48 protein-coding genes, 1 pseudogene and 1 riboswitch (2 of these 50 only partly in view) are annotated in these 56,656 nt (G+C 73.3%); of the genes and pseudogenes, 22 read left to right on the forward strand and 27 right to left on the reverse strand.

Going from position 1 to position 56,656, the window contains the following annotated elements; all coding sequences use genetic code 11:
- From AC24FB_RS05320 to metG, 15 genes are all read right to left on the reverse strand, one after another.
- A protein-coding gene (locus AC24FB_RS05320; RefSeq protein ID WP_425714735.1) for a glycosyltransferase family 4 protein crosses the window boundary here: on the reverse strand, positions 1–467 show its beginning. The gene continues 745 nt to the left of window position 1, outside the view; only the first 467 of its 1,212 coding nucleotides appear in the window; its start codon is at positions 465–467; its stop codon lies beyond the left edge, outside the window.
- Positions 464–1,180, reverse strand: coding sequence for a NeuD/PglB/VioB family sugar acetyltransferase (locus AC24FB_RS05325; RefSeq protein WP_425714734.1), 717 nt, complete (start codon positions 1,178–1,180; stop codon positions 464–466). The genes AC24FB_RS05320 and AC24FB_RS05325 overlap by 4 nt, the downstream gene beginning before the upstream one ends.
- Positions 1,180–2,382 (reverse strand): DegT/DnrJ/EryC1/StrS family aminotransferase, encoded by a 1,203-nt coding sequence (locus AC24FB_RS05330; RefSeq protein ID WP_425714733.1) that lies wholly within the window; start codon positions 2,380–2,382, stop codon positions 1,180–1,182. Before AC24FB_RS05330 ends, AC24FB_RS05325 begins: the two co-directional genes overlap by 1 nt.
- Entirely contained in the window at positions 2,379–3,464 is a 1,086-nt protein-coding gene (locus tag AC24FB_RS05335; RefSeq protein WP_487561155.1) for a dTDP-glucose 4,6-dehydratase, read from the reverse strand. The genes AC24FB_RS05330 and AC24FB_RS05335 overlap by 4 nt, the downstream gene beginning before the upstream one ends.
- A gap of 8 nt (positions 3,465–3,472) precedes the next feature.
- A complete protein-coding gene (locus AC24FB_RS05340) occupies positions 3,473–4,591 on the reverse strand; it encodes a Gfo/Idh/MocA family protein (protein ID WP_425714731.1) in 1,119 nt (372 codons plus the stop codon).
- Positions 4,591–6,246: a sugar transferase gene (locus tag AC24FB_RS05345; RefSeq protein WP_425714730.1), complete on the reverse strand. Its 1,656-nt coding sequence runs from the start codon at positions 6,244–6,246 to the stop codon at positions 4,591–4,593. The genes AC24FB_RS05340 and AC24FB_RS05345 overlap by 1 nt, the downstream gene beginning before the upstream one ends.
- A 345-nt stretch (positions 6,247–6,591) precedes the next feature.
- The gene (locus AC24FB_RS05350; protein WP_425714729.1) at positions 6,592–9,282 is read right to left on the reverse strand and encodes a LuxR C-terminal-related transcriptional regulator; all 2,691 of its coding nucleotides are present in this window, start codon (positions 9,280–9,282) and stop codon (positions 6,592–6,594) included.
- Complete coding sequence (locus AC24FB_RS05355) at positions 9,279–11,885, reverse strand: helix-turn-helix transcriptional regulator (protein WP_425714728.1); 2,607 nt, start codon at positions 11,883–11,885, stop codon at positions 9,279–9,281. Before AC24FB_RS05355 ends, AC24FB_RS05350 begins: the two co-directional genes overlap by 4 nt.
- A 912-nt stretch (positions 11,886–12,797) precedes the next feature.
- The gene (locus AC24FB_RS05360; protein ID WP_425714726.1) at positions 12,798–14,999 is read right to left on the reverse strand and encodes an alkaline phosphatase; all 2,202 of its coding nucleotides are present in this window, start codon (positions 14,997–14,999) and stop codon (positions 12,798–12,800) included.
- Positions 15,000–15,134: 135 nt separating this feature from the next.
- The gene (locus AC24FB_RS05365; RefSeq protein ID WP_425714725.1) at positions 15,135–17,045 is read right to left on the reverse strand and encodes an ABC-F family ATP-binding cassette domain-containing protein; all 1,911 of its coding nucleotides are present in this window, start codon (positions 17,043–17,045) and stop codon (positions 15,135–15,137) included.
- Positions 17,045–18,121, reverse strand: a complete 1,077-nt coding sequence (locus AC24FB_RS05370; RefSeq protein WP_425714724.1) for a 4-(cytidine 5'-diphospho)-2-C-methyl-D-erythritol kinase — start codon at positions 18,119–18,121, stop codon at positions 17,045–17,047. The genes AC24FB_RS05365 and AC24FB_RS05370 overlap by 1 nt, the downstream gene beginning before the upstream one ends.
- On the reverse strand, positions 18,118–19,134 hold the full coding sequence (gene rsmA / locus AC24FB_RS05375) for a 16S rRNA (adenine(1518)-N(6)/adenine(1519)-N(6))-dimethyltransferase RsmA (RefSeq protein WP_425714723.1): 1,017 nt from the start codon (positions 19,132–19,134) through the stop codon (positions 18,118–18,120). Before rsmA ends, AC24FB_RS05370 begins: the two co-directional genes overlap by 4 nt.
- 145 nt (positions 19,135–19,279) lie before the next feature.
- On the reverse strand, positions 19,280–20,338 hold the full coding sequence (locus tag AC24FB_RS05380; protein ID WP_425714722.1) for a resuscitation-promoting factor: 1,059 nt from the start codon (positions 20,336–20,338) through the stop codon (positions 19,280–19,282).
- A gap of 328 nt (positions 20,339–20,666) precedes the next feature.
- Positions 20,667–21,635: a TatD family hydrolase gene (locus AC24FB_RS05385; RefSeq protein ID WP_425714721.1), complete on the reverse strand. Its 969-nt coding sequence runs from the start codon at positions 21,633–21,635 to the stop codon at positions 20,667–20,669.
- Complete coding sequence (metG, locus tag AC24FB_RS05390; protein ID WP_425714720.1) at positions 21,632–23,491, reverse strand: methionine--tRNA ligase; 1,860 nt, start codon at positions 23,489–23,491, stop codon at positions 21,632–21,634. Before metG ends, AC24FB_RS05385 begins: the two co-directional genes overlap by 4 nt.
- 130 nt (positions 23,492–23,621) lie before the next feature.
- Here metG and AC24FB_RS05395 point away from each other — a divergent pair, with 130 nt between their 5' ends.
- Both AC24FB_RS05395 and AC24FB_RS05400 read left to right on the forward strand, forming a co-directional pair.
- A complete protein-coding gene (locus AC24FB_RS05395; RefSeq protein ID WP_425714719.1) occupies positions 23,622–24,233 on the forward strand; it encodes an isochorismatase family protein in 612 nt (203 codons plus the stop codon).
- A gap of 316 nt (positions 24,234–24,549) precedes the next feature.
- A pseudogene (locus AC24FB_RS05400) lies at positions 24,550–25,350 on the forward strand (IS256 family transposase); the annotation flags it as partial.
- Positions 25,351–25,769: 419 nt separating this feature from the next.
- On the opposite strand, the gene AC24FB_RS05405 reads toward AC24FB_RS05400, so the two are convergent.
- The 6 genes from AC24FB_RS05405 to AC24FB_RS05430 form a co-directional block, all read right to left on the reverse strand.
- A complete protein-coding gene (locus tag AC24FB_RS05405) occupies positions 25,770–26,345 on the reverse strand; it encodes a TlpA family protein disulfide reductase (protein WP_425714718.1) in 576 nt (191 codons plus the stop codon).
- The gene (locus AC24FB_RS05410) at positions 26,342–27,049 is read right to left on the reverse strand and encodes a copper resistance CopC family protein (protein WP_487561163.1); all 708 of its coding nucleotides are present in this window, start codon (positions 27,047–27,049) and stop codon (positions 26,342–26,344) included. Before AC24FB_RS05410 ends, AC24FB_RS05405 begins: the two co-directional genes overlap by 4 nt.
- An 83-nt stretch (positions 27,050–27,132) precedes the next feature.
- On the reverse strand, positions 27,133–27,924 hold the full coding sequence (locus AC24FB_RS05415) for a M23 family metallopeptidase (protein ID WP_425714715.1): 792 nt from the start codon (positions 27,922–27,924) through the stop codon (positions 27,133–27,135).
- A gap of 464 nt (positions 27,925–28,388) precedes the next feature.
- Entirely contained in the window at positions 28,389–30,362 is a 1,974-nt protein-coding gene (locus AC24FB_RS05420; protein WP_425714714.1) for a bifunctional copper resistance protein CopD/cytochrome c oxidase assembly protein, read from the reverse strand.
- Positions 30,363–30,642: 280 nt separating this feature from the next.
- Positions 30,643–31,554 carry a cation diffusion facilitator family transporter gene (locus AC24FB_RS05425; RefSeq protein WP_425714712.1) on the reverse strand — a complete coding sequence of 304 codons (912 nt, stop codon included), beginning with the start codon at positions 31,552–31,554 and terminating at the stop codon, positions 30,643–30,645.
- Positions 31,554–31,934: an ArsR/SmtB family transcription factor gene (locus AC24FB_RS05430; RefSeq protein WP_425714711.1), complete on the reverse strand. Its 381-nt coding sequence runs from the start codon at positions 31,932–31,934 to the stop codon at positions 31,554–31,556. The genes AC24FB_RS05425 and AC24FB_RS05430 overlap by 1 nt, the downstream gene beginning before the upstream one ends.
- Before the next feature lie 94 nt (positions 31,935–32,028).
- Between AC24FB_RS05430 and cmtR the strand changes: the two genes are divergently transcribed.
- The 9 genes from cmtR (at position 32,029) to AC24FB_RS05475 (ending at position 38,905) form a co-directional block, all read left to right on the forward strand.
- The gene (cmtR, locus tag AC24FB_RS05435; protein ID WP_425714849.1) at positions 32,029–32,388 is read left to right on the forward strand and encodes a Cd(II)/Pb(II)-sensing metalloregulatory transcriptional regulator CmtR; all 360 of its coding nucleotides are present in this window, start codon (positions 32,029–32,031) and stop codon (positions 32,386–32,388) included.
- Positions 32,385–34,292, forward strand: coding sequence for a heavy metal translocating P-type ATPase (locus AC24FB_RS05440; protein ID WP_425714710.1), 1,908 nt, complete (start codon positions 32,385–32,387; stop codon positions 34,290–34,292). Before cmtR ends, AC24FB_RS05440 begins: the two co-directional genes overlap by 4 nt.
- Before the next feature lie 61 nt (positions 34,293–34,353).
- On the forward strand, positions 34,354–34,962 hold the full coding sequence (locus tag AC24FB_RS05445; RefSeq protein WP_425714709.1) for a cadmium resistance transporter: 609 nt from the start codon (positions 34,354–34,356) through the stop codon (positions 34,960–34,962).
- A gap of 97 nt (positions 34,963–35,059) precedes the next feature.
- A complete protein-coding gene (gene lspA, locus AC24FB_RS05450) occupies positions 35,060–35,572 on the forward strand; it encodes a signal peptidase II (RefSeq protein ID WP_425714708.1) in 513 nt (170 codons plus the stop codon).
- Positions 35,573–35,679: 107 nt separating this feature from the next.
- A complete protein-coding gene (locus AC24FB_RS05455) occupies positions 35,680–36,129 on the forward strand; it encodes a methyltransferase family protein (RefSeq protein WP_425714707.1) in 450 nt (149 codons plus the stop codon).
- Between the two features lie 64 nt (positions 36,130–36,193).
- Positions 36,194–36,856, forward strand: a complete 663-nt coding sequence (locus AC24FB_RS05460) for a DsbA family protein (RefSeq protein WP_425714705.1) — start codon at positions 36,194–36,196, stop codon at positions 36,854–36,856.
- 4 nt (positions 36,857–36,860) lie between these two features.
- Entirely contained in the window at positions 36,861–37,493 is a 633-nt protein-coding gene (locus AC24FB_RS05465) for a vitamin K epoxide reductase family protein (RefSeq protein WP_425714704.1), read from the forward strand.
- 170 nt (positions 37,494–37,663) lie between these two features.
- Positions 37,664–38,113, forward strand: coding sequence for a TlpA family protein disulfide reductase (locus tag AC24FB_RS05470; protein WP_425714703.1), 450 nt, complete (start codon positions 37,664–37,666; stop codon positions 38,111–38,113).
- A 3-nt stretch (positions 38,114–38,116) separates the two neighbouring features.
- On the forward strand, positions 38,117–38,905 hold the full coding sequence (locus AC24FB_RS05475; RefSeq protein WP_425714702.1) for a cytochrome c biogenesis CcdA family protein: 789 nt from the start codon (positions 38,117–38,119) through the stop codon (positions 38,903–38,905).
- 21 nt (positions 38,906–38,926) lie between these two features.
- Here the strand turns inward: AC24FB_RS05475 and AC24FB_RS05480 are convergent, their stop codons facing one another.
- The gene (locus AC24FB_RS05480; protein WP_425714701.1) at positions 38,927–39,364 is read right to left on the reverse strand and encodes a M23 family metallopeptidase; all 438 of its coding nucleotides are present in this window, start codon (positions 39,362–39,364) and stop codon (positions 38,927–38,929) included.
- A gap of 275 nt (positions 39,365–39,639) precedes the next feature.
- Entirely contained in the window at positions 39,640–40,482 is an 843-nt protein-coding gene (gene rsmI, locus AC24FB_RS05485; RefSeq protein WP_425714700.1) for a 16S rRNA (cytidine(1402)-2'-O)-methyltransferase, read from the reverse strand.
- 268 nt (positions 40,483–40,750) lie between these two features.
- Here rsmI and AC24FB_RS05490 point away from each other — a divergent pair, with 268 nt between their 5' ends.
- Positions 40,751–42,520 (forward strand): dolichyl-phosphate-mannose--protein mannosyltransferase, encoded by a 1,770-nt coding sequence (locus tag AC24FB_RS05490; RefSeq protein ID WP_487561172.1) that lies wholly within the window; start codon positions 40,751–40,753, stop codon positions 42,518–42,520.
- A 65-nt stretch (positions 42,521–42,585) separates the two neighbouring features.
- On the opposite strand, the gene AC24FB_RS05495 is transcribed toward AC24FB_RS05490, so the two are convergent.
- Positions 42,586–44,025, reverse strand: coding sequence for an aldehyde dehydrogenase family protein (locus AC24FB_RS05495; protein ID WP_425714698.1), 1,440 nt, complete (start codon positions 44,023–44,025; stop codon positions 42,586–42,588).
- 211 nt (positions 44,026–44,236) lie between these two features.
- Between AC24FB_RS05495 and AC24FB_RS05500 the strand changes: the two genes are divergently transcribed.
- Positions 44,237–44,968, forward strand: coding sequence for a DNA-3-methyladenine glycosylase I (locus AC24FB_RS05500; protein WP_425714697.1), 732 nt, complete (start codon positions 44,237–44,239; stop codon positions 44,966–44,968).
- Between the two features lie 89 nt (positions 44,969–45,057).
- Here the strand turns inward: AC24FB_RS05500 and AC24FB_RS05505 are convergent, their stop codons facing one another.
- The gene (locus AC24FB_RS05505; RefSeq protein ID WP_425714696.1) at positions 45,058–45,315 is read right to left on the reverse strand and encodes a type II toxin-antitoxin system Phd/YefM family antitoxin; all 258 of its coding nucleotides are present in this window, start codon (positions 45,313–45,315) and stop codon (positions 45,058–45,060) included.
- A 188-nt stretch (positions 45,316–45,503) separates the two neighbouring features.
- Between AC24FB_RS05505 and AC24FB_RS05510 the strand changes: the two genes are divergently transcribed.
- The 6 genes from AC24FB_RS05510 to AC24FB_RS05535 all read left to right on the forward strand — a co-directional run bounded on the left by AC24FB_RS05510 (position 45,504) and on the right by AC24FB_RS05535 (position 52,251).
- On the forward strand, positions 45,504–46,571 hold the full coding sequence (locus AC24FB_RS05510) for a homocysteine S-methyltransferase family protein (protein WP_425714695.1): 1,068 nt from the start codon (positions 45,504–45,506) through the stop codon (positions 46,569–46,571).
- Between the two features lie 58 nt (positions 46,572–46,629).
- Positions 46,630–46,737: riboswitch (TPP riboswitch) on the forward strand.
- 47 nt (positions 46,738–46,784) lie between these two features.
- On the forward strand, positions 46,785–47,504 hold the full coding sequence (locus AC24FB_RS05515) for a YkoF family thiamine/hydroxymethylpyrimidine-binding protein (protein ID WP_425714694.1): 720 nt from the start codon (positions 46,785–46,787) through the stop codon (positions 47,502–47,504).
- On the forward strand, positions 47,501–48,100 hold the full coding sequence (locus AC24FB_RS05520) for an ECF transporter S component (protein WP_425709303.1): 600 nt from the start codon (positions 47,501–47,503) through the stop codon (positions 48,098–48,100). The genes AC24FB_RS05515 and AC24FB_RS05520 overlap by 4 nt, the downstream gene beginning before the upstream one ends.
- Positions 48,097–49,959, forward strand: a complete 1,863-nt coding sequence (locus AC24FB_RS05525) for an ABC transporter ATP-binding protein (RefSeq protein WP_425714693.1) — start codon at positions 48,097–48,099, stop codon at positions 49,957–49,959. Before AC24FB_RS05520 ends, AC24FB_RS05525 begins: the two co-directional genes overlap by 4 nt.
- Entirely contained in the window at positions 49,956–50,756 is an 801-nt protein-coding gene (locus AC24FB_RS05530) for an energy-coupling factor transporter transmembrane component T family protein (RefSeq protein WP_425714692.1), read from the forward strand. The genes AC24FB_RS05525 and AC24FB_RS05530 overlap by 4 nt, the downstream gene beginning before the upstream one ends.
- A 49-nt stretch (positions 50,757–50,805) precedes the next feature.
- Positions 50,806–52,251 (forward strand): LLM class flavin-dependent oxidoreductase, encoded by a 1,446-nt coding sequence (locus AC24FB_RS05535; RefSeq protein ID WP_425714691.1) that lies wholly within the window; start codon positions 50,806–50,808, stop codon positions 52,249–52,251.
- Here the strand turns inward: AC24FB_RS05535 and AC24FB_RS05540 are convergent.
- Positions 52,218–52,844, reverse strand: a complete 627-nt coding sequence (locus tag AC24FB_RS05540) for a response regulator (RefSeq protein ID WP_487561411.1) — start codon at positions 52,842–52,844, stop codon at positions 52,218–52,220. The genes AC24FB_RS05535 and AC24FB_RS05540 overlap by 34 nt on opposite strands.
- 260 nt (positions 52,845–53,104) lie before the next feature.
- Here AC24FB_RS05540 and AC24FB_RS05545 point away from each other — a divergent pair, with 260 nt between their 5' ends.
- Positions 53,105–53,806, forward strand: coding sequence for a sensor domain-containing protein (locus AC24FB_RS05545; protein WP_425714689.1), 702 nt, complete (start codon positions 53,105–53,107; stop codon positions 53,804–53,806).
- Positions 53,803–54,999 carry a sensor histidine kinase gene (locus AC24FB_RS05550; protein ID WP_425714688.1) on the forward strand — a complete coding sequence of 399 codons (1,197 nt, stop codon included), beginning with the start codon at positions 53,803–53,805 and terminating at the stop codon, positions 54,997–54,999. The genes AC24FB_RS05545 and AC24FB_RS05550 overlap by 4 nt, the downstream gene beginning before the upstream one ends.
- 92 nt (positions 55,000–55,091) lie before the next feature.
- Here AC24FB_RS05550 and AC24FB_RS05555 read toward each other — a convergent pair whose 3' ends face one another.
- Positions 55,092–55,820: a DUF1345 domain-containing protein gene (locus tag AC24FB_RS05555; RefSeq protein ID WP_425714687.1), complete on the reverse strand. Its 729-nt coding sequence runs from the start codon at positions 55,818–55,820 to the stop codon at positions 55,092–55,094.
- Positions 55,821–56,119: 299 nt separating this feature from the next.
- On the opposite strand from AC24FB_RS05555, the gene AC24FB_RS05560 reads away from it, so the two are divergent.
- Positions 56,120–56,656, forward strand: partial view of a hypothetical protein gene (locus AC24FB_RS05560; protein ID WP_425714686.1) — the 5' end (the start) only. 1,194 nt of this gene lie beyond the right edge of the window; only the first 537 of its 1,731 coding nucleotides appear in the window; the start codon lies at positions 56,120–56,122; the stop codon falls past the right edge of the window.

Consider the following 56,656-nt stretch of genomic DNA (forward strand, 5'->3'; position numbering starts at 1 on the left):
TCGCCCGCGCCCCCCGCGTCGCCCGTGTGCACGGCGGGCTCGAGGAGATGGACGGCGCCGCCGCGCACCGCCGCGCGCTCCGCGAGCGCGGGCGTCCCGACCACGAGAGGCACGTGCGCGGGCAGGAACCGCGGCGCCCCGGCGGCCAGGACTGTCATGAGCAGCGGCAACCGGCGGCCGGCGGAGAACGCCGCGCGCAGGGACGGCGCCCACTCGTAGGTGTGGACGAGGTCGACGTCCCACCCGCGGGCGACCCCGGCGAGGCCCCGCGACCAGGCGCGGGAGGAGATGTCCGACGGCGCGGGGACCCAGGGCAGGCCGGCGGCCTCGACGAGCTCGGCGAGCACGCCGGTCGGCGCGTAGAGCACGGGCTCGTGCCCGCGGCGACGCACGGCGTCGGCGAGCCCGACCGCCTGGAGCCGGCTGCCGGCCATGTCGAGCGCGGGGGTGCAGACGAGGATCCTCATGGCACGCGTATCCGTCCGTGGGAGGTGAGCAGGGGCAGCACCCCGACGGGGCGCGGGTGCGGCAGTGCGGGACCACCGGCGCGGTCGCGACGGAGCTCGGCGGCCGGCGCGCCGACCCAGGTCCGGCCGGGCGGCACGTCGCGCAGCACCACCGCGCCCATCCCGAGCGTGGCGTCGGCTCCGACGCGCACGTCCTGGCGGACGCTCGTCTGCATCCCGAGGTAGGCCCGCTCCCCGACGCGCACCCGACCGGCGAGCGTGACCCCGGCGGCGCACGTGACGCCGTCGGCGAGCTCGTCGTCGTGGGTGAGCACCGTGCGCGGCATGAGGACGACGTGCTCACCGACGGTGACGTCGCAGGTGAGGACGCAGCCCGCGAGCAGGATCGAGCCGGCGCCGACGGCGGAGCCGGCGCCGATGACGACCGAGGGGTGGACGTGCACGGCGTACCGCTCGGCACCCACGCCGAGGTCGGCCAACCGGGCGGCCAGCGCGATCCGCGCGGCCCCCTGCCCGGGGCAGAGCAGCAGCCGCTCCGACCGCTGCGCGGCCAGCGCGGCGGGTCCGAGGACCGGGACCCCCGACACGGTGGTCCCGGCGAGCGCCGGGTCGTCGTCGAGGATGCCGACCACCCGGTCCGTGCCGGCGTCCCGGACCGAGGCGAGCGTCTCCCGGGCGAGACCGCTCGCGGCGACGAGGAGGATGTCGGCCATCACCGGCTCCCGTCCAGCGGGCTCCGGCGCGAGGGCCGCTGCGGGGACCGGGACGCCAGGACGAGGCTGTCGACCACCCGCCCCAGCTCCTCGGCCGTCATCGCGTGGAACATCGGGAGGATGATCGTCGAGCGCGTGAGCCGCTCGGTCGCGGGCAGTGGGCCGAGCGTGCCGGTGTGCCCGGCGTAGGCCGGCTCGAGGTGGGCCGCCATGATGCCGCGGCGGGCGGAGATCCCGTCGGCCGCGAGCCAGGCCAGCAGGTCGTCGCGTCCCATCGGGAAGCCGGGGAGGACCTCGACCCAGAAGGACTGGAAGTTGGTCGTCCCCCAGGGCGGGTCGGCCACGCAGCGCAGGTCCGGGAGGCTGTCGAGCACGGTGCGGTAGTCGGCCGCGAGCGATCGGCGACGCCGGACCATCTCGGGCAGGCGACCGAGCTGGACGAGGCCGAGGGCAGCCTGCAGGTCGGTCATCCGGTAGTTGAAGCCGATCTCGGTGTAGGACTCCTTGGCGGCGAGCACCGCGGTGTGCCGGTCGGCCGCGGAGACGTCCATCGCGTGCTCGCGGAGGCGTCGTGCGCGCGCCGCCCACTCGGGGTGGCAGGTCGTGAGCATCCCGCCCTCGCCGGTGGTCAGCAGCTTGCGCGGGTGGAAGGACCACGTGGTGAGGTCCGCGCCGACCCCCACAGGCTCGCCGGCGTAGGTCGAGCCGGCGCCGCACGCCGCGTCCTCGATGAGGACGAGCGAGCGCCGGTCGCACAGCTCCCGCAGCGGGCCGAGGTCGACGGGGACACCGCCCTGGTCGACCACGATGACGGCGGTCGTCGCCGGGGTGAGGGCCGCCTCGACCGTGGCCGCGGTGACGTTGCCGGTGGTGGGGTCGACGTCGGCGAAGACGGGACGCGCCCCCACGTAGGTCGGCGCGTTCGCGGTGGCGATGAAGGACAGCGAGGGGACGACGACGTCGTCGCCCGGTCCGACGTCCGCGACTTTGAGGGCGAGGTGCAGGGCGGTCGTGCACGACGACGTCGCCACCCCGAAGGGGACCCCCTGCGCCTGGCTGAACGCCCGCTCGAAGTCGGCGGTGCGCGGGCCCTGCGCCACCCACCCGGAGGTGATGACATCGGCGACGGCCTCGATCTCCTCGGCCCCGAGCCACGGCCTCATCACGCTGATGCGGTCCATCGCGGCAGCCTCGATGCTCATCGCGAGGCCGCCTGCGCCGGTGCGAGAACGCGGCCGGCGGTCGTCCCGTCACGGAGGGCGGCGGGCACGGCCCGACCCCAGTTGGTCGTCGACGCCTCGGCGGCCAGCTCGTCCGCGGTCCTCCCGGACGCGCGGAACCACGAGACGAGCTCGGCGATCCCGTCGACGAGCTCCGTCCGCGGCGCCCATCCCGTGAGCATCTCCATCCGCGTGGCGTCGACCATCAGCCGGCCGACGTCGCCGGGGCGTGCCGGCAGCAGCTCCGGCGCGAGGTCGGGCCGCCCCACGGCGTCGGCGATCACCTCGCAGACCTCGCGCATGGCGAGCTCCCTGCCGGTCCCGAGGTTGACGGTCTCGCCGATGGCCGCGGGGCACTCGGCGAGCGCGACGAGCCCGGCGGCGGTGTCGCGCACGTGCATGAAGTCGCGGGTCTGCTCGCCCGTGCCGTAGAGCACGGGTGCGTGACCGGCGAGCATCCGCACGATCGTGCGCGGGATGATCTCCCCGCTGTCCCCCTCGTGGTGGCTGCGGGTGCCGTATGTGTTGAACGGTCGGGCGACGATCACGGGAAGGCCGTACGTCCGTCCCATCGCCCGCGCGTATGCCTCGCCGGCCAGCTTCGCTCCGCCGTAGACGGTCTCCGGCCAGGTCGGGTGTCGCTCGTCCATCGGCGCGTACTGGGCGGTGCCGAAGACCTCGCTGCTGCTCACGTGCAGCAGCAGGCGGACCCCGGCGTCGCGCGCCGCCAGCCCCACCGTCAACGAGCCGTCCGCGTTGACCGAGTGGTTCTCCTCGGGCGAGTGCAGGCTGTGGCGCACGCCCAGGCACGCGAGGTGCATGACCACGTCCGCGTCCTCGAGGACGGCGTCCATGACGGACCGGTCGCGGACGTCGCCGACGACGAGAGCCATCCGCGGGTCGTCGCTCCAGGTGGCCAGGTTCTCGCGCCGACCGTTGGTCAGGTCGTCCACCACGGTGACGGATCTCGGCCGCCGGTCGCGCAGCAGCGCGTCGACGACATGGCTGCCGATGAACCCCGCACCGCCGGTGACGACGACACGGGCACCGTCCAGCGTGGTCACCTCCGACATCACCGCACCCCTTCGAACGCGCGGGCGTCCCCCGCCCCCACGGCGACCGACCGGCCGAGGCCGACGTGCCGGCCCCTGCCGGCCAGGGAGTCGCTCGCGGCCTCGAGCACCTCGAGGACACGGAGGGCGGACCGTCCGTCGGTCGGGGGCACCGACCCGTCGCGGACGGAGGCCGCGAGCTGGCTGACCATGAGGCCGAGCGGCTCGAACTCGGACAGCGCGGGCGACCACGTGTCGCCCGTCCGGTAGGAGATCGTCACGTCCGTGCGCGAGGCGGTGTCGCCGAGGACCTCCTCCTGCCGCGCCAGGTCGACCCCGCGGTCGAAGATGCTCAGGCGCTGCTGCGGGTTGAGGTCGTCCCAGACGAGGGTGCGGCGGCTGCCACCGATGACCATCCGGCGGATCTTCGTCGGCGAGAGCCAGTTGACGTTGACGTGGACGTGGGCTCCCGAGCGCTGGGGCAGGGAGAGGTAGCCGACGCAGGCCTTGCCGGCGTCGAGCGGGTCCGCCCCCTCGGCCGCGACGCTGAGGGGGTCCAGGCCGCCGGGGAGCACGAAGTCGAGGATCGACAGGTCGTGCGGGGCGAGGTCCCAGAAGACGTCGACGTCGGGCTGGACGAGCCCGAGGTTGATCCGGGTGGAGTCCACGTAGAGGATCTCACCGAGCTCGCCCGCCTCGACGAGCTCCTTGATCCGTAGGACGGCGGGCGTGTAGCAGTACGTGTGGTCGGCCATGAGCACGGTCCCGGCGCGGTCGGCGGCCTCGACCATCTCGCGACCCCGCGCGGTCGTGTCCGCCAGCGGCTTCTCCACCACGACGTGCTTCCCGGCGGCGATCGCCGCCATGGCGATCGCGTGGTGGGTCCGCGCGGGGGTGGCGATCGCCACGGCGTCGACGTCGTCCCGGGCGAGCAGCTCGCCGACCGATCCGACGACGTCGGGCTGCCCCGTACGTCGGGCGAGCCGGCCGGCGCGCTCGAGGTCGGTGTCGCACACCGCCACGAGCTCCCACTCGGTGCTCATCGCGAAGTTGCGGGCGAGGTTCGGGCCCCAGTACCCGGCACCGATCACCGCCGCCCGCAGCGGGGGGTGCAGGGTGTCGTCGGGCTCGATGCTCATCAGTACGCTCCTTCGGGTCTGACCATGACCTTGAAGGTCCGCCACATGATCATGAGATCGCCTGTGACCGACCAGTTCTCGACGTAGTAGAGGTCGAGCCGGACGCTCTCCTCCCAGTCGAGGTTCGACCGCCCGCTGATCTGCCAGAGCCCCGTCAGGCCCGGCTTGATGTAGAGCCGCCGGCCGGTGTGGCCCTCGTACGCGGCCACCTCCTCGGGCAGCGGCGGCCGGGGACCCACGAGCGACATGTCGCCGCGCAGGACGTTCCAGAACTGCGGCAGCTCGTCGAGGGAGTGCCGGCGCAGCACGGCACCGAGCCTCGTCACCCGCGGGTCGTCCTTGAGCTTGAACAGCGGCCCGGCACCCTCGTTGCGTGCCGCGAGCGCCGCCCGGTCCGCCTCGGCGGTGGTGACCATCGTGCGGAACTTGTTCATCCGGAACGCCCGGCCGTGCCGGCCCGTGCGCGTCTGGGTGAAGAACGCGCCCCCGGGCGAGTCGCGCCGGACGAGGATCGCGATGACCGCGAACAGGGGCAGCATGAGCAGCAGCGCCGCGGTCGACCCCACGATGTCGAGGGCCCGCTTGACCACGTGGCGGCCGCCCTCGAACCGGGGCCGGTCGACGTGCATGAGCGGCAGTCCCTCGACGGGGCGCATCGTGATCCGGGGACCGGCGACGTCGAGGAGGCTCGAGACGAGCACGAGCTCGGTCCTGGTCGGCTCGAGCGCCCAGCCGAGCGTGCGGATCGCCCGGGTCCCGCCGGACAGGGGGCCGGCCACGATGACGGCGTCCGCCCCGAACTCGGTCACCGCCTGCGGCACGCGCTCGGTCCCGTAGTAGGTGGGCGGAGCCGTCGCCCCGGGCGGGGCGAGGGGCGCGGCCGGCTGCGGCGCGCCCGGGGTGGCCGGGTCCGCCGGCGGGCGGTCCGTGTCGAGGACGACGCCGACCACCCGGTAGCAGACGGCCGAGCGCCGGGCGATCTGCCGGGTCACGTAGGCGACGTCGGACTGCTCGCCGACCACGACGACGTCCGACAGGGCGGCGCCGCGCAGCCGCAGCGTGTGGAGCCAGGACCGCCACGACCACCGGCCGAGCAGGAGGGCGAGCAGGCCGACCGGGACGGTGAGGACGAGATGGGGGCGGACGGCCGCGAAGGCCACGGGGCCGAGCAGTACCGCGGCCGCGCAGGCCACCCCCGCCGTGGCCGCCGTCGCGTTGACCACCCGCTTGTACTCCTCGGCCCCGACCGCCATCCGCCGCGGGGAGCGCGTACGGAAGAGCTGGAGCGCGAGGAGCCACACGAGACCGAGCCCGACGCCGATCGCGACCTCCGCAGGTCCCTCGCCCCGGCGGGGCGAGGCCAGGGCACCGATCCCGACGACGAGGAGCAGGACCGCGAGGTCGGTGGCGAGGACGCGGTGGCGGTAGCTGGCGGACCAGTGGGTCGCGCGGCGGTCGGCACCCTGGCTCGGGGCGACCTCGGGGCGCAGGGGGCTCGGTGCGGCCGGCGCGGGGCTCGCGACGCCGACGTCGAGGCCGGTCGGAGGGGTGAGGAGGTCGACGGGTGCGCCGGCCCCGCCCGCGTCGGTGCGGGACAGGGTGCCGGTGCGCCGGTCGGTGGTGGCGTGGTCGGTCGTCGTCGACTGCTGAGGCACGAGGGGCTCCGGGGGGATGGCAGCTCCGGCGGTGTCGGGGGGACGTCTCCGGCGCTCCGGCGGCGGGTCCGCCGGCTCGGGAACGACACTAGGAACGTGCCCGTGGGGCGGCATCCGTGGCCGCTACTCGCTCACCGCCCGCTGCCACCTGCGCCGGCGGCCGCCTCGCGCACCGACCACCCGGACGGCACCTGGACCCACGTCCCCCGCGCGCACGACCACCCGGACGCGGCGGGCGCGTGCGGTCCCGGGACCGCACGCGACGAGCGCCCCCGGTCGCGGGACCGGGGGCGCTCGGGCGATGGGGACGGTCGGCTCGTGGCGACGGTCAGGCGACGGGGACGGTCAGCGCCAGACGTCGCGCAGCTCGGCGCGGTCGCTGATGCCGAGCTTGTTGAACACCCGGTAGAGGTGTCCCTCGACCGTACGGGGGGAGACGACGAGGATCCGGGCGATCTCCACGCTCCGGTGCCCCTCCAGTGCCAGGGCGACGATCTCCCGCTCCCTCGGGGTGAGGGCGCCGAGGTCGAGGGCCGCGCGCACGTAGCGGCCGGGTACCCCGCCGAGCGCACCGACCGCGTCCTGCAGGTGCCGCAGGGCCTCGCCGCGCCGCCGCAGGTCGTTCGCCCCGTGGTGCAGACGGACCACGCGCGCCCAGGTGTCGGCGGCGAGCGCCGGGTCGCCGTCGCCGCGACAGCGGTCGGCGACCTGTGCGAGGCGGACCGGGTCGTCGGCGATCGACGGGTCGTAGGCACGGGCGACCCGCTCGGCCCGTCTGCCGTCGAGCCTCGTGCTCGCCGCGTGGATGCCGGCGAGCAGCTCGGCATGGTCGCCGTCCGGGTCACGCACGGCGGCCGCGACCAGGAGGGCCTGCCAGAGCACGGCCGGGTGATCCGCGAGCCCCGGGGCCTCGGCGAGACGTCGCCAGAGCGGCGCCCGGTCCGGGTCGGGCGCGTCCGGGTCGTCGACGATCTCGGCGATCGTCAGGGCGAGCAGCCGCTGCTCGGTGGTGCCGTACCCGCCCTCGGTGCGCAGCCGGTCCGCGAGTCCGCCGGCGCGACCCGACGGTGCGCCGACGGGCAGCGGGGAGGCGGCGGCCTCGAGCGAGCGGACGAGCGGGGTGAGGTGGACCGGGTCCCAGCGGTCGAGGTCCGGGCCGGCGTCCCGGAGCAGCCGCAGCGCGAGCCGGGTCCGGCCGCGGGCGAGCTCGAGCGCGCCCCGCATCGCCTGGACCGTCCCCGCCCATGCGTGCCAGCGGTGGCTCGATCCGCCGTGCTGCTCGGCGAGCACCCGGTCCGCGCCGGCCAGGTCTCCCACCAGCAGGAGCGACTCCACCAGGTAGGCCGCGGCGTGACCGCCGACGCGCGCGCGGGTCCGCGGGTCGGCCGAGGCGAGGGCGTGGGCGCGCGTGGCCTCCTCGACCGCGTCGACGAGCCGCCCCGCCCGCGTGAGGAGACGTCGGCGCACCCAGTGCGCGACGCACCGGAGCGCCGGCGGGAGCGTCGGGTCGGTCGTGAGCCCGGCCGAGGTGTCGAGCAGGCGTGCCGCGTCGCCGGGGGCGTCGAGCCGGTCGATCGCCGACAGCCAGGTGGCGACGCGCACGGGCACCACGGGGGCCGGTCGCCCGCTCCGCAGCGCCCGGGCCTGGCACTCGAGCCAGACCTCGGCGAGCGCGGCGACGGGGGTCGGGGCGCCGCCGCTGCAGACGCGGTCCATGGCGAGAGCGACCAGCGCCTCGACCAGCAGGTCGGTGTCGGCGGTGGTGTCGACGAGCCGGGTGAGGTCGGCGCCTCCGGAGTCCGACCGCGTCGCGGCGAGCATGACCTCGGCGCGCAGCGCCACGATCCGCTCGCACGAGGAGTCCTCGCTCCGGGCCGCGAGGAACCATGCGGCGGCCAGGTCGCGCGCGGCCAGGTGCTCGTACCCGGCGGCCACCCGGTCCACATCGGCCACGGGGAGCCCGTTGTCCAGCGCCCACGCCACGCTCCGGGCGGGCAGGCCCCGCAGGGCGCGGCCGTCGGCGTGACTCCCGGCGGCTCCCCAGCGGGCGAGGAGCTCGGCGCCGCGACCGGGCGGGGTGATCGTGCGGAGCACCTCGCTGTAGAGCTCGGCCGACAGCTCGACCGTCCCGCCCTCGGCGGGCCGCGTGACGTGCGTGTCGGCGAGGTCCTCCACCTGGTCGCCCACGTGCGCGCGCAGCTCCGCCGCCGGCATCCTGCCGGCCAGCGCCAGCATGGTCACCACCGTCTGCTGCTGCTCGGTGAGCTCGGACTGCATGCCCTCGACGACCTCGACGAGGCGTTCGTCGACCGCCGGCGCCGGGCGCAGCAGGGTCCACAGGTCCGCGCCGGGGCCGCCTCGGTGCTCGTCCTCCGCGCGCACGATCTGCCCCTGGCTCGCGGCCGAGGCCATGTAGGCGACGACGAGGCCGGGCATGCCTCCCGTCATCCCGACGACTGTCCCGACGGCGCCGTCCGTGGGACGGCCGCCGGCGAGCGAGGCGCACAGGTCACGCGTCTGGTCGTGCCCCATGGGCGGCATCGTCACGGTGGCGAGGAGTCCGGTGTCGACCAGGGCGCCCAGGCCCGACTCCCCCCGCAGTCCCACGCTGGTGGCGACCAGGAGCGCCTCACGGTTCTGGGCGAGCAGCGCGAGGACGAACGCGCTGGCCGCGTCGAGGAACTGGCAGTCCTCCACCACGATGACGGGGCGCGAGCCGGCGCCGGCCGCCCCGCGCCCGGTCAGCCCGTCCAGGCGTGCCTGCACGGCCGCCAGCACGTCGACCGGGCCACGGACGGCATCGAGGTCCGTGAGGAACGGGGCGAGCGCCCCGTAGGGGACGTCGACGAGGGCGGGCCCGCACTGCAGGGTGAGGGAGGCCGGCCCCACCCCGTCGGCCAGGAGCGCCCCGACGAGCGAGGTCGTGCCGGACCCGGGGCCGCCGACGACGACGACCCCCGCGCGGTCGACGTCCGCGAGCCGGTCGTGCAGGGCGGCCAGCTCGGCACCCCACAGCGGGACGGCGGTGACCGTCATGCCGGGTCCCCGGCCGTGCGCAGCGCGGGCGACTCGGCGGCGAGCCGGCTCAGCCCCCACCGCCCGCGGACCTGCAGCTTGGCGTACACCTGGTTGAGGTGTCCCTCGACCGTGCGGACGGAGATGCTGTGCCGGCGGGCGATCGACGCGTTCGAGAGCCCGTCGACCACCATCCCGGCGATCTCCCGCTCACGCGGCGTCAGCGCCTGCAGCCAGCCCGGGGTGTCGTCCGCCGCCTGCGGGGCGGCGGGCACCTGGATCCGTGCCACCGCCCCGGCGAGCCGGCGCGCGTTCGCCGCCGGGAGGCTCGCGATCATCGACGCCGGGCCGCTGTAGCGCCAGGCCAGGTACCCGGCCTCGGCCATCTCCGTCAGGGCGGCCGCCGACCGCACGTGGTCGTCGTCGAGCACGGCGTCCCCGAGCGCTTCGCAGGCGCGCGAGACGACCGCCTGCGTCCGTGCGGCCACCGCCCTGAGCCGGTCGGCGACCCCGCGGTCGCCGACCAGGGCCGCGGACAGCAGCGCGTGCATCTCGACGAGGTGGTGGCCCGCCGCGGCCGCACGGTCGGCCAGCACCGCGAGGCGGGCAGGGGCGCCGGCATCGGCGCGGTCGGGATCGGGCGTCACCGCACCGATGACGGCCGTCAACCAGCCCAGCCGGCCCCACTGGGTCGGACCGTCCGCGGCCCGGCGCACCCGCTGCTCCGTCCACCGCGGCACCGACGTCTCGTCGAGACGTCCGGTCCCCGACCGGCACGACTCGACGATCGTCAGAGCCACCTCCTCGGCATGGTCGTTCCCCATCGCCCGCGCCTGCTCCACCAGCTCCAGGGCAGCCTCCTCCGCACGGTCGGGCAGGCCGACGAGCAGGTCGACGGCGGCGAGCACCAGCTCGGCGTCGAGCACCGCCTGCGGGTTGCCGTGCCGGGCGACCACGAGCCCCTGGGCCATCGCCCGGGCGAGCTCGAGGTCCCCGCACCGCACGGTGGTCTCGAGCATGGACACCGCGATCGCCGCGCGGTCGTAGGGCCCGATCACGCTGTCGAGCACGCCCCGCGCGCGGAACGTGGACAGCGTGGAGTCGAGGCCGGCCACGAGCGAGCGCGCGGCGTCCTGGTCGTCACCGAGCGCGAGGAGCTCCGCGCAGGTCGCCTCGGCGCGCAGCCGCACGGTCTCGCGGTTGCGCCCCGCCGGGCGCGGGTCGAGCCGGCTGCCCTCCTGGGTCGCGCGCGTCTCGGCGAGCAGGCGCTCGCTGCGCGGCCGGTCGCCCACGAGCGCGGCGATCGTCGCGGACAGCACGATGAGGCACGGGTCCCCCGCACGTGCGGCGGCCGTCACCAGCGAGTCGGCCCCGCCGACGTCGCCGGCCGCGAGGAGTGCCCGGGCGCTCATCCACACCAGGTGGCCCCGCACATCCGCCGCCGCACCTGGCGGGGGTGCGTCGTCGTGCTCCTCGGGACCGTGCGGTGCGAGGTCGGGGTCCGCGGGACCTGGTCGCGGGTCGTCGAGTGCGGGGACGGTCGCGAGCACGGCGAGCGCGCCCCCGACGTCGACCGAGGCGAGGAGGTCCTGCGCACGGTTCAGCGTGCGGGCGAGTCCGTCGCGCGCCGTCGCTTCCTGCTCGAGGGCCTGTCTCCGCTCGGGCTCGAGCCCGGCGAGGACTCGGTCGCGCCACATCGGCTCGACCTGCGCCAGCGTGCCCGACGGCGTGCGTCGCATCGTGACGATGCCCTGGGCCTGGAGGGCGTCCAGCTCGCGTCCGGAGTCGTCGTGGACGAGCCCGCCCACCTCGACGCAGCCGCGCACCGCCAGCGCCTCGAGGAGGGCGCGGCGGTCGGCGGGGAGGCGGCGCAGCACGACGTCCTCGCCCGGGATGCCCCGGCCGCTCTGCAGCGGGCCGTCGACGAGGACCCACCGGCCGTCCGACCGGCGCAGCTTCCCGGAGGCGACGCAGTCGTCGGCGATGCTGCGGAGCCTGCCGAGGTGCCCGCCGCCGTACCGCCACAGCACCGTGGCGGCCACGCGGGAGACGGGCCCGCCGAGATGGTCGACGAGGAGGGCACGGGTCCCGCTCGGCGTGAGCGGACGGACGCCGACCCGCGCGAGGTTGCCGGCCCGTGCGAGGGCGGCAAGATCGGCCGGCACGTCGGTCGTGCGGTCGCACTGCACGACGAGGACGACCCGCCGCTGGTGGGCCAGCTGGGCGAGCACGGTGATCGATCCCTGGTCCATCTGCCGCGGACGGCTGAGGAAGACCACGGCCGGTTCCTGCCCCTCGGGCGCGAGGAAGTCGCCGAGGACCTTCGCCATCCGGAACCAGGTCGGCGCGGGACCGACGTCCGAGCGGGCCTGAAGGATCGAGAGCGCGCCGTACGGGAGATCGGCGACGAACTCGCTGCCGTGGAGGTGGTAGACCGGGCGTTCGGCCCGGAGCCGGTCGACGGCCTCCTGGGTCACCGCTCGACGGTCCTCGGGCGTCCCGACGAGCAGGGCGCCAACGTGGTCGACGGTGACCGCGCGCAACAGCTCCTCGACCGCGGAGTTCGGGTCGTCGCTCCAGATTCCGTCCGCGTCCGGGTTCAGCCAGGAAAATGCAGCGCGCATGATTCATTCACCCGTCCGGCACCATCTCTGAATACGCCCATTCCTGCAAATGGGCACGAAGGAAGGTGTGACGCCACAATGAATGGCCGTGCCATGGCGATGTGCTCCTTTGAAACATTCCGAGGGGACGCACGATCGTCGGCCGGGGGAAGCCGCGACCGGTGGCCTCGGCGTACCCGGCCGGCGTGGGGCCGGCCGGTCCCACGCCGTCCGACTGCGACGACACCACCCTCCGACAGGCCGGACTCGCGCGGTGTGCCGCGGATCAGCGCGAGCTGCGGCTCGATCCTCGCCGCCGCCGCTCGCGACGGTGAGCCCGACGGGCGGGCGCCGTGGGCACCACGGTCGTCTCGCGGGTCGAGGCCGCCCGGGCGCGGACGGAACTTCCTCACCGACACGTTCGCTCTGATCTGCGGGCCGCTCCGGCTTGACGGAGATGCCTTTTTGTAGGAAACCCCCGCACCGACGACCTGTCAACAACCACCTGATGGTCCGGACGTTTGCGCCGCGTCCGAAAGCCGGAATCGGTCACGCACGGTCCCGGGAAATGAGGGGTGTCGAGAAATGCCGGGTGGCGACGTCGGACAATTGTCGAGTCGATGTCCAGACGGTGTCCAGACGCCGCCCGCCACCGGGTGCCGGGACCCAACGGACGAGCCGATCTCACGGCGTGAGGGCCGATCGGCCCGTCGGCTCGCGGTTCGCGCCGGTCAGGAGGCCCGAACCGGCCGGGTCCACCGAGGTCAGGCGGGACGGGCCGGCAGCGTCGCTCGGCCCCACATCGACAACATTGTCATGGAGTGAGGTTCTGGTCAGCGAGTTCCGACATGTCTCCGCATCACAGATTGCGCGTGTCGCGCGGACGCCGGCGGCCGAGGGGACGCGTTCAGCACCCCCTCGGCCGCCTGCCGGTCAGGGCGCGCGCCGCAGGCCCAGGGTGTCGGCGCCGTCGCCGTCCCAGTCGCCGACGAGCACCTCGTCGCCGGACCGGCCGTAGTGCACGAGGACGTCCTCGTTCCCGCCGGACAGGCTGTTCTTCACGAAGTAGGCGTTGCCCCGGCGCACGGCGAACGTGTCGGTGCCGTCACCGTCCCAGTCGCCGGCGAGCGTGACGTCACCACTGCGCCCGTACTCGAACGTCCGGTCGGCGTCACCCCCGTCCAGGGTGTCGGCCACGAAGTACGCGTTCCCGCGACGCACGGCGAAGGTGTCCGTGGCGTCGCCGTCCCAGTCACCGACGAGGACCTCGTCGCCCGAACGGCCGTACCGCAGCTCGTGGTCGGCGTTCCCACCGCCCAGCGAGTTGGCCACGAAGTACGCGTTCCCGCGACGCACGGCGAGCGTGTCGGCGCCGTCGCCGTCCCAGTCACCGACCAGCACGACGTCGCTCTCTCGCCCGTAGGACAGGACGCGGTCGGCGCTCCCGCCGCGCGGTGCGTTGGAGACGAGATAGATGTTGCCGCGGCGGACGGCGATCGAGTCCGTGCCGTCGCCGTCCCAGTCGCCGATGAGCACGTCGTCGGAGTAGCGGCCGTACCGGAAGGCGTGGTGCGTGGTGCCCTCCCAGTCGTTGCTGAGGAAGAACCCGTGGTCCTGGTGGGCCGGCGGCTCGGGCTCCGGCTCCGGCTCGGGGTCCGGCTCCTGCGCGGCCGCCCGGATCTGCGCGTGGATGACCTCGGCGATGTCGGTGTTCTCGAGGTAGTCCCCGCGCACCGGGTCGGTCGAGTCGGCGACCGCCGCGAACTCCTCGGCGGCAGCGCCGCGGGCGAAGAACGGCACGATCTGGTGCGTGTGATAGTGCGGGGTCTCCTCGTTCTCGTTCTCCTTGAGGTCGGTGAAGTCGGTGAACTCCGCCGCGGGCAGCTCGCCCGCCGTCCCGGTCAGGGGCTGGAACTCCCCCGTGATCTCGATGCCGTCCTCGCCGAGGGTGCCGCCGCCCCAGAGGTTCCCCGTCTCGTGGTCGGAGGTGACGATGACCGTGGTCTCCTCCCAGCTGGACTCCGAGTCGACCCACTCGACGACCGCGTCGACCGTGGCGTTGAAGTCGAGCATGTTCTCGATCGTGCGCCCGAGCTCGCCGGCGTGGCCGGCGCCGTCGACGTTCGCCTGCTCGATCATGGCGAAGAAGCCGTCGTCGCTCGCGTTCGACAGGACGTTGAGGCTCGCCGCCGCAAGCTCCGGGAGGCGAGCGACGTTCTCCGCGACGGGCGCGGCGTTCGGGATCTCCCGGTCGCCGGAGCGGTCATGGGTGAGGGCACCGGCCGTCTGGGCCACGCCGAGGACCTGGTCCGGGGTGTCACCGGTCGCGAGCGCCTGGAAGTCTGCGCGCTCGTCGACCAGGGTCCAGCCCGCGAGCCCCGTGCTCGTGTCGCCGGCCGCGATCGCCTCCCAGTCCTCGCGCGGGATGTTGTGGTAGCTCGGCGTCTGGGCCTCGCCGTCGCTCGAGTACGCGGGGTGGCCGCCGCCCATGACCACGTCGAGGTCCTCGTGGCGCAGGAGCTGGTCGATGATGAGGTCCTCGTCGCCGTCGTCGGCGTGGACGGCGAACCCGGCCGAGGTGTCGCCCCAGAACTGACCGCTGGTGACCACGCCTGTCGCGAGGCCGTGCTCGCTCGCGATGTCGACCATGTCCGTGAGCGGCTCCTCGTCACGGTCCCAGCCGAGATACCCGCCGCGCGTGCGCACGCCCGTGGACAGGGCGGTCGCCGCGGCTCCGGAGTCCGTGACGTTGAGCCAGGAGCCGTCGAGCTGGTCGCGGGTGGCGTTCTGCGGGTGCCCCCACGCGTCGATCGTCGAGTACTCGGGGCTGAAGACGTAGCCGGTGTCCACCGAGAGCTGCGTCTCGAACTCCTGGTAGACCTCCGACGTCACGCTGTCCGAGCCGTGGGCCGCGAGATAGGGGTTGTCGGCCTGGTCCTGGTAGGCCGCGGTGCCGTGCTCGTAGAGGCTGGCCGCGTCGATGTGGTTGTACCCCATGCCGTCGGCGATGAGCAGGATGACGTTCGTGCGGTCGTCCTCGACGTCGTCGGCGACCGCCGCCGAGGGGGCGAGAGTGGCGAGCAGGGCAGCCGTGACGGCGACCGCCGGGAGTCGCCCGGGGCGTGGGAAGAGCATGGGGGTGTCCTCGCGTCGTGGATGGGTACGGGTCCGCCCACGACATCACGGGGATATGAACATTCGATTGCTCGCGCACGACCGTCACGTGGTCGACCGGTGAACCCGTGCCGGTCGAAGACACCAGTCGTCGCGTCAGCCCTCGAGCTCCTCGGCGGTGAGCAGCCACTCCTCCTCGAGGGCGTCCGACTCCGCCCGCAGCTGGTCGGACTGCGCGGCGAGCGAGGTGATCCGACCGACGTCCTGCTGCTCGGCGGCCTCGGCCATCTGCGCGTCGAGCCGCTCGATCTGGCCGCTCAGCTTCGTCATCCGGCGCTCGATCCGCCCGAGGTTCTTCCGCGCCTCGCGCTCGCGCGCAGCATCGGTCGCGCCCGCCGGACGGCCCGCGCCACCGGCCACGGCTCCCCCGGCAGCCCCTCCCGGGGCGAGGTTCGTGCCGGACCCGCCCTCCGCCGTCGGGCGCTGCCCCGCGGCCTGGACCCGTCCTTCCCCGGAGGACGCGCGCTGGCCGCGCCGCAGGGCGAGGTACTCCTCCACGCCGCCCGGCAGGTCGCGGATCGCGCCGCCGATGACGGCCACCTGGTGATCGGTGACGCGTTCAAGCAGGTAGCGGTCGTGACTGACGACGATCAGCGTGCCGGGCCACGAGTCGAGCAGGTCCTCGACCGCGGCAAGGGTGTCGGTGTCGAGGTCGTTCGTGGGCTCGTCGAGCAGCAGCACGTTCGGCCCGGCCACGAGCAGGCGCAGCAGCTGGAGCCGACGCCGCTCACCGCCCGAGAGCTCCGAGACCCGCGTCCACTGTCGCTCGCGGGCGAACCCGAGGCGCTCGATGAGCTGGCTCGCGCTGAGGTCGGCCCCGCCCATCGAGACGTGCTCGGCGACGTCGGCGACCGCCTCGACCACGCGCATCCGAGGGATCTCGTCGAGCTCACCGGTGTCCTGCGTGAGGACGGCGAGGTCGACCGTCTTCCCGCGCCTGACCCGCCCCGACGTCGGTTCCTGCAGCCCGGCGAGGAGGCGCAGCGCGGTCGACTTGCCCGCGCCGTTCGCCCCGACGATGCCGACGCGCTCGCCGGGCGCGAGTCGCCACGTGACGTCGTCGAGGATCGGGGGCGGCACGTCGTACTGCACGGTGACGCCCTCGAGGTCGAGGACGTCCTTGCCGAGCCGGGCGCCCGCGGCGTCGGTCAGGGCGAGGGAGTCGCGCGGCGGCGGCTCGTCGGCGATGAGGGCGGCCGCGGCGTCGAGCCGGAACTTCGGCTTGGAGGTCCGGGCGGGCGCACCCCGGCGCAGCCAGGCGAGCTCCTTGCGCAGGAGGTTGTTGCGCTTCTGCGCCGCCACCGCCGCGCTGCGCTCGCGCTCGGCCCGCGCGAGCACGTAGGCCGCGTACCCGCCGTCGTAGACCTCGACGTGGCCGGGTACCGGGGAGCGGCCGCCGGCGCCGTCGTGGCCGGGCACGACGTCCCAGACGCGCGTGCACACGGCGTCGAGGAACCAACGGTCGTGCGTGACGACGAGGAGTGCGCCGCGGCCCGAGGCGAAGCGCTCCTGCAGGTGGGCGGCGAGGAAGGCGACACCCTCGACGTCGAGGTGGTTGGTGGGCTCGTCGAGGACGAGCACCTCGGCGGGGGCGGCGAGGACGGACGCGAGGGCCACGCGGCGACGCTGGCCGCCGGAGAGCGTGTCGACGTCGACGTCGAGGGAGAGCTCGGAGATCAGGCCCTCGTGGAGCTCGCGGACCGCGCGGTCGCCGGCCCACTCGTGCTCGGCGAGCCCGCCGTGCACGGCGTCGAGGACGCTCGCCCCGGGCGGCAGGGTGTCCTTCTGGTCGAGCACGGCGATCCGGGTGCCCGACGGCGAGGTGACGCGCCCGCCGTCGAGCGGACGCCGGCCCGCGAGCGCGCCGAGCAGGCTCGACTTGCCGGCGCCGTTGCGGCCGAGGACGCCGATCCGCATGCCGTCGTCGACCCCGAGCCCGACGCCGTCGAGCAGCACGCGCGGGCCCGCCATGAGGCGCAGCCCTTCCGCGCCGAGCAGGTGCGCCATCAGGCCGCTCCCCCGGGGTGTGTCGCAGCGCCCGGTGCCGCGGGGCCCGGTGCCGCGTCGACGACGTGGGCGCCGCGCGCGGGCGCCGTCGTCGTGAGGACCCGGTCGGCCACCTCGGCCGCCCGGACGACGGCGGCGATCGACTCCGCGTGCGCGGCGTCGAGCGCGAGGGCGGCGACCGTGGGGCCGGATCCGGACAGCACGGCGCCGAGCGCACCGGCTCGCTCGAACGCCGCGAGGACGTCCCCGAGCTCGGGGCGCAGCTCGAGGGCCGGCTCGGTGAGGTCGTTGAGCAGGAGGCGGCCGAGCGCCGCCGGGTCGCCCTCGACGAGTGCGTCGCCGAGCGCGGCCTCGTGGGCGCCGGGGTGGAGACCGCCGGCCTCCGCGTCGTCGGAGTGCGTGTGGGCGTCCGGCGCGGCCGGCTCGTGCAGCATGCTCGGCGCCGACGGCGGCCCCCCGCGCGGGTACCCGTGCAGCGCGTCGTAGGCGTTGAACACGGCCGGGGTCGACAGGCCGGTCGCCTGCGTGGCGAGCACCCAGTGCCACGCCCCGGTGTCCGGCAGCACGACGAGGCGCTCCCCCCGCCCCGTCCCCAGCGCCGTGCCGCCGAGCAGCGGGAACGACACGTCGGAGCCGAGGTTGGCCGCGAGGGCGTGCAGGTCGAAGGCGCCGAGCGCGGTGCCCCACAGCGCGTCGCAGGCCATGAGCGCCGCCGCGGCGTCGGCGCTGCCGCCGGCCATCCCGCTCGCGGCCGGCACGTTCTTGTGGATCGTCAGCTCGACGCCCGCGTCCACGCCGGTCGCCGCCCGCAGCGCCTCGGCGGCCCGCGCCGCGAGGTTCGAGGCGCCGAGCGGCACGCCGTCCACGTGCTGCGCGAGCCGGACCGTCGTGCTGCCGCGAGGCGCCGGGGCCGCCGTCACGTGCTCGCCGAGGTCGAGCGCCTGGAAGACCGTGACGAGCGGGTGGAAGCCGTCGGCGCGCGGCGGGCCCACCCGCAGCGAGAGGTTGACCTTGCCCGGGGCGCGGACGGTGACCGGGCCCGGCAGCGCGCTCTCGGGCGCGGACATCTCGCTCATGCGTCCTCCTCGGTGACGGTCTCCCCCGTGGCGGCCGATGCACCCGGGCGAGCCTCCGCCGTCGGGGAGTCCCCGGTGGCGGACGTGACGTCGGGTGCCCCCGATGCACCCGGGCGAGGCTCCGGCGTCGGGGACGTTCCGGCGGCATCGGCGCGGGCGGCCGCGACCGCGGCGAGCTCGACGATCGTCAGGGTCTCCCCGCGCGCCGACGGATCCACGCCCGCCGCCCGCAGCGCCTCCTCGGCCGCGGCGGGCGAACCGGCCCATCCGGCCAGGGCCGAGCGCAGGGTCTTGCGCCGCTGCGCGAACGCCGCGTCGACGACGGCGAACACCTCGCGGCGATCCGCTCCTGCCACGGGCTCGGGCCGCCGGGTGAGCCGCACGAGCGCCGAGTCGACGTTCGGCACCGGCCAGAACACCTGCCGGCCGATCGTCCCGGCGCGCTCCGCCCTCGTCCACCAGGCGGCCTTGGCCGACGGAACGCCGTACGTGCGCGACCCGGGCGGGGCCGCGAGCCGGTCGGCCACCTCCGCCTGCACCATGACGAGGACCTCCGTCACCGTCGGCAGGTGCTCGAGCGCGGTGAGCAGGACGGGCACCGCCACGTTGTACGGGAGGTTGGCGACGAGCCTGGTCGGCGCCGCGCCCGGCAGCAGGTCCGGCTCCGCCAGGCGCATCGCGTCGGCGAGGACCACCTCGAACCGGTCCGCGGCGCCCGGTGCGCGCTCGGCGACGGTGGCGGGCAGCGCGGCGGCGAGGACCGGGTCGATCTCGACGGCGACGACGTCCGCCCCCGCCTCGAGCAGCGCGAGCGTGAGGGAGCCGAGGCCGGGCCCGATCTCGAGGACGCGGTCGCCCGGCTGCACGCCGGCGGCCCGCACGATGCGGCGCACGGTGCCGGCGTCGTGCACGAAGTTCTGGCCGAGGGTCTTGGTGGGGCGCACGCCGAGCCGCTCGGCCAGGGCGCGGACGTCCGAGGCGCCCAGCAGCGCGACGTCGGACGGCTCGTTCACAAGGGGACAGCCTACGTGCGTCGGGCAGGGGCGCCTGCCGGACGCAGAAGCGCCGAGCCGCACCCCGGTGGGATGCGGCTCGGCGCTCGGTCTGCGGGTCGGGCGATCAGGCTCCGAACCGGTCGGGCGCTCAGACCCGGGTCGCTCAGTACCAGCCGACGCTCTGCGAGTGGCCCCACGCACCGCACGGGGTGCCGTAGCGGCCGGCGATGTAGTCCAGGCCCCAGGCGATCTGCGTGGCGGGGTTGGTCCGCCAGTCGGCGCCGTGGCTGGCCATCTTCGAGCCCGGCAGCGACTGCGGGATGCCGTAGGCGCCGGACGACGGGTTCATCGCGGTGTGGTTCCAGCCCGACTCGCGCTCCCAGAGGGAGTTGAGGCAGGAGAACTGGTCGCCGCCCCAGCCGCGCGAGGCCATCATGCTCTGCGCGATCGAGCGGGGGTCGCCGCCGGTGTACGCGGGGGCGGGCTCCTCGGCCGCGGGGGCCTCGGCCTCGGCCGGCGCCTCCGCCGCGGGGGCCTCCTCGGCCGGCTCCGCCTGGACGGGCTCCGGCTCGCGCTCGCGGGTGCCCACGAGGACGACCTCGTCGACCCGCTCGTCGACCGTGACGCTGGCGACGAGCTCGCGCGCGTCCTCCTCACCCTCGGCCGAGATCACGCGGTAGGTGTTGACGACGCGGCCGTCGACGCCCTCGGTCTGCACCTGGGTCTCGCCGACGTAGAGCTCGTCGGTCTCCTGCTCCGTGGTGCCGTGCTCGTCGACGACCTCCTCGGTGACCGAGTCGGTGGTCACGCGGACGATCTCGACGTCGGTGACCGGGCCGGCCAGCGGGGCGGACACGCGGTCGTCGGCGCCGATCTGGATGCCGGCCTCGTGCAGCGCCTCGTCGAGGATCTGCGCGGTGGTCGTGAAGGTGAGGGTCTCGCCGTCGACGGTCACGGTGTAGGTGGTGGACGCCTCCTCGGCGGCGTCGAGGGCGATGCGCTGGGCGGTCGAGCGACCGGCGGCGTCGACACGCTCGACCGGCTCGACGAGTGCGGCGCCCGCGGCGGAGCCGGTGCCCGGGTCCGCTCCGAGGCCGGCGTTCGCGGCCATCACGCCTCCGGCGCCGAGCAGCGCGACGCCTGCCAGCACGGTCGCCATGACCCCGCGCTGGTGCCGGCGGAACCGGTCGGCGCGGTTGGTGGACGTGGCTGTGTCGGTCACGGGGGGTCGATCCATTCGTTCAGGGGCCGGGGGCGTGACCGAACGTAACCGTTCTGTGATCTGACAACAAGGTCGTCACGGTGCTCTGAGGTCAAGGTCACGACGACGGCGCGCACCTCCCGGTGCGACGTGGCCCACAACGCGTGGTAGAGCGGGGATCGACGACGACGAACGGCTCGTGACGGCGACCCTGTCCGCGCGGGCCCGCGACCAGGGGACGTGACCTCGCCGTGACCGGGCCGAGGCCCTCCCCCGACACGCGAGACGGCGCGGGTCGGCGGCGGATTCCCGGCCGGACTGAGCCCCCCGACGTGCAGGACGCAGCACGTCAGGCCACGGATCCCCAGAACCCGCCGTAGACCTCACGGGTCGTCGCGGTCAGCCGCTCGCACAGCTCGGCGAGGTCGAGGCCGCGCAGCTCCGCCAGCGCCCGCACCGTCCGCGGGAGCACGTAGCTCGCGTTGGGCCGCCCGCGGAACGGGACGGGCGTGAGGTAGGGCGAGTCGGTCTCGACGAGGAGCTGCCCGAGCGGCACGAGCGAGATCGCCTCGCGCAGCGCATCGTTGCTCCTGAACGTCACGGGCCCGGCGACGGACACGTACCAGCCGTTCTCGGCGCACTGCCGGGCGAGCCGCTCGTCCCCGGAGAAGCAGTGGAAGACCGTGCGCTCCGGGGCGCCGTCGCGCAGGAGGATCTCGGCGACCTCCTCGTGGGCCTCGCGGTCGTGGATCTGGACGGGCTTGCCGAGCTCGCGGGCGAGCGCGAGGTGGTCGCGGAAGGCGGCGACCTGCGCGTCGTGCCCCCGCCCGGCGGCCGTGCGGTAGAAGTCGAGCCCCGTCTCCCCCACGGCGACCACGCGGTCGTCCGTCGCCAGCTCCGCCACCCGGTCGAAGGCCTGCGCGGGGGTGAGCTCGTGGTGGTCCCGGACGTCGGGCTCGAGGCCGTCGGGCGCCACGTCGAAGGCGCGGGCGTGCAGCGCCGACTCGTTGGGGTGGATCGCGACGGCGGCGGCGATCGCGGCGTGCTCGTGGGCGAGCGCGACGGTTCCGGCGAGGCTCGGGACGTCGCAGGCCACGCTGAGCAGCCCGAGCACCCCGACCTCCGCCGCGCGCGCGAGCTGGTCGTCGGTCGTCAGGGGGTCGGCGCCGCCGGGCAGCCCGGCATCGTCGGGGTCGAGCGGTGAACCGTCGGCCGCCAGCAGCGGCAGGTGCGTGTGGTTGTCGACCACGCCCGCCGGCAGCGGGTCGCCCGCCGGCGGGAAGCCCCGTTCCTTCTTCTTCCCGTTCTCCCCGCTCACGAGGCGGAACCGGCCGGACCGGCCGCCTCCGTGGAACCCGAGGCCGCCGCGGCCCCGTCCACGCCGAGGCGGTCGAGCTCGTCGGCCACCACGGCGTCGTCGAGCTTGGTGAAGATCGGCGACGGCTTGCCCACCGGCGCACCGACCCGCACGGGCCGGGTCGCCCACGGCGTGGGGCTCGAGTAGTCCCCGGTGATGATCGGGTAGCTGCGGTCGTTCTCGAGGTCGTCGACCTCCTCGAGGCGCGGCATCGGCTGGATGTCCCCGGTGCCGCCGATCGCCGCGTCGACGGCGTTGCTCGAGTGCGGGAGGAACGGCGAGAGCATGACGTTGAGGTCGGACACGGCCTGGGCGAGCGTGTGCAGCACGGTGAGCAGGCGCGGGCGCTGCTCCTCGCTCTTGAGCCGGAACGGCTCGGTCACCGTGACGTAGGTGTTGGCCAGGCCCACGAGCCGCATGGCCTCGGCGATCGCCGCGCGCTGCCGATGGGCGCCGACGAGCGCGCCGACGGTCTCGAACCCGGCGGCGATCTCGGCGGCCAGGGCGCGCTCGACGTCGGTCACCTCGGACTCGACGGGGGCGGGCACCTCGCCGACGTTCTTGGCGATCATCGACGCCGTGCGGTTGACGAGGTTGCCCCAGCCGGCCACGAGCTCGCCGTTGGTGCGCCGGACGAACTCGGCCCACGTGAAGTCGACGTCGTGGGCCTCGGGCCCGGCGGAGGCGACGAAGTAGCGGAAGGCGTCGACCTGGTACCGCTCGAGCATGTCGCGCACGTAGATGACGACCCGCTTGGAGCTGGAGAGCTTGCGGCCCTCCATCGTGAGGAACTCCGAGCTGACGACCTCGGTGGGCAGGTTGAGCTCGCCGAGGCGGCCGGCGCTCCCGCCCTTGGCGCCCTTCCCGGAGTAGGCGAGCAGCTCGGCCGGCCAGATCTGGGAGTGGAAGGTGATGTTGTCCTTGCCCATGAAGTAGTAGGACAGCGCCTCGGCGTCGTTCCACCAGGCGCGCCATGCCTCGGGGTCGCCGCTGCGGCGGGCCCACTCGACCGAGGCGGACAGGTAGCCGATGACGGCGTCGAACCACACGTAGAGCTTCTTCGTGGGGTTCTCGCGCCACCCGTCCAGCGGCACGGCGATGCCCCAGTCGATGTCCCGGGTCATCGCGCGCGGCCGGATGTCCTTGAGGATGTTCTGGCTGAACCGGATGACGTTGGGGCGCCACGTGCCGGCGGCCTCTCGCTCGTCGAGCCAGCGGCCGAGCTCCTCGGCGAGCGCGGGCAGGTCGAGGAAGAAGTGCTGGGTCTCGACGAACTTCGGCGTCTCGCCGTTGATCCGCGAGACCGGGTCGATGAGGTCGGCCGGGTCGAGCTGGTTGCCGCACGTGTCGCACTGGTCGCCGCGCGCGCCGCCCGCCCCGCAGATCGGGCACGTGCCCTCGATGTAGCGGTCGGGCAGGGTGCGTCCCGTCGACGGCGACACCGCGCCGTGCGTGGTCTGCTCGATGAAGTACCCGTTGGCGTGGACCCCCTCGAACATCTCCTGCACCACGCTGTGGTGGTTGCCCGCCGTCGTGCGCGTGTAGAGGTCGTAGGTCAGGCCGAGGGCGACCAGGTCCTCCGCGATGAGGCGGTGGTTCCTGTCGGCGAGCTCCTGGGCGGACACGCCGGCCTCGTCGGCGGCGATGAGGATCGGCGTGCCGTGCTCGTCGGAGCCGGAGACCATGAGGACGTCGTGACCCGCCATCCGGGCGTACCTGCTGAACACGTCAGAGGGGACGCCGAAGCCGGCGACGTGGCCGATGTGCCGGGGGCCGTTGGCGTAGGGCCACGCCACGGCGGACAGGATGTGGGTCATGCGCTCCAGGGTAGTTGCGCGGCGACGTGCGGGAGGTCTCACCTGCCCATGTGTCATTGCGGCGACTCGGTGGCAGGATGGCGCGGCATCGAGTTCACCCGAACACGATCAGTCGAACGGAGCACATGCCATGAAGGGCGACCGCAGGCGCCGCACCAGGCGCGCACTGCTGGTGGTCGATGTCCAGCCCACGTTCTGCGAGGGAGGTGCACTGGCGGTCGAGGGCGGCAACGAGATCGCGCGACGCGTGGCCGAGTTCGCCCGGACCCACCGCGACGCCTACGACGTCGTGGTCACCACCCAGGACTGGCACGTGGACCCCGGGGACCACTTCTCTCAGACACCCGACTTCGTGGACTCGTGGCCGCCGCACGGCGTCGCCGGCACGGACGAGGCCGAGCTGCACCCCGCGCTCGACGACCTCGCCCCGGAGGTCTCCCTGAAGAAGGGCGCCTACGAGGCCGCCTACTCGGGCTTCGACGGCGTGGACGCGGAAGGGCGCACGCTCGCCGAGATCCTCGAGTCGCGGTGCATCGAGAGCGTCGACGTCGTCGGCCTGGCCGAGTCCCACTGCGTGAAGGCCACGGCCCTGGACGCACGACGACTCGGGCTCCCCGTCCGGGTCCTCACCGACCTCACCGCGCCGGTCTCGCGCGAGCTCGGGGAGATGGCCCGCGAGCTGCTCACGGCCCGCGGGGTCGAGCTCGTGGAGTCCGGGCTGCCCGTGGGCGTCCGCGGCTGACGCTGCTGCCCGAGACCCCGCGCGCTCTCCCGAAGGACCACTCTTTCGTCGAACACACGGGTTGTGTCAGCCCGCGCGCGCATTCCTCGTCGAACACACGGGTTGTGTCACGAGAACACCGACGGGGTCGGTGTTCTCGTGACACAACCCGTGGCCTCGATGCGCGAGAGGGGTGGAAGCGTGAGCAATGATCGGAACCTGTGGATGGCTCTCGACGAGGTGGCGTGAAGCGGGCGCACCTCCCGGGCAAGATCTGAAGCCCATGGAAGTTCTGATCAGGGTCGGCGTTGACGCGCCGGCTCGGGAAGGTGCGCCCATGCTCAAGGTAGTCCAGGAGAGCAGCGAGACCAACGACGAGCAGGCCGTGGCGGCCGGCGGGTCGCTGCTCGATGAGATCGTGCGCGACGGCGCTCGGCAGATGCTGGCCGCGGCGCTGCGCGCCGAGGTCGCCGCCTACATCGAGGACCACGCATACGAGGTCGACGAGAACGGGCACCGCCTCGTGGTCCGCAACGGCTTCCACGCCCCGCGTCAGGTGGCCACCGCGGCCGGCGCGGTGCCGGTCCGCCAGCCGCGGGTCAACGACAAGCGCGTCGACGAGGACGGCGTCCGGCGGCGGTTCGCCTCGGCGATCCTGCCCGCCTGGGCGCGGAAGTCGCCGCAGGTGGCCGAGGTGCTGCCGCTGATCTACCTGCACGGCCTGTCGTCCTCGGACGTCGGCCCGGCACTGGAGCAGCTCCTCGGCACCAGCGCGGGCCTGTCCGCGGCGACGATCACCCTGCTGACCAAGGACTGGCAGGACGAGGCCGCCGCGCTCAACGACCGCTCCCTGGCCGACACGGACGACGTCTACCTGTGAGTGGACGGCATCCACCTCAAGGTCCACCTCGACCAGGACAAGGTGTGCCTCCTGGTGATGATCGGCGTGAGGGCCGACGGCACCAAGGAGCTCGTCGCGCTCGATGACGGACACCGCGAGTCCACCGAGTCCTGGGCCGACCTGCTGCGCGACTGCAAGCGCCGCGGCATGCGTGCCCCGGTGCTCGCCGTCGGCGACGGCGCGCTCGGGTTCTGGGCCGCGGTCCGCGAGGTCTTCCCCACCACCCGCGAGCAGCGACCACACGAAGTGCACGACAACTACCAGTTGCTTTCAACCGCCGCCTAACAATAGCTCGGCCCCTGTCCGAGAAACCCCGAGCAGATCACTCTGAGGTGGCGGGCCTCCGCGGCCGCGAGCAGGCCCTTGCACGGCTTCTATCTGCCGCAGCGGGCTCTGGGGTGCCCTTCGCAGCTCTCGCGCCTGACTGCTGACCCGCGACGGGGAGGGCGCCCGGCGAACGCCAGCCGTCGGATCGGCTGAAGTCAGTAGCGCGATGTCCTAGGGAGTACGTCGAGCTCCCAGTCGGTGGTGACGGTGCGGACGGCGGCGCCACGCACGGCTTCAGGTGGTTGCTCGAGTCGGACGTGGATGCGTCTCGGTCGCCGTTCTCAACCCGTGGCAGGGTGCGCTACCCACGAAGGTGACGGCGCCCGTGGTCACGCCTCGGCGAGGACGTCGTCGACGAGACCTCGGAGGATGGTCGGGTCGAACTGGCCGACGATGCGGGCGGCGATGCGGCCCTCGCGGTCGAGGACGACGGTCGTCGGCATGGCGGCCAGCGGGACGACACCCTCGAAGGCGGCGACGGCCCGAGCGCCCTCGTCGTGGATCGACGGATAGGGGATATCGAACGTGTTCTCGAACGCCTGAGCGGTGGCGGTGTCGTCGCGGGGGTTGACGCCGAGCATGGCGATGTCGCCGTCGTAGTCCACGGCCATCTGCGCGAGGTCGGGGGCCTCGACGCGGCACGGCGGGCAGGCGGCGTACCAGAAGTTGACGACGACCGGTTGCCCGCGCAGTTCCGCCAGGTTGATCTCGGTCTCGTCGTAGGTCGTGCCCGTCAGTTCCACCGACTCACCGCGCTCGGTAGCTTCCCAGGTGGTGAACGAGCCGTCGCCGGACTGATAGCCGGCGCCGACGGCTCCCGCGTCGGCCGAGGTCCCGGCCGGCGCGCATGCCGAGAGTGTGGCCGCCAGACCGAGTGCGGCGAGCGCTGCGGAGACGGCCCTCACGACGCGTCCCCTGCGGACTGCGGCTGGTTCCCCTGCCGGCGACGGTAGATGAAGACAGCGATCACGGCGACGACCAGGATGGCGATCGGTATGAGGATCATGACGGCGACGGGCCATCCTGATGATGGAGTGGTGGTCTCCGCGGCATCGGCATCGGCATCGGCATCGGCACCGGCGTCAGGGCTGGCCTCGGTGGCCGGCGTCGTCGGCCCTACGGTGGCGTCTGCGGTTGAAGCCTCGCTTGGTGCGTCATCAGGAACGGTGACCTGCGGGTCAGCGTCCGGCCCGCTGGAGGCCACTGTGAAGCTGTACCCGTCTTCGGTGCGGTGTCCGTCGGAGGAAACCACCGACCACAGTACCTCGTACGTCCCGTTCTCCAGGGCGGGGGGGAGGTCGAGGACGACTGATCGGCCCTGGACTGTCGGTTCGCCTTCGACGACGACCTCGCCGTCGGAGTCGGTGACGAGGATGGCCGCCGGGAGGTCGAGAACCTCGGCGCTGTAGGTCAGGACGATCTCGGTAGGTGCGGCGTCCAGCACAGCGTCCTCACCAGGCTCGGCGTCGATGATGGTGTCGTGGGCGGCTGCGCTCGTGGCCGACGAAACGATCATCGCGCCGAGGAAGGCCACAACAAGTGCCAGCAAGGACACGAGGGCGATGAGGCGGGCCCACACACGTCGCAGACGGTGGCTGGAAACGAACATGGGGGCACCATATGACACCGCGGACGCTAGCTGTCAGCCCACAGGTGTCGCTCGAGAGCCACGGCGGCCAGCGTCGAGCGGAGCTACGCAAGAGCGCTGATGTCCACGGCGTCCTGCCCCTGGAGCCAGGCGATCGGGTCGGTGGTGCTCAGCTCGTCATCGGTGTGGATCTCGAAGTGCAGGTGCGGTCCGCTGGACCTGCCGTTGGATCCGACGCCGGCGATGACTTCACCGGCGCTCACGACTTGGCCTTCCTGCACGTACAGGTCGTCGGCGTACATGTGGTTGTACCAGCTGTAGAACCTCTGCCCCTCGACCTCGTGGGCGATGACGATGATCATGCTGGACCGCCCATCCCGGCCCGGTCCCACGTAGTCCACAACACCGTCGGCGACGGCGTAGATCGGTGCGCCCATCGGCGCGGCCAGGTCGACACCCTCGTGAAACGTCGGCGCACCGGTGAACGGGTCGGCGCGTCCTCCGTAGACGGAGGAGACTCGGAAGGAACTCTGCGCCAAAGGCAGTACTACCGTCGGCGGCGGTTCTGCGGGCGCGGTGGCCCGCTCCTCGGCGGCCACCTCGGGACCGTGCGTCGCCGCCTCCGGGGTCTCGCCGTTGACCGGGTCTCGCTCATCTGACCTCGCCGCCTGTTCCTCAGTGCGCGCGGGTGGTGGCACGTCGGCGACGACCTTGTCCGGCGTCTGGGTCGGGATGAGGGACGCGAGCTCCTCAGGGCCGGCGAGGTCTGGACTGGTGGGCGGCGTGAACTGCGGCGTCTCGTCTGAGTGGGCGTGTGCGGGATCGACGCAGATAGTGCCCAGCATCGGCGCCACGACTGTCACGGCTGTCAGGACTGCGATGGCTGAGTACCGCATCGCTCCGCGCCGGTGACCTCGCCGGGACGGCGAGCGTCGCCGTGCACGCGGTGGCGCCGGCTCGGTCCGCATGTCACGTCGTGACACCGGACGGTCGTTCGCCTCCCGATGAACTGGTTCATGTTGACCGAGGGCCTGGGTCGAGCGCGTCTTGCGTGAGACCCGCTCCGGGCGAGGTGTCGCGGCGGCGGATCCCGGGCTCGAAGAGAGGTCGGCGGTGGCCCGCCTGCTTCCCTTATCAGTGGCGCGATGCCTGGGGCGCTTGCGGTCGCCCGCACGTAGTTCGCGGCGAGTCACCGACGGCGTCGACGACGGCGAGAATGCATCCGAAATCAAACAGTCTCCAAGCAGCAGTTCACACAGGTACGCTCACCGGCTCTCGCGGGATCACCGGAAGGAGTGTAACGGAAAGGTCACGGCACATGGTGTGGCATGCACCGCATCGCCCATGGGGCTGTGCCTGCTCATGCCCCCGCAGACGGAGCTCGGACGTTGCGCTCGGGCGCAAGGGGCGCGCGCATCCAGACAACGATGAGTGCCAGAGCCAGGACAAGCATTCCGGCCTCTCCGATACCCCACAGCACCAGCCCGCCGGTCCGCTGGTCGGCCAGGGCATCAACCCCCCAGCTCAGTCCGAGCTGGCCGAAGTGGTCGGCAGCCAGCAGTGCGGTGCTGGAGACAAGGCCCGCGCCGGCGACCGCGTAGAACACCATCGCGGCGATCGCTGCGGCCAGGCGAAGCGCGAGGGGCGCACGACGCCTGCGGCTGGCCAGGAGGGCATGAACCAGGACGGAGCCAGCCGCGACGATGTACACGATGGACAGCGCGTGCCAGACGGGGCTGTCCAGGGCGCCCGCAAACAGCGGCGAGGAGTAGAAGACCACGAGGAACGCGCCAACGTGGAGAGTGGCGACGACGGGGTGCGTGAGAAGCGCCACGACCCGTGAGTCTCTCACGGACCCCATCCACTCTCGCGGTCCACGAGAACCGTCGGCACGCGGCGGTAGTGCCTTCAGGGCCAGGGCGAGGGGCGCTCCGAGAACGAGCAGTATCGGCACCACCACGAGGAGGACCATCTGGTGAGCCATGTGGGCGCTGAATGAGACGCTCCCGTAGACCGCGACGCCGCCGTTGGTGGCCCAGAAGAAGAGGAGCACTCCTGCCACCCAGCTGGTCGTACGAGCTGCCGACCAGGACGCCCCCCCGCGATGAAGCCGCCATACCCAGGAGAGGTAGGCCGCCAGTGCGGCGAGGGCCACGAAGGCGGTCAGCGGATCCGGGCGCCACTGTGCGAGATAGGCCCATGCTGTCGGGGCCGGGGGTTCAGGGTATCCGGTCAGCAGGTAGACCAGGCTGGCATCGACAGGTGGCTCCTGTGGTTCTGGTGGCGCGGAGGATCCGAGGGCCACCGCCACGCCGATCACCGCGCCCATGATGAGGACCTCGACCCCGGCCAACCGCCAGAACGCCCACCCGGCCCCCCCGCTCGGGGCGCGCGCCTGCCGGATCGCCGGGATGGTCTTCATGCGATGAAGCCAGCCTGCCAGGCCTAGCGCCACGGTCAGGATCACCTTGATCAGGATGAGCTGACCGTAGGGGTGCACGAACAGGTCCAGCGGCGTGGAGAGCCGGATCCACGCATTCGCCGCGCCGGCAACGGTCGCAACCGCAAAGGCCCAGAACGCAATGCGGGAGTACCGCTGAGTGACCTCCGCCAGGCCGGGTCCGATCCGGGAGGCGACCACGCACAGGACGCCCAGGCCCCCGACCCAGATCGCGACAGCTGCTACGTGCAACCACCACGAGGTCACAGCGAAGTCGTGGTTGGCCGCACCGGCGGCATGACCGGTCACTGAGACCGGTGAGAACGCGGCGATGGCCAGCACGGCGGCCCAGGCCGCCGACGTGTGGCCACCGATCGCCGCGGCCGCAGGTGCGACGGCCGCGGCCAGGAGAGTGGCCACACCCAGGTACCGGCCCATGTCGATCTGTGTGACGAACTGGATGAGCTGAGCACCGTATCCAGGCCCGTCGATCACCGTATCGAACGCCGCGGCATGGGTCAGGAGCAGGTGCGCCAGCTGCGCCAGTGCCCACACGGCTGCGGCGATGACGGCGATGTTGGCCACGCGCCGCCACGTCGGATCCTCGGGCACCGTGGCCGGACGGTCCGCGAGCGAATGATGACCACCAACGTCCTGCGCCGGCCCGGGCGTGTCGCGAGGCAGGACCACCGCGCACAGCACGAGCGCTCCGATCGCCACGGTCGCGGCTACGCGAGCCAGTGCGGTCACAAGTGGCAGGCCCCACCGCACCAGGGGACCGGGGTCGATGAGCTCGCGCGGAGCGGCCGCTCCACTGAGCGTGAGGCCCGCCACCATACCCACGACCACCAGCGGCAGGGCGGCCACCGCCCACGGCCACGCCGATCTGGCCACCGGCGTCCTCCCCGGGGGGAGACTGTCGAGCGTGCTCCTCGTCGGGGCGGTGCGGCCACCGCGCTCCGTCACCGCACCACCGTGGTCGCGGTCATCGCCACGGACGTCAGCGCGATCAGGTCGGCGCCGAGCCGCGCCACGAAATACCGAGCCCGGCCCGGTCGTCGGCCGTCACCGGGCCGAGGACCTCTGCCCTGCCGTGCTGCCATCGCGGACTCCTTGACATCGGCTTGAAGTTGAAGGTGCGTATCCCCACGCGCGAATGCTCGTGTTCTGGCTGCTACCAGCTCAGGTCGTGACAGCCGCCGCCGGCAACTGGTTCGACCTGCAAGGTGGCGTGGTCGATACCGTAACGATCACGCAGCACCCCGTGGGCGCCGGCAAGGACAGTGCCATGGTCGGCGCCTGTCTCGGCAACCAGGTGAGCGGTGGCCACGTTCATCCCCGACGTCAGGGTCCACAGGTGCAGGTCGTGGACCTGGGCCACGCCCTCGACCGCGTCCAGGGCGCCGGCGACATCCTCGGGGTCGATCCCCTGTGGGGCGTGCTGGGCCAGGACCGCCACCACCTGCCGGCCCAGGACGACCGCCCGGATGATGACGAAGACGGCGATGAAGGCCGCGACCACGATGTCCCAGATCGGCTGGCCGGTGAGGATGATCAGGACGCCGGCGACCATGACGCCCACCGACCCGGCGGCGTCGGCGATGACCTCGTAGTAGGCGCCCTTGACGTTCAGGCTCTCCTTGGACCCGCTGCGCAGCAGCAGCATGGAGGCGATGTTGATCACCAGGCCGGCGAACCCGACCGCGAGCATCGCCCCGGAGGCAACCTGCGGCGCATCGCCCAGCCGGCTGATGGCCTCGACCACCACATACACCCCGACCGCGAGCATCGCCAGCACCGCCAGGCCCGAGGCGAACACCTCGGCCCGGTAGGAGCCGTAGGTACGCCGGCCCGTGGAGTCCGGGCGACTCGCGATCCGGGTGGCCAGCAGGGCCGCACCCAGCACCACCACGTCCGCGGCCATGTGCCCGGCATCCGACAGCAGCGCCAACGACCCCGACACCAGCCCCGCGACGAGCTCGATGAGGAAGAAGCTGGCGGTCAGGGCGAACGCGCCGGCCAGCCGCCGGCGGTAACGGCCACCGGCGTGCCCGGCCGTCGGGGCGTGGCCGTGTCCCGCGCCCATCAGATCTGCCCCTCGTGCCGGGTGTGCTCCCGGGAGACGTCCAGCAGCATCCGCACGTGAGTGTCGGCCAGGCGGTAGTACACCATCCGCCCCTGGCGCCGGTTGGCTACCACCCCAGCGGTGCGCAGCACCCGCAGCACCTGGGACAACGACGCCTCCGGGACGTCCACGACGGCGGCCAGGTCGCACACGCACAGCTCGCCCGCCTCCAGCAACGCGTACAGCACCCGGGCCCGTCGCGGGTCCCCGAGCAGCTTGAACAGCGCGGCCAACCGGCCGGCCTCACCCTCGTCGGGGATCTTCTCCCGGGTCAGCGCCACCTTCTCCGGGTGATGAGCGGTGGCGACCTCACAGGCATCCGATGCCAACGCAACACTCATAGTATGACCATACACCTATAGAGATATGCAGGTATTGCGCGTGGCGAGCACCCGCGCCGACCGGAGAGTTCAGCGCCTGCTGTATGGTCAGCGCATGCTGACTATTGCTTCGCGGCTGGACGTGATGAACCGCTTGGGTCGGTCGATGGCCGACCCCACCCGCTCCCGGATCCTCATGACGCTCCTCGAGGGGCCGAGCTATCCGGCGGTGCTCGCCCGCGACCTGGGCCTGACCCGATCGAACGTGTCGAACCACCTCACCTGCCTGCGGCATTGCGGCATCGTCGTGGCCGAGCCCGAAGGCCGCCAGACACGGTATGAGATCGCCGACCCGCACCTGACGGCAGCGCTGACCGCGCTGGTCGAGGTCACTCTGGCCGTCGATGAGAACGCGCCGTGCGTGGATGCCACCTGCACGGTGCCCGGCTGCTGCCCGAGCGGGACCGTCGCATGAGCGCGACCACCCACGCCCCCGTCGAGCAGCACGAGAGCGACGACGAGCACGAGGCCCCGTGGTGGGGTGACCGTGCCGTCATGATCCCCGTCGCCTCGGGGGCAGCGTTCGTCGCCGGGGTCGCCTGTGAGTGGACCGGCGCCCCGACAGCGGCGCTGGTGCTGTTCTGGGTCGGCCTGCTGCTGGGGGCCTCCACGTTCGTTCCCGGTGCGCTGCGCAAGCTCGCCACCGGCAAGCTCGGCATCGCGCTACTGATGACGATGAGCGCCACCGGCGCGGTCATCCTGGGACACGTGGAGGAGGCCGCCGCCCTGGCCTTCCTCTACTCCATCGCCGAGGCCCTCGAAGACCGCGCCATGGACCGGGCACGCGCCGGGCTACGCGCGCTGCTCAAGCTCGTGCCCCAGAGCGCCACCGTGCTCACCCACGGCAAGACCGTGACCGTCCCGGCGCGTGACCTGACCCCCGGGCAGGTCATGGTCGTCAGGCCCGGTGAGCGGATCGCCACCGACGGCATCGCCCGGACCGGTCACAGCAGCCTGGACACCTCCGCCATCACCGGTGAGTCCATCCCCGTCGAGGTCGGCCCGGGCGCCGAGGTATCCGCCGGGGCGATCAACACCGCCGGGGTCCTGCGGGTGGAGGCGACCGCACCCGGCACCGACAACTCCCTGACCACCATCGTGAGCCTGGTAGAGCAGGCCCAGGCCGAGAAGGGACAACGCGCGCGGCTCGCCGACCGCATCGCCCGCCCCCTCGTGCCCGGCGTCCTGGTCCTGGCCGTGCTCGTCGCCGTCATCGGCTCCCTCGCCGGTGACCCGCAGACCTGGATCACCCGCGCCCTGGTGGTGCTCGTGGCCGCCTCACCGTGTGCGCTGGCGATCGCGGTGCCCATCACCGTGGTCTCCGCGGTCGGTTCGGCCAGCAAGTTCGGCGTCATCATCAAGAGCGGCGCGACCTTCGAACGCTTCGGCGACATCAGACACGTCGCCTTCGACAAGACCGGGACCCTGACGGCCAACCGGCCCACCGTCACCGCTGTCGTCCCCACCACCGATGGCACCGAGGAGCGGGTCCTGGCCTGGGCCGCCGCGCTCGAGCAGCACAGCACCCACCCGCTCGCCGCCGCCATCACCCAAGCCGCCCCCGCAACCCCCGCGGCCCAGGGCATCACCGAGGAAGCCGGCCTCGGCATCCACGGCTCCGTCGACGGCGTCATGATCAGGGCCGGCAGCCCGCGCGGGGTCGACCCCGGCCACCTCACCGAACGGGTCCGTGACCTCGAATCGCAGGGGATGACCGTCGTTGTTGTCCACCGCGACGGCACGGTCGCCGGGGCGATCGGGGTGCGTGACGAGCTGCGTCCCGAGGTCCCCGAGGTCATCAAGACCCTGGCGGGCCAGGGCATCGGCGTCACGATGCTCACCGGGGACAACGAGCGGGCCGCCCGCGCGCTGGCCGCGCAGGCCGGCATCAGCGACGTCCGCGCCGAACTGCGCCCCGAAGGCAAGTCAGCCGCCGTGGACGAGCTCAGCGCCCGCCGGCCCACCGCGATGATCGGCGACGGCATCAACGACGCCCCGGCCCTGGCCGCGGCCGATGTCGGGATCGCGATGGGGGCCACCGGCTCCGACGCCGCGATAGAGTCCGCCGACATCGCCTTCACCGGCCAGGACCTGCGCCTCCTGCCCCAGGCCATCACCCACGCCCGACGCGGGCGGCGCATCGTCAACCAGAACATCGTCCTTTCGCTGCTCATCATCGCCGCCCTACCGCCGCTAGCCGTCACCGGCGTCCTGGGCCTGGCCGCCGTCGTCCTCATCCACGAAGTCGCCGAGGTCCTGGTCATCCTCAACGGCCTGCGCGCGGCACGCACCCACCACACCACCACCCCCGGACACTGACCGCCCGCCGCGGGCCATCGTCGTGCACCGGCGGCAGCCGGCTGCGCTCTGAAAGGTACTCATGGAACTGCTCACCCCCGTCCTGCAGGCCATCGGCCTGTTCGTGGCCACGAACATCGACGACATCATCATCCTGTCCCTCTTCTACGCCCGCGGGGCCGGCCAACCGGGCACCACCCGCAAGATCCTCGCCGGCCAATACCTCGGCTTCGGCGGCATCCTGCTGGTCGCCGTGGTGGTCTCGCTGGGAGCTCGCACCTTCCTGCCCGAGGCCGCCCTGCCCTACTTCGGTCTCATCCCCCTCACCCTGGGCCTGTACGCGGCCTGGCAGGCGTGGCGCAACCGCGGAGATGACGATGACGACGACGAGGCCAAGGTCGGTGACCGCCAGGTCGGGACCCTGACCGTCGCCGCCGTGACCTTCGCCAACGGCGGGGACAACATCGGGGTCTACGTCCCCGTCTTCGCCACCGCCTCCACCACCGCCGTCATCGCCTACTGCGTCGTCTTCCTCGCCCTGGTCGGACTGCTCGTGCTCACCGCGCGGTACGTCGCCACCCGCCGGCCCATCGCCGAGGTCCTCGAACGCTGGGAACACGTCCTCTTCCCGCTCGTCCTCATCGGCCTGGGCATCGTCATCCTCCTCGACGGCGGTGCCTTCGGCCTATGAGGTCGCTGACGCTCGACGCATCGTTTGAAGGAGCAACCGTGAGCCCTCACGTGCAGGATGCAGGAGTCCACGCGACCGACACAGGAACGGCGGCCCCATGACCACACCGAATCGCGCCTCACCGAGGAGCGGCACCAGGGCCCGGGTCACCCTCGTCATCACCGTCGTGCTGCTGGCGGCGGTAGACCTGGCGGTGAAGGCGTGGGCCGGTGGGGCACTGGCCGACGGTCACTCGATGGACTTGGGGCCCATCGAGCTTCGGCTCGGTTTCAACGCTGGAATGGCCTTCAGTCTCGGCGATCATCTGCCAGCCGGTGTCGTGCTCGCCACCACGGGGCTCGCCATCGGCGCGCTGGCTGTTTTCGCCTGGCGTGCCACCCGCACCGCAACACGCTCAACGTGGTTGGCGCTGACCGTGATCATGGCAGGCGCGGTGGCAAACCTGATTGACCGTGCCTCCGACGGTGTCGTGACCGACTACCTGCACACCGGCTGGTTCCCCACCTTCAACCTCGCGGACGTCTACATCACTGGTGGGGCCATAACCCTGGTGCTGGTAGCCCTCACCAGCGGCGACAGGACCGAGAACCCGACCGCCGCAGAACTGTGACTCGACCCGAGGAGACCCATGGCCGCCGAGACCGCCGCCGCTGCGGCACTGACCCTGTACCTGGCCGGCTTGGCGGCCGCATTCGGCGCGCCTCCTGGCGCAGAGGTGTGGACACCACCGAGCGCACCGACCTCGTGACCTCGGGCATGTTCGCCGTGGTCCGCAAGCCCATCTTTACCGCCATGCTCACCGTCATGCTCGGACTGGCCCTGCTGGTCCCCACCGGCGTGACCGTCGCGGCGCTCCTCTGCCTGTTCCTGGCCGTGGAGATCCAGGTCCGCCTCGTCGAAGAGTCCAACCTGCTGCGTACCCACGGCCCCGCCTACACCCGCTACGCCCAGCGCGTCGGCCGGTTCCTGCCCGGTCTCGGCACGCTCGCGCCGCATCCCTCCCAAGCCGACGAACGACCTCGATCGCCTGAGCTGGTGGCGCTCTATCGGTGGGGCGGCGCCGACGACGACACCCCAGACCGGCGGCCCGGGCCTCACCAGGCCGCGCAACGCGGTGGCCGTGGTACCCGGGCGAGAAGGTACGGTACAGCCGACGCCGCACTATGAGACCTAGCCGCCGCACACCGCACCGACGAGCCGGTGGAACGCATCGCGTGAAGCAAGGATCCGAATGACCAAGAACGTGAAGCTGTCGCTGCTCCTCGTGGGCTTCTTTGCCGCCGTGGTGGCGGCCATCGTCTTCATCACCACATCTGGCTCCGGCCCACAGACCACGGCCAACGCCTCCAACGAAGGCGCCGCCGCACCGCTGGTGCGCGACGACAGCCACCACCTGTCCACCGCCCCCGACGGGCGGGTGACGCTGGTGGAGTTCATGGACTTTGAGTGCGAGGCCTGCCGGGCCGCCTACCCAACGGTGGAGCAGCTGCGCCAGGACTACGCCGGAGAGGTCACCTTCGTGGCCCGGTACTTCCCCCTCCCCGGCCACGTCAACTCCGAGAACGCGGCCGTAGCGGTCGAGGCCGCCGCCCAACAGGGCCAGTTCGAGGCGATGTACCACAAGATGTTTGAGACCCAGCCGCAGTGGGGCGACCAGCAGACCTCCCAGGCCGACCTGTTCCGCACCTTCGCCCAGGACCTCGGCCTGGACATGGCCACCTACGACCAGACCGTAGCCGACCCGGCCACCCTCGACAGGGTCCGCCAGGACATGGCCGACGGGGTGGCGCTGGGTGTACAGGGCACCCCCACGTTCTTCCTCAACGGGCAGATGATCTCCCCGGCCAGCCTCGAGGAGTTCAGCGCCCTCATCGACGCCGCGCTGGCCAGCTGATCAGATGTTGCCCCTGGCACCACCTCGCGGTCAGCGGGCCGCGGACAGCGCCACGCCCGGCCCGCCGCGCCATCTGACGGCGCTGCTGGTCGCGGCCGGCACGATCGGGCTGGTCGCTGCCGTGGTGCTCCTGGTGGAGAAGATCGCCCTCATCGCCGACCCCACCTACGTGCCCAGCTGCAGCATCAACCCGGTGCTGTCCTGCGGGTCGGTGATGAACACCCCCCAAGCCGATGCCTTCGGGTTCCCCAACCCCATCATCGGGGTGGCCGGGTTTGCGATCCTGCTCACCGTCGGTATGGGTCTGGCGGCCGGCGGCAGGTACCGGCGGTGGTTCTGGCTGGGCCTGCAGGCCGGGGTCACCTTCGGGGCCGGGTTCGTGCACTGGTTGATCTTCCAGAGCCTGTACCGCATCGAGGCGCTGTGCCCGTACTGCATGGTCGTGTGGGCCGTGACCATCCCCGTGTTCTGGTACACCACCCTGCACAACCTCAGCGCCGCCCACCTGCCCGCGCCCCGCGTCCTGCGCCGAGTTCTGCTGGAGTATCACGGGGTGCTCCTCACCGGCTGGTACCTGGTGATCCTGACGCTCATCGGCGCCCAGTTCTGGACCTACTGGCAGACCCTGCTGCCCTGAACACCACCAACCACGCGAAAGAAAAGTCTTCACCGATGCTTGACCATGCCCCAGGCCCAGGCCCAGGCCCAGGCCCAGGCCCAGGCCCAGCCCCAGGCCCAGGCCGCCGGGCTCACCGCAGCTGCGCACAGTCGCGGCGACCCGGCTTGCCCTGGCCACCCTCCCTGGCCATGTGGACCCCCGACCAGCGCGGTGAACCGATCGACATGACGGGTACCAGCTACCCCGGGGAGAGCATCGACCTGGTCAACTGGCTCGGGAACGTGGTCATGCGGAACTTCTGGTACGCCGCACGCCCCCCGTGCCGGGCCGAGGCACCAAACCTCAAGGCCATCACCGAGGACAACCAGGACCAGGGGGTGCGCATGCTGGGAGTCAACCCCCGTGACGACGCCGCCACCGCCCAGGCCTTCGAGCGCACCTTCAAGGTCCCTTACCCCTCCTTGCATGATCGGGACGCCCGTGCCGCGGCGGCCACGGGTGGGGTCGTGCCGCTGCAGGCCATGCCCACCACCGTCGTCCTTGACCAGCAGGGCCGGGTCGCCGCGCGCATCCTCGGCCAGTTCGACCGCACCACGCCGCGCGGCCTGATCGCCGACACCCTCGCCGAGAGGGCCTGAACGATGTGGGACCAGCTCGGCTCCTTCTTCGCCAGCACCGTGCTCACCGGCCCCATGCTCGCAGCCCTTCCCGTGGCGGCGATCGCCGGCTTCATCTCCTTCGCCTCCCCCTGCGTGCTGCCCCTGCTGCCCGGGTACGTCGGCTACCTCAGTGGCATGGCCGGGGTCACCACACCCGACACGCCACTGATCGGCGGACCCCAGACCAAGGTCCGTGACCGCCGGCTGCTCGCCGGGGTGCTGCTGTTCGTGGCCGGCTTCACCGCCGTGTTCGTCCTGCTCGGCGTCATCTTCGCCTGGCTCGGGATCCTGCTCGCCCCCTGGCTCGACCTCACCACCCGCATCCTCGGCGGCGTCGTCGTGCTCATGGGCCTGGCCTTCATGGGCTACGTCCCCTTCATGCAACGCAACCGGCGCCTGCACCTGACCCCCCGGCAGGGCCTGTGGGGTGCGCCGCTGCTTGGGGTCGTCTTCGGACTGGGCTGGGCCCCCTGCATGGGACCGACCCTGGCGGCAGTCCTCAGCCTCGCGTTCAACGAGGCCGACCCCGCCCGCGGCGGGATCCTCGTGTTTGCCTACAGCCTCGGGCTGGGTATCCCCTTCGTCGCCGGCGCGATGCTGCTGTCCCGCTCAACCCGGGCACTGGGCTTCCTGCGCCGACACCGCCGCGCGTTCCAGCGCCTCGGCGGTGGGCTGCTCGTCCTCCTCGGACTGGCCATGGTCACCGGTCTGTGGACCTGGGTCTCGGGCTACCTGCAGGGCCTCGTCGCCAACTTCCAAACCCTGATCTGAGGACCCCGACCCGCGCCGAGCTCACGCGCACAGACGGCGCTCGCCCCACGTCCACCCCCACGTGGCCATGAAGGTCTCCGGCGCGGTGTGCCGACCCCGGTCATAGACCCTGAAATGCAGGTGACAACCGGTGGAGTTGCCGTCATTGCCCACGGCGGCGATGACCTGCCCGGCGCCCACCCGCTGCCCGACACGGACACCCACTCCGCCGGCGTACATGTGGTTGTAGCTGGTCTGCAGCCCGCCGCCGTGGTCGATGACGATCACGTGTCCCGTCAGGCCCAGCCGGGGACCGTAGGAACTGGTGATGGACCCGTCGACCGGCGTCACCGACTGGCCACTACCCGCCTGCCCGGGCGAGAGCGCGGCGGAGGCGGGCAGGCAGTCCAGCGCCCCCGTGCTCGCGGAGGGGGTCGGCCGCAGGTTCGCGTGGGGGTGGTCGTCGTGGTTCGCGGTCACCGAGCCGCGGCCGGGCAACGGCGTCCAGCCAGCCTGCGGCTCGACGGCGTGCCAGATGGCCTGGTGTCAGATGATGTAGTCCACCAAGAGACGATCGGCGTGCTCGGTGAGGTAGGCGACGACCCGATCCCCCAAGCCCGCAGTCTTGACCGGTCATGAAGTCCACGGCCAGCCCGGCCGGGTGCCCCCCTGCGTCGACGGCGCTGGCGCGGTATCCGCCGATGTCGGCGACGCCCTCTGGGTCAACCTTTGATGAGGCACTCGGATGTTCCGGGTCAGTGCGTGGAGCGCGCCTCCAGCGCGGCGGCGTACAGGTCGTTCTTGCGCAGCCCCGTGGCCGCGGCCACCTCGCCCGCGGCCTCCTTGAGCCGCATCCCGTCCGCGCTGAGAGCGAGGACCTCCCCGACGCCGTCCGTGAGCGTGACCTCCTTCGGCGCGGCTCCCCCGACGACGACGCAGATCTCCCCGCGCACCTCGCCCTCCCACGCGGCGAGCTCGCCGAGCGTCCCGCGCCGGACCTCCTCATATGTCTTGGTCAGCTCGCGCGCCACGGCGGCCGGCCGGTCCGCACCGAACGCCTCGGCCATCGCGGCCAGCGTCTCGAGCAGCCGGTGCGGCGCCTCGAAGAACACCAGCGTGCGCTGCTCGTCGGCGACGGCGGCCAGCGCCCTCGCCCGGTCGCCCGCCTTGCGCGGCAAGAAGCCCTCGAACGCGAACCGGTCGGTCGGCAGCCCGGACAGCGCGAGGGCGGCGAGCACGGCCGACGGCCCGGGCAGCGTGGAGACCCGCACCCCGGCGTCGACGGCGTGGCGCACCAGGCGGTACCCGGGGTCGGAGACGGCGGGCATCCCGGCGTCGCTGACGACGAGCACCGTCCCGCCCGCGAGCGCGGTGTCGAGGAGCTCGGCCGAGCGCGCGTCCTCGTTGTGCTCGTAGAGGCTGACGACGCGCCCGGTGACGCTGACCTCGAGGCGGCGGGCGAGGTCCCGCAGCCGGCGCGTGTCCTCCGCCGCGACGACCTCGGCCGACGCGAGCGCCGCGCGCAGGCGGGGCGACGCGTCGCCGGCGTTGCCGATGGGGGTGGCGGCCAGAATGACGACGCCGGACTGCTCGCTCATGTGGTCAGTGTCCCCCGCGGACGGTCACCGGTCGGGCCCGCCGTCTCCCTACACTCGCCGCGTGACGTCGAGCGGACCCGGGCCCTACCCCGCGGACGACCCGGACGGCGGCGGAGCGAGCGCAGCCCCCGGGCGCGTCGGTGACCCCACGGGCGACGGAGACCCCGGGCACGCGGGCGCCGGCGAGCACTCGGACGACCCAGCGGCGACCACGTCCCGTCGGGGACGCGCTGCCGGCAGGTTCCGCCGCGATGGCGTCCCCCGCCCGATGCACGGCTCAGCCGACGAGGTCGAGCAGAACCTGCGCGCGCGGCTCGGGCTGCGCCCGCTCGGCGAGGTCCTCGACCCGCGCACCCGCCTGCTCGGCTGGCTCGTCCCGCTGCTCATGGGTGTGCTCGCGGCGGCCGTCCGGTTGCCCCGGCTCGGCGTCCCCGGCCGCCTCGCGTTCGACGAGACGTACTACGTCAAGGAGGCGTACTCCCTGCTCACCCTCGGGTACGAGGGCGACTGGGAGGGCGACGACGCGAACCCCCGGTTCGCCGAGGGCGACTTCGGTGCCCTGAGCACCGAGGCCGACTACGTCGTCCACCCCCCGCTGGGGAAGTGGCTCATCGCCATCGGCATGCGCCTGCTCGGCCCCGAGAACCCCGAGTCCTGGCGGCTGAGCTCGGTGGTGGCGGGCGTGCTCATGGTCGTCCTCGTCACCCACCTGGGCACGCGGCTGTTCCGGTCGGCGCTGCTCGGCGGGGTCGCCGGGTTCCTCCTCGCGGTCGACGGCGTCGGCATCACCTCGAGCCGCATCGGCCTGCTGGACGTCTTCCTCGCCGTCCTCGTCCTCGCCGGGACGATGCTGGTCCTCAAGGACCGGGAGTCGACGCGGGCGATCCTCGCCCGCCGCTCCGCGGAGCAGATCGCCGCCTCCCCGGACGGACGCCTGCCCTCCGGGCCGGCCCCCCGCGTGGGGATCCGCTGGTGGCTCGTCGCGGCCGGCGTCGTGCTCGGCGCCGCGTGCGGCGTCAAGTGGTCGGGCGCCTACGCCATCGCCGTCCTCGGGCTCATGGTCTACGTGTGGGACACCGCGGCCCGGCGGGCGGTCGGGTCGCGGCGCTGGATCGCGGACGGCGTGTGGCGCGGCGGCGCACCGGCGTTCTTCGCCCTCGTGCCCACCGCCGCGCTCGCCTACCTCGCGAGCTGGGCGTCGTGGTTCGCGTCGTCGGCGGGGTTCAACCGCACGTGGGCCGCCGACCAGCGGGCGGCGGGGCTCGAGACCGGGTACCCGTCCTGGCTGCCCGACTCGTTCGTCTCGTGGTGGGCTTACCACGCACGGATGATGGAGTTCCACACGGGCCTGGTCAACCCGCACGAGTCGCAGGGGCACCCGATGGTGTGGCTGCTCCAGCTGCGACCCACGCTGTTCTACCGGGCCGGCGGCGAGGAGCGGTCGGCGCTCGGCATGTGCGGCGACGAGCAGTGCATCGCCGGCGTGACCTCGATCGGCAACCCGCTGACGTGGTGGCTCGCAGTCGTCGCCCTCGGCGTGGTCCTCTACGCGGCTCTCCGGCTGCGCGACTGGCGCGCGTGGGTGATCCTCTCGGGCTACCTGTCCATGTGGCTGCCCTGGGTGGTGCTGTACTCCCACCGCACGATCTTCCAGTTCTACTCGGTCGCGTTCGTCGCGTTCGTCGTCCTCGCCCTGACCTACGCGCTCGGCTGGCTCCTGGGGATCCTGCGGCCGCCGACCGACGCGCCGCTGGGTCGCGGACCGGACGTCGAGCGCGAGGCCGAGCGGTGGGCGTGGCTGCGCCGGCACTTCGCGCGTCCCGACGACCGGACCGCGATGCCCGACTCGCGTCCCCGCCCCTCCCTCCTCGACCTCGCGGTCGCGGAGGACGCCTCGACGACGACGAACCGCTCGGGCCTGCTCGCGCTCGTCGTCGTGCTGGGCTCGGTGGCCGCCGTCTCGGCCTGGTACTACCCGGCGTGGACGGCGTGGAACCTGTCCGAGGCCGCGTGGGAGCTGCGGGTCTGGGGCGGCTGACCCCTCCCGCGCACAGCATCGGCGGTCGGTGTGGCGCAGCGTGACCGGCCGACCCTCGGCGCGTCCTACCGCCGGGGCGAGACGCCGAACATCGCCCGGATCATCGCGCCCGTCCGACGGCCGTACGGCGGCCTGACCAGCGCGAGCGTGTCGGGGCGCAGCGGCTTGGCGAGCACCGACTTCTCGTGGCTGAACCGCCGCACGGACTCCTCCCCGTGGTACGCGCCCGTTCCCGACTCGCCCACGCCGCCGAACGGCAGACCGGGGACGGACAGCTGGAGCATGGGCGCCCCGAACGACATGCCGCCCGCCCGCACCTCGCGCACGAGGCGGGTGCGGTCGGCGTCGTCGTCCGTGAAGGCGTAGGCGGCGAGCGGGTGCTCGCCCGCGCGGATGTGCCCGATCGCCTCGCCGAGACCCTCGACGGCGACGATCGGGAGGACCGGGCCGAAGATCTCCTCGGACATCACGGGGTGGTCGGGACGGACGCCGGTGAGGACGGTCGGCTCGAGGTATCGCGAGGCGGCGTCGCGCCGGCCGCCGTGATGCAGGGTCGCGCCGGCGGCGACGGTGTCGTCGAGCAGCGCCGCGACGCGCGCGTGGTGGTCCCCGCTGACGATCTGGCCGTAGTCGTCGCTCGTCGACGGGTCGGCCCCGTACATCTCCCGCGTGACGGCGGCGAGGTGGTCGGCGAGCGGTTCCGCGGCCTCCGGGGTGGTGAACACGTGGTTGGGCGCCACGCACGTCTGGCCGGCGTTGAGCCACTTGGCCCAGGCGATGCGGTTGGCCACCGCCGCGAGGTCCTGGCGCGGGTCCACCCACACGGGGCTGCACCCGCCGAGCTCGAGCGTGACGGGCGTGAGGCGCTTCGCCGCGGCGGTCGCGACGATCCGGGCCACCCGGGCGCCGCCCGTGTAGAAGATGTGGTCGAGGCGCTGCTCGAGGAGGGCGGTCGTCGTGCCGGCGCCGCCCTGGACGGTCGCGACGACGCCCGGGTCGAGGTACCGCCCCACGAGCGAGGCCAGGGCGAGCGAGGTGGCCGGGGCGATCTCGCTGGGCTTGAGAACCACCGTGTTCCCGGCGGCAAGCGCACCGACCAGCGGGGCGAGCACGAGCTGGACCGGGTAGTTCCACGGCGCGATCACGGCGACGACGCCGAGCGGCTCGCGCACGACGCTCGCCGAGGCGGGCAGGAGCGTCGCAGGCACCGGGACCCGGCGGTTGCTCGTCCAGCGCCGCAGGTGGCGCACGGTGTGGTCGAGCTCGCCGATCGTGAAGGCGATCTCGGCGAGCCAGCTCTCGGTGGGGTGGCGGCCGAGGTCGGCGGCGAGCGCGTCCGCGAGCTCGGGGCCGCCCTCGACGAGGAGGCGCCTCAGGTCGGCGAGGTGTCCACGTCGCGCGGTGCGCGCCAGGGTCGCGCCCGCCTCGAACGTCCTGCGCAGTCGGGCGGTCGCGGCGGGGACCTCGGGGGCGTCCTCGGGGACGGTCGGGCGGGTCTCGGCCATGTGCTCGACGGTAACCGGCGGAGGTCCCGGGCGCCCGTGCGGGCCGATCCCGGTCGCCCACGACCGACGCCTCCAGCGTGCCGGCGCTCCCCGCGAGCGTCGGCACAGCGGCACACCGCACGGCGGTCCACAGGTGCCGGTCGCAGCGCCGCATCCACAGATGTGCCACCACGGGGTGCGTGGGCCTCCCGGCCCGGGCGACGATGCAGACATGGCGGGGACGGGCAGGGACGAGACGGACGCGGGAACGACGACGCCGGGCACAGCGTCGGGAGGCGCCGCGGCAGCAGGCAACGCCACGGCGGCGGGAGACGCCGGGTCGGGGGACAGCGGGACGCGAGCCGACGACGGGCTCGTCGTCGGCGCGGACGGCCTGGCTCGCCCGGCCTGGGCCGCGAGCGACCCGACGCTGCGGGAGTACTACGACACCGAGTGGGGCATGCCGGTGCGGGACGAGCAGGGGCTGTTCGAGCGGATCAGCCTCGAGGTCTTCCAGTCGGGGCTGTCCTGGCTGACGATCCTGCGCAAGCGAGAGGCCTTCCGGGAGGCGTTCGACGACTTCGACCCCGACGCGGTGGCGGCGTTCGGGGACGCGGACGTCGACAGACTGATGGCCGACGCCGCGATCGTGCGCAACCACCGCAAGATCGAGTCGACGATCGACAACGCCCGGGCGACCGTGGCGCTGCGGGCGGACGGCGGGCTGGCCGAGCTCGTGTGGTCGCACCGTCCCGACGTGACGCCGGAGCCGCAATCGTTCGCCGAGGTCCCGAGCTCGTCGCCGGAGTCGGTCGCGCTCGCGAAGGCGCTCAAGGCCGCAGGCTTCCGGCACGTCGGTCCGACGACGATGTTCGCGCTGATGGAGGCCGTCGGGATCGTCGACACGCACCTGGTCGGCAGCCACCGGCGCGGAACCTCAGCGGTGTGGGACCCGGCGGGCTGAACGCACCGCAACCGCGAGTTCGTCATCGTCGAGCGCGAACGTGTCGAGACAGCCCCGCTCGTGGTCCACGAGGACGTTCGTACCGAGAATCAGCGTTCGCCCCGGGAGGCCCCGGTCTCCGGGTCGAGCATGTCGACGGCGTCCGGAACGTCGGAGACGAATCGATCGTCGGGTGGTGCGATCCCGCCGAGCGCGGCTCTCAGTTCTCGCCCCGACGCACGGCGTGCGGGCCGGACCTCGGCGACCGGTCGATCGTCACGCATCACGATCACCGTCTCCCCGGCCTCGATCGCGTCGAGCAGCTCGGAGAACCGGCGTGACGCCTCCGCGGCAGTGACCGTTCGCATGACGGCATCGTCTCCGATCATCGGATTCGACGCGAGGGCAGCCATCCGGGCGCTCGCACGGGCTCGCCGTTGCCCGTCGTCGTCGAGCCCCCGTCTCACCAGGTGAGCCGTGGCCGCTCGCGCGAGCGCAGCGAGCGCCCCGCGCGGTTCACTGCGGCACTCGCCGAGACCACCACGAGGAGCACCGCATGACCGCGCACGCCACGACCACCGAGCCCGCCACCTTCTCCGAACGCCTCGACGCCGGGCCGGTGATCTGCGCCGAGGGCTTCCTCTTCGAGCTCGAGCGGCGCGGCTACCTCACCGCCGGCGAGTTCGTGCCCGAGGTGGCGCTCGAGCACCCTGAGGCGCTCAGGGCCGTGCACGTCGACTTCCAGCGCGCGGGCTCGGACGTCGTCGAAGCGTTCACCTACAACGGGCACCGCGAGAAGATGCGGGTGATCGGCAAGGAGGACCTCCTCGAGCCCCTCAACCGCGCGGCCCTGCAGATCGCGCGTGAGGTCGCCGACGCGGTGCCGGGGAACCTCGTGGCCGGCAACATCTCCAACACCAACGTGTGGGACCCGTCCGACACGGGCACCCAGGCCGAGGTCCGGTCGATGTTCGAGGAGATGGTCGGCTGGGCGGTCGACGAGGGCGCGGACATCCTCGTCGGCGAGACCTTCTACTACGCCGGCGAGGCTCTCACCGCGCTCGAGGTGGCGCGCGCGAGCGGCCTGCCGGTGGTCCTCACGCTCGCGCCGATGGCGCTCGAGGAGATGGCCGACGGCGTGGGAATCGTCGAGACGGCGCAGCGCCTCGAGCAGGGTGGAGCCGACGTCGTCGGGCTCAACTGCTTCCGGGGGCCGGACACGATGCTCCCGTGGCTGCGCCGGATCCGGGAGACCGTGAGCTGTCACGTCGGCGCCCTCCCGATCCCCTACCGCACCACCGAGGCCGAGCCGACCTTCTTCAGCCTCACCGACCCGGGCGCGAGCGTGCCGGCGCCGCACGGCCGGCCCTTCCCCACCGCGCTCGACCCGCTGTACGCGAACCGCTACGAGATCGGCGAGTTCGCCCACGAGGCCTACGCGCTCGGCGCGCACTACCTCGGGGTCTGCTGCGGCGCGTCCCCGATCCACATCCGTCAGGTGGCCGTGGCGGTCGGGCGGACCACGGAGGCGAGCCGGTTCTCGGAGAACATGGCCAACCACTTCATGTACGGGAGCCACGAGCGGCTGCCCGAGCACATCGCCGACCTCGGCGCCCGCGCCTGACCAGCGGGTCCAACGTGCGGTCGGGCCTCGACGCACCGAGGCCCGACCGGTAGCGTGCCGGCAACCCCCGGGGAGCGCCGAACGGCGCTGAGAGTGCGGAGAGTCCGCAGACCCGTCAACCTGATCCGGTTAGCACCGGCGTAGGGAGCAGGGCACCTGCCGGACGTCTCGCTCCGGGAGGTCTCGACGTACCCGCGGGCCGGGAGAGGCACCGTGAGCACGCACGCCGGCAGAACCCAGGCCCTCGACGACGCGCAGGTCGACCCGCGAACCGCTGCGGGCACCGGCTCCGCCGACCCGACACCCGAGCAGCTCGGGATCGGGATGCGGCTGAGCATCCACCCGCACGCCGACGACTTCGTCGACGTCATCCTCGGCTCGATCACCGACGTCGAGCAGCGCGGCCTCACCGACGGGCTCGTCGTCGAGAGCGATGCCGTCAGCACGTACGTCGGGGCGCGGCGCGCGCCGGCGGAGCAGCGCCTGGCCGCGTACGCCGTCGCGCTGGTCGAGGCCGCCTCCCGCCGCACCGGCGGCGGCCACGTGGTGGCGCACCTCCTGCTCTCCCGGGGCTGCCCCGGCGAGGTGACCTGCGACCCGCGGTCGTTCGTCGAGGCGACCGACCCGGCCGCACCGATCGAGCTCGAACCCACCGGCATCCCGGCCCGCGCCCAGTGGTCGCTGTACCCGCTGCTCGACGGCTCCTCCGCCGGCGGCGACCACATGGAGCCGATCATGGCGGCGATCACCGAGGCGCAGGAGCGGGGCGTGGCGAGCGAGGCCGCGCACTACGCGACGATGCTCACCGGCGACCTCGGGGAGGTCGTGGCGACGGCGACGGACGCGTGGGCGCGGGTCGGCGCGAGCGTCCCGCACGTCGTCACCCATCTCACGGTCTCGGTGGGTTCGCCGAGCGAGCAGGTGGCGTCATGAGCGGCGCGGACCAGAGCCACGGGTACGGCCCGTGGGCGCTGAAGGACCTCGTGATCGTGGTGGTGCTCGGCGCGGTCTTCGGGTTCGCCTACTGGGCTCTCGTCCAGGGCTGGAGCGGGCTGCGCGTCCTCATGGGCCCCGCGGGCGACCTCTCCGAGCACGTCCTCTTCGGTGGTTGGCTGATCGTCGCCCCGATCGCGGTGGCCATCGTGCGGCGTCCCGGCGCCGGCGTGCTCGCCGAGGTCCTCGCCGCGACCATCGAGTTCGCGTTCCTCGGTTCACCGGTCGGCCCGCTGCTCCTCGTGGCGGCCCTGCTCCAGGGCGTCGGCTGCGAGCTCCCGTTCTTCCTCACCCGCTACCGGAGGTTCGGGTGGGGCATCTTCGCCCTGGCCGGGCTCCTCGGCGCAACGCTGGTGTTCTTCTACTCCGCGTTCCGCTCGGGCTGGTACGGGCAGGACATCTTCGCGCTGCGCCTGGCGATCCAGGCGCTGTCCGGCGTCGTCCTGGGCGGGCTCCTCGCCAAGGTGGTCGTCGACGCGCTCGCGCGCACCGGGGTCGTGGACAACTTCGCCATCGGCCGGGCCGGTCAGGCATGACGGGCCTGTCGGCACGGCCGGCCCGGACCTCCCCCGACGACGGGGCCGCCACCGGGCACGACCGTCCGGCCGTGGGCACGGCGGCGGCGTCGGCCGTCGCGCTGACCGACGTGTCGGTGCACTTCCCGCGCCGGCCGGAGCCGGCGCTGAGCGGTGTCACGCTCGGCGCCGCGCCCGGCGAGCACGTGGTGGTCCTGGGGCCCTCGGGCTCGGGCAAGTCCACGGTGCTGCAGGTGATCACCGGGGTCGTGCCCCACACGGTGACGGCACGGGTCACGGGGGAGGTGACGGTGGCCGGGGCGCACGACCTCGGCACGCCCGTGGTCGAGCGCTCCCGCCGCATCGGCGCCCTCGCACAGGACCCGGGCGCCGCGGTGTGCCTCCCGGTGGTCGAGCAGGAGCTCGCGCTCCCGCTCGAGAACCACGGCACCGACCCGGCCGCGATCGACGACCGCATCGACACCGCGCTCGACGCCGTCGGCGCGGGCGCGCTGCGCGACCGGTCCTCCGCCGACCTCTCCGGCGGCGAGTCGCAACGGGTGGCGCTCGCGGCCGCGCTCGTCACGGAGCCGGAGGTGCTCGTCCTCGACGAGCCCACCTCGATGCTCGACCCGGCCGGCATCGCCGCCGTGCGCGACGCACTGGGCACGGCGGTGCGGCGCCACCACCCGGCGGTCGTGCTCGTCGAGCACCGGCTCGACGAGTGGGCGGGCCCGGCCGGCATCGCCGGGCTGCCCTCCCGCGCCGTTGTGCTCGGCCCCGACGGCACGCTGCTCGCCGCGGGCGACACCGTCGAGATCCTGCTCGCGCACGCCGAACAGCTCGTGGCGGCCGGCTGCTGGCTTCCGCTCGAGGCGGAGCTCGCGGCGGCCTGCGGTGGACCGGGCGGGCTGTCGTCTGCCCGCTGCACCGACCACCTGCGCGGGCTCGCCGCCGAGGTAGCACCGGGGTCGGGCCCGGGGACCGAGCCGGAGACCGATCCAGGACCGGGGCCCGAGCCTGTGTCGGCGCCCGAGTCGGCGCCGACCACTGCCGGACCGCCCCTCCTGTCCGCGCGCGGGCTGAGCGCCGGCCGTGCGGCCTGGCGCGGCGGACGTCGGCGCGCGGGGCGTCGCGGTGGGCGGGACGACGGACGGGGGGCCGGCCCGGCCCCCGAGGACCACCCGGTGCTCACCGGGATCGACCTCACGGTCCGAGCCGGGGAGGTCGTGGCGGTCCTCGGCCCCAACGGGGTCGGCAAGTCCACGCTGCTGCTCACGCTCGCCGGACTCCTGCCGCCGCTCGCCGGCACCGTCACGGGGGACGCTCCGGGCATGGTGTTCCAGAACGCCGAGCACCAGTTCCTCACGCACACCGTGGCCGCCGAGATCGGGCACGGGCTCACCGGCGAGGCGGGCGAGGCCGCGGTCGCGGACCGCCTGCGGCGTCACCGGCTCGAGCACCTGGCCGGGCAGAACCCGTTCCGGCTCTCGGGCGGGGAGAAGCGCCGGCTCAGCCTCGCGGCCGTCCTCGCCCACGACGCTCCCGTCCTCCTCGCGGACGAGCCCACCCTCGGGCTCGACCGGCGCGACGCGGTCGCGACCATGGAGACGCTGCGCGCGGAGGCGACCGCGGGACGCGGGATCGTGCTCTCCAGCCACGACCTGCGCACCGTCGCCACGCTCGCCACCCGGGTGGTCCTGCTCGCCGACGGCGAGATGATCGCCGACGGTCCCACGCACGAGGTGCTCAGCGATGCGGACCTCGTGCGGCGCGCGGGCCTCAGCCTGCCCCCGCTCGTGTCCTGGCTGCTCGCGCACGTGCCCGGCAGCTCGCTCGCACACGTGCTGCGCAGGCTCGACGAGCGGGTGGGCCGATGACCGCGCTCGCCCGGGCACCGCTCGGCGACGCCCCGCTGAGCCGCCGCAACCCCACGGTCAAGCTCGCCGCGCTCACCGCGGTCTCGCTCGCGGTCGTGTTCGTGCTCGACCCGCTCACGCCGCTCGCGCTCTACGCGCTGGCCCTGACCGCCGTGGCCGTGGGCACCCGGGCCGCGCCGCGCACGCTGGTGCTGGCGCAGCTCCCGTTCCTCGTGTTCGGCCTGGGCGTGCTGTCGGTCAACGTCCTCACCCGTCCCGGGGAGGTGCTGTGGCAGTGGGGCGTGCTGCGCGTGACGGTCGAGGGGCTCGAGGTGGGAGCCGCGCTCGGCGTCCGCTCGCTGGTCATCGGGGTCTGCGTCGTCGGGTTCCTGCTGTCCACCGACGGCGTGGCACTGATGACGAGCCTGCACCACAACGCCCGGCTCGGCGCGCGGATGACCTACGCCGTCCTCGCCGGGTACCGGATGCTGCAGGAGATGCCGCGCGAGTGGTCGACGATCCGGCACGCCCACGCGGCGCGCTCCCCCGACGTGCGGGGCCGGCCCCCACGAGGGGCGCGCCACCTGGCCGGGGTGGTGTTCACCCTGCTCGTGGTGTCGCTGCGCAAGGGCGAACGGATGGCTCAGGCCCTGGAGTCCCGGGGGCTGGGGCTCGCCCCCCGCACCACGTGGCGGCCCACCCCGGTGCGCGGCGCGGACTGGGCGCTGCTGGCCGGTGTGCTCGCCGTGCTGGCCGCCGTGCTCGTCGTCAGCCACCTCGCCGGGACGCTGCGGGGGCCCGGTGCCCTCTTCGGATAGCCGGATGAACACGCCCACCGACGGACCACCACCCCCGACGGAGAGACCCATGCACCTCGTCGCCCTGGTCAACGCCCCCACCAGCCAGTACGCGGAGTCGTGGCGCCATCCGCTCTCGCGTGGGGACTGGCTGGGCGCGTCGTTCTACGCCGACCTCGCCCGCACGCTCGAGCGCGGCCGGTTCGACATGATCTTCTTCCCGGACGCCCTCGCCGTCCCCGAGGACGCGGCCGGCGACTACGCGACCACCGTCCGCACCGGCGGCAAGGGGGCGATCTACCTCGACCCCGTCACCCTGGCCACGGTGGCGGCGTCGGCCACGACGCACCTGGGTGTGGGCGCGACGATGTCGACCACCTTCCTGCCGCCCTATGCCATCGCCCGCACCATGCTCAGCCTCGACCACCTCTCCGGCGGCCGGACGGCGTGGAACGTCGTCACCTCGACCACCGACGCCGAGGCCCGCAACATGGGCCTGTCCGCGATGCCCAGCAAGGCGGCCCGCTACGACCGGGCCGACCGCGTGGTGCGCACCGTCCTGGACCTGTGGGACTCGTGGGGGCCGGACGCCCTCGTGCTCGACCGGGAACGCCGGATGTTCGCGGACCCGGCGCACGTGCACCGGGTCCCGGACACAGGCGCGAGTGCGGAGGCAGACGCGGATGCGGGTGCGGGTGCGGGTGCGGGTGCGGACCCGGAGGCGGTCGCCCTGAGCCGAGGACCGGTCACGCTGCCGCGCAGCCCGCAGGGACGACCGGTGCTCATGCAGGCGGGCGCCTCGGAGCGGGGCCGGACCTTCGCCGCCCGCTGGGCCGAGGTGGTGTTCGTCGTCGCCGAGGACGCGGCCGCGATGCGCGCGCTGCGCACCGACCTGCGCGCCCGCGCCGCCGCGTGGGGCCGGGACCCGGACGACCTGCGGGTGCTGGCCGCGGTCCAGCCCGTGGTGGCCGCGACCGACGACGCAGCCCGCGCCCGCCTGAAGGAGATGGCTGCGCTGCTCGACGAACGCGAGATCCTCACGATGCTCGGACGCCTCCTGCACGCGGACGACCTCGACCCGGATGCCCGCGCCGCCGACCTCCTCATCGCCCACCGGGGCGCGACCGGGAGCGAGGGGTTCGAGGACATGCTGCTGCGCGCGAGCCGGGCGGAGGACCTCACGGTCCGCGAGCTCGCCCAGCGGCAGGCGATCAGCCAGCTCAAGCCCCAGCCCACCGGCTCCCCGGCGACGGTCGCGGACGAGCTGTGCGCGATCGTCGACGCCGAGGCCGCCGACGGTTTCGTCGTCATGTCGGCGCTGTACCCGTCCTCGCTGACGGAGTTCGTCGACGGCGTCGTCCCCGAGCTCCAGCGCCGCGGGCGCCTGCGTCGCGACTACCGGGGCGGAACGCTCCGCGAGCACCTCGCGCCGGGCGCACCGCCCGGCCGGACGGCCGACCAGCCGTCCGCTCAGCCGCCGGGTCACCGTCCGACGGCGACGAGCCCCGACTCGTAGGCCGTGACCACGATCTGCGTGCGGTCCCGCAGGCCGAGCTTGGCGAGGATCCGGGACACGTGCGTCTTGACGGTCTGCTCGCCGAGGAACAGCTCGCCGGCGATCTCGCCGTTGGACATCCCGGTCGCGACGAGGCGCATGACGTCGAGCTCGCGCTCGGTCAGCGGCGAGAGGACGGTGGGGTCCGGCCGACCCGAGGGCCGGGCCGCGTAGTCGGTGATGACCTTGCGGGTGATCGACGGCGAGAGCAGCGCCTCGCCGGCCGCCACCACGCGCACGGCGCCGGCGAGCTCGTCGGCGGTGGCGTCCTTGAGGAGGAACCCGCTCGCCCCGGCCTGGAGGGCGGCGAACACGTACTCGTCGGCGTCGAAGGTGGTGAGCATGACGACGCGGGGGTGCTCGTCCCCCGGCATGGCGAAGACGGCGCGGGTGGCGTCGAGGCCGTTGACCTTCGGCATGCGGATGTCCATGAGGACGACGTCGGGGCGGGTGCGGCGCACGAGGTCGACGACCTCGGAGCCGTCGGACGCGCTGCCGACCACCGTCATGTCCTCCTGCGCGTCGAGCAGGGCGCCGAAGCCCTGCCGGACCATCGCCTGGTCGTCGACGACGGCGACGCGCACGACGCCCGTACCGGTCGGTGTGCTCACCCGGACACGGTAGCCGGGGACGCCTCTCGTCGTCGGGGGCGTTCCGGCGCCTCCCCTCCCCCGTGCGTAGGGGACCGATTCACACCCGCGGGTGACGCGGAGCGGCGAGGCGCGCGGCGACAGTCCCTGTCATGCACACGACCACCGCGGCACCCGGCCGCTCCGACACACTGTCCTCAACCACCAGAGACGGACGTGACCACATGACCGCCACCGCACCGACCGACGACAGTCAGGGCCGAGCGGGCCGCACCCTGCGCACCCTCGGTCGCGACCTCGGCTACCTCCTGCCGGGGATGATCCTCTCGATCATCGCCTTCGTCCTGCTCGTCACGCTCTTCGCCGTCGGGGTCGCGACGTTCATCGTCTGGATCGGCGCGCTCGTCCTGCCGCTCACCCTCGTCGTCGCCACCGGGTTCGCCCAGATCTCCCGGGCGCGGCTGCAGGCCTGGGGCGCCGAGGTCGTCCCGCCCCGCTACCGCGAGCACCGCGGCGGGATCGGCGGCTGGATCAAGCTCCTGGGTGACGGACGCCGCTGGCTCGACCTGTTCTACGAGGGCCTGCTCGCCTTCCCCCTGCGCCTGCTCACCGGGCTCGTCGCCATCATCTGGCCGGCCGCCGCGCTCGGTGGGATCACCTACTGGTTCTGGGGACTTTTCCTGCCCGAGGACGACGCGATGTCCGGCCTCACCTGGCTCCTCACCCAGCTGCCCGACGGCTGGATCTCGGAGTCCGTGGCGCAGAGCTTCTGGCTCGACGCCCTCGTCACCGGGATCGCCGGGCTCCTGCTGGCGATCAGCACGCCGGCCGTCGTGCGCCTCATGGCACTGATGGACGCGGGCGCCACCTCCGTCGCGCTCTCCGGCACACCCACGGGCACGACGATCGGTGGGCAGCAGCGATGACCGGGCGGACCCCGTCCCACGACCCGGTGGGGAACCTCCTCGCCCTCCGGTCGCCGCGCACCGGCTGGACCTGGCTGGCGACGATCTACACGGCCGTCGTCCTCGTCCCGATCACGTGGCCCGTGCTGACGAACGTCCACGACGTCCACGTCGCGATCTCCATGGTCCTCGCGTTCGCGACCTCGGGGGCTCTCGTCCTCGCCGTGCGGTGGCCCGCCGTCTCGCTCGGTCTCGCCCTCGCGGGGGCCGTGGGCACGGCGGCGGCAGCGGCGTCGTCGTCGGCCCCGTGGCCCTGGCCCGTGCCGACGATGATCGCCTTCCTCCTCAACCTGCTCGTCCTCACGCTCCTGCACGGGTGGCGGTGGGGCGCCGGCCTCTGGCTCGGCGGGTCGGCCCTCTCGGTCGTGGCCGTCCTCCTGCGGCCCGACGCGGGCGGTGCGGTCGCCAACGCGATCGTCACCGCGGGCATCGGGGCCGGCCTGCTCGCGGCCGGCAGCGGGCTCCGGCTCCTCCTGCGCGGACGGACCGCCCTGACCGAGGAGCGGCGGGCCCGCGCCGAGGAGTCCGAGCGGCGCACCGAGCTCCAGGAGCGCAACCGGATCGCGCAGGAGATGCACGACGTCGTCGCGCACTCGATGTCCGTCATCTCCGTCCAGGCGACGACGGCGCCCTTCCGCCTCAGCGACACCTCGCCGGAGGTGGACGCGGAGTTCGCGTCCATCGCGCAGTCCTCCCGCTCGGCGCTCACCGAGATGCGCGGCCTGCTCAGCATCCTGCGCGGCACCGAGGACGCGGACCTCGCTCCGCAACCGTCGCTCACCGACGTGGCCGAGCTCGTCGACGGCGCGCGCAGCTCCGGCGCGACGATCACGTTCGACCACCGGGGCGCCGGCCCGGAGACCGTCCCGCCCGCCACCGGGCTCACCGCCTACCGCATCGTCCAGGAGGGGCTGAGCAACGCCCTGCGGCACGCGCCGGGCGCCGAGGTGGCCGTCACGCTCGCCGTCGGGGCGGACGAGGTGGGTGTCGCCGTCGTCAACGGGCCCGCCACGGGCGAGGTGACGGCGTCGGCCGGTGCCGGACTCGGGCTCGCGGGCATCCGCGACCGGACCCGCGCGCTCGGTGGCACCTCGGACATCGGCCCGACGCCGGAGGGCGGGTTCGCGGTCACCGCGACCCTCCCGGTGGGGTGAGGGAACGTTCCTCGCGGGCGGGCCGCGGTGACCTCGATCGGCCGCGGTCGATCGGGGTCACCGCGGCGCGGTCAGGAGCCGAAGCGGCGCGTTCAGGAACCGAAGCCACCGACGAGCAGGCTGACGGTCATCGCGACGATGACCGTGTTGAACGCGAACGCGAGCATCGAGTGGGTCCGCATGACCGACCAGGCGCCGCTCGTCCGGCACCGCACCCCGGACCCCTGCATGGTCGAGGTGAGCACGGACATCGTCAGGTAGTCCCGGTACCCGGGCTCGGAGAGCAGATCGAACTCGAGGGCCCCTCCGGAGTCGAGCCGCATGTACCTGGTCGCGTACGCGTAGACCATGAGCGCCCAGGACCCCGCGACGGCGGCGAAGCCCAGCAGGATCATCCAGATCGAGGTCCGGAACTGATCGGTCTGGGCGATCGTGAGGACGCCGATGGCCGCGACGAGCCCGCCCTGGACGGTCCACGACTCGGCGCTCGACTCGCCGAGGACGGACCGCCACCACGACCGGCCGGCGCGCCGCTGGACCGCAGCGAACCGGCGGAGATCCCGCGCCGACATCCGGGTGAAGACCCGGTGGGTGAAGAAGACGTGCGTTGCCGCGAAGAGCACCCAGTACATGAGGAAGATCGGCATGGTCAGGGACAGGAAGTAGTCCCGCAGCCACTCCGCGGTGGTCGCGTACTCGTCCACCTCGGCCACGCGGGAGATCATGATCGGGACGAAGGCCAGGAGCGTGAGCACCAGTGCGACACCCCCGGCGGCGTTGCCCCGGAAGACCTCGCTCGCGAGCCGTGGGGTCCGGTCCATGCGTCTCCTCGTCAGGCTGTCGTCGTGGTGCGCTCGCCACCGGGTGTCGGTGTCGGCCCGTTGCGCGGCCCGCGCGTTCCGGCCGGTCGTCGCGGGCCCGAGGATGCCACGGCGCCACTCCTCCGCGTCGTACCTCACGCCGACCGTGCGACCGTCCGCTCGCATCGCCCTCCGGTCCTCCCCCTCCGTGAGGGCTCCACCGTCCCGGAGCCCGATCGTCCGGCCCCACGGGTTGCGGGCCCGGCCAGCCTCGATAGAGTGTGATCTACGCGATATTCGTCTGGGGGACGAGACAAGCCATGAGACCGGTCGAGGGCCAGGTGCAGAGCGGGCGCGGACGCCTGCCGCGCTGGGCCGACCGGAGCCTGCGGGCCCTCGGTGGGACCGGCGCCCTCGTCGTCGTCGGCATCGCGCTCGCCTCCCCGGCCGCAGCCGACGACGACGAGGGCGTCACCACGGGGGACACCCAGGACTCGGTGCTCACCTCCGTGCTCGAGGGAATCGGCGAGCACGTGGTCGATCCGGTGGCGGAGCACGTCATCGACCCCGTCGTCGAGCTGGCCGTCCCGCCATCGCCCGACCCCGAGCCGGCCGAGAGCGTTCCCGTGGCCGCCGACGAGGCGGCCACCGACGACCCGTCGGCGATCCCACCCGCTCCCGAGCACGACACCACCGTCGACGTCGACGTGCCGGCTGGAGCCGTCACCGACGACGCCGCCGCGGCCGACGAGCTCGCTGCGCCCGGCGAGGAGGTGGCACCCCCCGCCCCGGGCGACGCCGCCCCGGCCGACGATGCCGCACCGGGCCAGGAGGGCGCCGGCGACGCGGACACCGAG

It is taken from the genome of Georgenia sp. Z1344, from assembly GCF_057652375.1.

Excerpts from the sequence above, each read along its gene's own strand:
- lspA (WP_425714708.1), top strand. The coding sequence starts at position 35,060 with ATGACCACACCGAATCGCGCCTCACCGAGGAGCGGCACCAGGGCCCGG.
- AC24FB_RS05360 (WP_425714726.1), bottom strand. The coding sequence starts at position 14,999 with ATGCTCTTCCCACGCCCCGGGCGACTCCCGGCGGTCGCCGTCACGGCT.
- AC24FB_RS05525 (WP_425714693.1), top strand. The coding sequence starts at position 48,097 with ATGACGGGCCTGTCGGCACGGCCGGCCCGGACCTCCCCCGACGACGGG.
- AC24FB_RS05415 (WP_425714715.1), bottom strand. The coding sequence starts at position 27,924 with ATGCGGTACTCAGCCATCGCAGTCCTGACAGCCGTGACAGTCGTGGCG.
- AC24FB_RS05545 (WP_425714689.1), top strand. The coding sequence starts at position 53,105 with ATGACCGCCACCGCACCGACCGACGACAGTCAGGGCCGAGCGGGCCGC.
- AC24FB_RS05370 (WP_425714724.1), bottom strand. The coding sequence starts at position 18,121 with ATGAGCGAGATGTCCGCGCCCGAGAGCGCGCTGCCGGGCCCGGTCACC.
- AC24FB_RS05550 (WP_425714688.1), top strand. The coding sequence starts at position 53,803 with ATGACCGGGCGGACCCCGTCCCACGACCCGGTGGGGAACCTCCTCGCC.
- AC24FB_RS05410 (WP_487561163.1), bottom strand. The coding sequence starts at position 27,049 with ATGTTCGTTTCCAGCCACCGTCTGCGACGTGTGTGGGCCCGCCTCATC.
- AC24FB_RS05395 (WP_425714719.1), top strand. The coding sequence starts at position 23,622 with ATGAAGGGCGACCGCAGGCGCCGCACCAGGCGCGCACTGCTGGTGGTC.
- AC24FB_RS05365 (WP_425714725.1), bottom strand. The coding sequence starts at position 17,045 with ATGGCGCACCTGCTCGGCGCGGAAGGGCTGCGCCTCATGGCGGGCCCG.
- AC24FB_RS05535 (WP_425714691.1), top strand. The coding sequence starts at position 50,806 with ATGCACCTCGTCGCCCTGGTCAACGCCCCCACCAGCCAGTACGCGGAG.
- AC24FB_RS05475 (WP_425714702.1), top strand. The coding sequence starts at position 38,117 with ATGTGGGACCAGCTCGGCTCCTTCTTCGCCAGCACCGTGCTCACCGGC.
- AC24FB_RS05470 (WP_425714703.1), top strand. The coding sequence starts at position 37,664 with ATGTGGACCCCCGACCAGCGCGGTGAACCGATCGACATGACGGGTACC.
- AC24FB_RS05460 (WP_425714705.1), top strand. The coding sequence starts at position 36,194 with ATGACCAAGAACGTGAAGCTGTCGCTGCTCCTCGTGGGCTTCTTTGCC.
- cmtR (WP_425714849.1), top strand. The coding sequence starts at position 32,029 with ATGCTGACTATTGCTTCGCGGCTGGACGTGATGAACCGCTTGGGTCGG.
- AC24FB_RS05490 (WP_487561172.1), top strand. The coding sequence starts at position 40,751 with ATGCACGGCTCAGCCGACGAGGTCGAGCAGAACCTGCGCGCGCGGCTC.
- AC24FB_RS05325 (WP_425714734.1), bottom strand. The coding sequence starts at position 1,180 with ATGGCCGACATCCTCCTCGTCGCCGCGAGCGGTCTCGCCCGGGAGACG.
- AC24FB_RS05330 (WP_425714733.1), bottom strand. The coding sequence starts at position 2,382 with ATGAGCATCGAGGCTGCCGCGATGGACCGCATCAGCGTGATGAGGCCG.
- AC24FB_RS05355 (WP_425714728.1), bottom strand. The coding sequence starts at position 11,885 with ATGCGCGCTGCATTTTCCTGGCTGAACCCGGACGCGGACGGAATCTGG.
- AC24FB_RS05540 (WP_487561411.1), bottom strand. The coding sequence starts at position 52,844 with ATGGTCCGGCAGGGCTTCGGCGCCCTGCTCGACGCGCAGGAGGACATG.
- AC24FB_RS05340 (WP_425714731.1), bottom strand. The coding sequence starts at position 4,591 with ATGAGCATCGAGCCCGACGACACCCTGCACCCCCCGCTGCGGGCGGCG.
- rsmI (WP_425714700.1), bottom strand. The coding sequence starts at position 40,482 with ATGAGCGAGCAGTCCGGCGTCGTCATTCTGGCCGCCACCCCCATCGGC.
- AC24FB_RS05445 (WP_425714709.1), top strand. The coding sequence starts at position 34,354 with ATGGAACTGCTCACCCCCGTCCTGCAGGCCATCGGCCTGTTCGTGGCC.
- AC24FB_RS05495 (WP_425714698.1), bottom strand. The coding sequence starts at position 44,025 with ATGGCCGAGACCCGCCCGACCGTCCCCGAGGACGCCCCCGAGGTCCCC.
- AC24FB_RS05425 (WP_425714712.1), bottom strand. The coding sequence starts at position 31,554 with ATGGGCGCGGGACACGGCCACGCCCCGACGGCCGGGCACGCCGGTGGC.
- metG (WP_425714720.1), bottom strand. The coding sequence starts at position 23,491 with ATGACCCACATCCTGTCCGCCGTGGCGTGGCCCTACGCCAACGGCCCC.
- AC24FB_RS05520 (WP_425709303.1), top strand. The coding sequence starts at position 47,501 with ATGAGCGGCGCGGACCAGAGCCACGGGTACGGCCCGTGGGCGCTGAAG.
- AC24FB_RS05530 (WP_425714692.1), top strand. The coding sequence starts at position 49,956 with ATGACCGCGCTCGCCCGGGCACCGCTCGGCGACGCCCCGCTGAGCCGC.
- AC24FB_RS05350 (WP_425714729.1), bottom strand. The coding sequence starts at position 9,282 with ATGACGGTCACCGCCGTCCCGCTGTGGGGTGCCGAGCTGGCCGCCCTG.
- AC24FB_RS05465 (WP_425714704.1), top strand. The coding sequence starts at position 36,861 with ATGTTGCCCCTGGCACCACCTCGCGGTCAGCGGGCCGCGGACAGCGCC.
- AC24FB_RS05555 (WP_425714687.1), bottom strand. The coding sequence starts at position 55,820 with ATGGACCGGACCCCACGGCTCGCGAGCGAGGTCTTCCGGGGCAACGCC.
- AC24FB_RS05505 (WP_425714696.1), bottom strand. The coding sequence starts at position 45,315 with ATGCGAACGGTCACTGCCGCGGAGGCGTCACGCCGGTTCTCCGAGCTG.
- AC24FB_RS05500 (WP_425714697.1), top strand. The coding sequence starts at position 44,237 with ATGGCGGGGACGGGCAGGGACGAGACGGACGCGGGAACGACGACGCCG.
- AC24FB_RS05440 (WP_425714710.1), top strand. The coding sequence starts at position 32,385 with ATGAGCGCGACCACCCACGCCCCCGTCGAGCAGCACGAGAGCGACGAC.
- AC24FB_RS05510 (WP_425714695.1), top strand. The coding sequence starts at position 45,504 with ATGACCGCGCACGCCACGACCACCGAGCCCGCCACCTTCTCCGAACGC.
- AC24FB_RS05430 (WP_425714711.1), bottom strand. The coding sequence starts at position 31,934 with ATGAGTGTTGCGTTGGCATCGGATGCCTGTGAGGTCGCCACCGCTCAT.